The following is a 57671-nucleotide window of genomic DNA, read 5'->3' as shown; positions in this document are numbered from 1 at the left end:
TGGTGAGCATAGTTGGGTGCTGCTGCTGCATTATGTCGATATCGACTTTGGCGGGTCACTTGATTGACCCTGCAGCATCGTCCCCAGTACGGAAATGAATAATGCGATTGATCTGCGGCTTCCTGCATCTTGATGGCCGACCGGCAGAGGCCGGGCGGCTTGCCACCATGGTCGCCGCCATGATCGAGCCGGGCCTGACCCCGGCGGTGGCCCGGTTTGCCGAAGGACCGGTCGCGCTCGCCACGCTTGATTTCGCGCCCGCCACCGACCCGGCGCACGGCGCACCCCCAGCCACCTGCCTGCCAGGGGGCAGCGGCGGCCTGGTCCTGGCGGCCGACGCCCGGCTCTATGAAGGAGCCGATGGAAGGACCGACGAAGCCGCCCTGCTGCATGCGCTGGAACGCCGTGGCGACCGGTCCGATGGCGGGCTTGGCGGCATCGTCGGCGATTTCGCCCTGGCCGCCTGGAGCCCGCGCGACCAGACGCTGCTCTGCGCCCGTGACGGTATGGGGGTCCGGCCCCTGTTCATCAATGATCGACCGGGCCGTACCTTTGCCTTTGCCTCGCTGCCGCGTGGTCTGCACGCCAGCGGCCTTGTCGCGCGGGAACTGGATGAACCCGCCCTGCTGAGCACGCTGTTGATGCGGGAGACGCCGGACAACCGATCGGTGTTTCGTAGGGTTGAACGGCTTGCACCGGGCACCTGGCTGGCGCTATCGGCGCAGCGGCGGCAGAGCGGGCAGCATTGGCAAATCTGCCCGGCGACCGCCGGTCGGAACCAGTGCCGCCCGGAGGCGGCCGCCGCGGAGATGGCGGCCCTGGTCACCCAGGCGGTGCGCGTCCGTCTGCCCGCAGCCGGGCCGGTGGCGACGCATTTGAGCGGCGGGCTGGATTCTCCCTCCATCACCGTCCTGGCCGCCCGCGCGTTGCGCGGGACGGGACAAGCCTTGCTCGCCTACCCGTTCCTGCCGACGCCGCACGGAGATTACGCGCCGGATGGCGAAGGCCAGCGCGTTCAAGCGGTGCTGGATCAGGAGCCGGACATTACCAGCATTCCCGCCCGCATTGGACCGCCGCTGGATTTCCTGCTGCCGCGCATGGATTGTGATCAACCCCTGCCGTTCGACCCTGCCGATCCGGATGCATGGGTCTGCATGGATGCGGCGGCGCGCGGGGCCGGTGTATTTTTCTCCGGCTGGGGGGGAGACCAGGGCGCTTCCTTCAACGGTCGCGGTGCCCTGGCCGAGGCCTTCCTGGCCGGGCGCTGGTGGCTGCTGGCGCGCGAGATCCGGGCGCGCTCCCTTATGGTGGGCGGTTCGATGGCGGCGACACTGCGCGGCGATGTCCTCAGCTATCTGCTGCCAGAAGCAGTGCAGACCTTCGCCCGACGCCTGCGCGGCAAGGTGCCGGACAGTTCGCCGCCCGTGGTCCTGACACGGCTGTTGCGTCCGGAGGCGATGGATGGTGTCACCCCACCGCCGCCGCCATTGGGGCCCGACGCCGTCGCCAACCATGTTCGTCTGCTGAACAGTCAGATTTTGACGCGGCGTCCCGAACATTGGGCGCTGACCGGTGCCCGCACCGGCATTGCTGCGGCGTTTCCCCTGCTTGACCGGCGGGTGATCGAATTTTCGCTGTCATTGCCAAGTGCGCTGTTCCTGCGCGGCGGCGTTTCGCGGCGGCTATACCGCGACGCCATGATTGGCATCCTGCCGCACAAGCTCCGTGAAAACCCGGTCAAGGACATCCCGATTTCCGAGACATCGCTGATTGTCGCCCTGCAGCGCGACGCGCTGCTGCGCCGGCTGCCCGACCTGCGCGAACACCCAAGGGTCAGCGCCTTGTTTAACCTGGACGCGCTGGAGCAGCGTTTACGCGCCTTGCCCGCCCCGGAGGAGGCGTTGCGACGCGCCAGCGAATTGGGCGACAGCCCGGCATTGAACAGGCTCGCCTTGATGCTGCCGCGCCTTCTACGCTTTATCGCCTATGTACGGCAGCATCATTGATGTATCCGCCGCCGATGGCATCACGTCCCCGGTGCCGCCGCAGGGGCGGTGACCAGCAGGCCGCGTTTGCGCAATGCCTCCAGAAACCGTTCGACATGTGGCCGAACCTCGGCAGGGTCGACATCATATTCTGAGGTCAGCGCGTCCACCAGCCCATCAACGGTGATCGGCGCCGCCAGCAACTCCCAAATACGGGAACCAACAGCGTTCAGGTTGAAGTAACGACCCTGCTCGACGCTCATCATCAACAGTTCCCCGTCGACATCGGCGGTCAGCAGATTGTCGGCGCGGCGAACGGTTTCGCAAGCTCCGGATTTATTACTCATGTGTGTTTCCTCGTATAAAAAGCACTTGGGAACCGTCCTGAGTGACGGTCCTTTCTGTCAGGCAGAACTGTCACAGATACCCGAACCGTTCCATCATCGGGCGGTGGCCGGTGGTGATCGCATCAATCTGTGCTGCCGTCAGAACCTCGGCCCAGGCTCCGGCCCGACCGGAGCGGAAAAAGGGTGCTGCTGCATCGGACGGACGCTCAAAAAAACCTGATTGGCTTTCCTGGTGTTGCAACGCGCCAAAATCGGCAAAGCGAACGGCGCGTGCCACACGGTCGCCTTGGACTTCCCAGCCGACAAAGGCGACCACTGCTGCAAAAACGCCGATGGGATCGGTCTGCAAATCTTCATAACGCAGGACATGGACCGCAAGATCGGATTGGTCGATCCAACTCGCGACATGGGCGCTCCAGTCGCCAACCCGTTGCGGCACATGCTTGTTACGGTCGTCTCTGCGCCAACCACCAATGGTGTTTTTGGGGTTCCCCAACTTCTCAATCGCGCGATCAATCGTTATGTTGTTGTGAAACGCCAGTGAAACCGCCACATCGCGCGGATCACGGACGATGTACAGGGCCGACCAATCGGCCCCCCGTCCCAGCAGAGGCGTGCCATCAACGCCAACATCGCGCTTGTCATGAACCTTGATGCATTTGACTGTGCCGCATCGCCGGACAAAATCCTCCATGACACGGGCACGCAGAAGATTGGCTTCGTCGAGGGTGAGATAATCGGGATCAACGAAACTCTCCTCCTCCAGAAAATCCTTCATGATCGGATAAGGGCTGTTCAGATCGATCCGGTTGATGGCGATCGGCTCGGCGTCGCCGGAAAGATAATTGGCGATCAGAAAACGCAGCCATGTGTTCCCCGATTTCGGGTAGGACGCGAGCCAGACGATCCTGCCCCCGCAAGCCATCATGCCGCCGCGTCCAGCCGGGCCAGTACAGTGGCAACGGTGCCGTCCAGCAGGGCAAAATCCATGGCACGGTCGCACAGAAAGACCCGAACCCGACCAAGCAGGGCAGCGATCTGCCGGAACAGGTCGGCGTCGCGCCCCAGATGGCTGGCCGGCCGTGAGCGATAGACCTCGTTGCGCAGCAGCGCAGCGGCGTCGGCAGGCGCCAGTTCGATCAACCCCGACGAATTCGTTGTCTGCAATATGAAGATCGCGGCCAGTGGCGTTGGTTCCTGCCTGGCCATCCTTGGCGGATCAACGTGGAACTTCTGGATACTGGACCGCACGGCCGGTCCCAGACGGTCGGTCAGCGCAAGCTGCTCGACGGCGTCCATCCACAGCCGATGCTGACGCCCATCCGGCAGGATGGTCGGCGCCCCGTTTTGATCGAAATGGATGGCGGCGACATCGTCGCCGACGAAATCACAGCCCGCCCGGCACAATGCCGCCGCCAGAGTGGATTTCCCGGCACCGGTGACACCGCACAAGGCCACCCCCCGGCCCCGATAGGCGACGGTGGCGGCATGGAGAACCAATTGGCCGCGCTGATGAAGCAGGACACCAAAACCGGTGCCGAGCAGAAAGGGGGCCGCGTCGGTGGGTGTTGATGTCGCATGCAGATCGACGGTGATCTCGCTTCCCCGCGTGACGAGGAAGCGGGCAACCTGCGGAACCTCAAACAAAAAGGCCGTATCGTCCAGTTGCCACGTCGCCCCGGTACGGCTTGGCGTCGCCAGTTTCGCCGGCGTCACACCGCACCTGACGCGGACATCTATCGGTGACACACTCTCTGCCGCGATGGCCATTCCAGGAAGGGCAAAATCCGACGCAACGGATAAACCGCAGATTCGATAATGAAACAACGGCCGTCCCTGATTTTTTGAAACGTTGAAAAGCACTCACCAGACAGGCTGGCATCAGGAAGATGGGCCAGAGTTGGGGCTTGATTCATTCGGGCTGTTGGATTTGACCTGGGTAGCACTCTTAATGGTCTGATCTCTGATTTCAGGAGGTGACCATTTCTTTTTACAAGTTTTCGGGGTGTAATTCCGGGGATCGGGGATTTTATTCATGGTTTCTCTATTTTCTGTTGGCGTACATTTTGCGGAGCAGGTCTCTATCAATATCCAGAACGGGGCCAAAAGGCAAGAGTTGGCCTCCATCCATTTGGATACCTAAATCGGGAAAATTATTAATGAGAATTCGTCGCAACTGTGGGCGTTGGAGAACCCATACGATGCGATGTAAATTTGAATCCAGTTTCGTGCACTACTCGGGGGAACGAAAAGAAATTAGGAAATTTACTGCGTTCTGCGGGCGAAGGTGTCAGTTGATTGCTTAAGGTTCATGAAACCTTGCCCGGCCCGTTCCACCCAGCGCGTTTCAACGTGTCGATCAAGGTGCTGCGGGCAATGCCGAAGTTCCGGCACACGGCGGCTTTGCTGGCTCCTCCATTCAGGGCGCGTTCATACTGCGCCAACGCACCGAACAGGTGGAATAGCAGTTCCCCGTGCGGGGTGCTTGTGTCCATGCCCTCCGTCAAAGACCGGAATCGGATGCCCCCGTCGCGCAGTCCGGCGATGATGTCGAGCAGGTGAGGCAGCGACCGCCCAAGGCGATCCAGCTTCCATACAACCATCATGTCACCTGACTTCAGGAAAGATAGGCACCGCTTGAGGCCGGGCCGGTCATCGCGCGCGCCGGAGGCCTTTTCCTCGCAGAGGTGGCGGGGATCGACCCCGGTGGCGATCGGGGCGTCGCGCTGGAGCGCGGTTGTTTGTCGGCCGCCATCTGACGACACCCGCATATCGCCCACCAAGATGTGCGGAAACCCCTGTATTGGCTGCTTCCGCACATCGCATCATTCCGACATGGTTTTCGTGCAGTAATCGAAGGCAATACGATAGCCACCCACGCGCCCAGTCCACGCCGTCGGCAAACAAGTATCTTCCGACAGGGGCCAATTCGGCCTGCACTGCCATGGTCGTCTGGCATATGCCGAACCCCGTCACTCCACCACCGGCAACGACACTGTGCTGGCCGTCGCGCCGCCGTACCAGACGCTTTGAGTGGCTTTGCGGTAGTCGGTGGGTTTGGCGAACATGATGTTGTCGACAAAGGTCTGCGGGTTGCGGTCATAGAGGGGAAACAGGGAAGATTGAACCTGGACCATGATCCGGTGGCCCGGCAGGAACACATGGTCAACATCGGGCAGTGACCAGCGGTAATGCACCACCTCTCCCGGCTTCAGGGGTGAGGGCTGGGCGAAGCTCTTTACATAGCGGCCGCGGAAAATCTCGATCCCGATGGGCAGTTCAAAGCCGGCCATGCTGGGCTTGCCGCCCTGTTCAGGATGTTCGGGCACGTCGTTGGGATAGACATCGATCAGCTTCACCACCCAGTCGCTGTCGCTGCCCGTGGTGGCGGCGTAGAGGTCGACCCTGGGGGCGCCCATGATGTGGACGGGCTTTTCCAGGGGTGCCGTCTTCCACAGGGCGACATCGGGTCGGTCGGAGACAAAACGCTGATCATGCACCAGCCAGGGCTTCCACTGCGTGGCGTCGCCCATGTCGATGGGCCGCGGCAGGAAGGGGACGGGGTGGGCCGGGTCGCTGATGTAATCATCATGGCCGGCGGCTGACGGCCGGTCGAATCCCGCCGCGCCGTTGGCGGCCAGATAAAGCGGCCTGGCCGTGCCCATGGGCCAGCGGAGCGATTCCTGCCAGCGGTTGATGCCGGTCGTATAGGTCAGTACGGGCGGGGTGTGCGGGTCGGCGGCACCCTTCAGATGATGATCGAAGAAGGGCTTCAGATAACGCACGCGCCATTCCCGCGCCGTGTCGCCGGTGAAGCGCAGGGCGCCCAGATCATGGCCGGTATGGTTGGCCCCGGAATGGCGCCAGGGACCGATCACCAGGGTGACCATGTCGTTATTTGTGTCCTTGGGCTCCAGCGCGCGATAAACGGCGGGGGCGCCATAGCTGTCCTCCTGATCCCACTGACCCACCTCCAGCATGGTGGGAACGGTCAGGGGGTGGGCGGCCAGCCATTTATCGACGGCCTGCAAGGACCAGAATTCCGTATAGGCCGGGTTTTCCAGGAACTTGCGCACGCCGGGCACCCGCTCGATCCCGGCCATGCGCGCGAAATCGGCGGCCGACCCGGCCTCCAGATAGCGGGTATAATCATCGCCCTTGCCCAGCGCCAGTTCCCCGCCGCCATCGCCCTTGTTCGTACCCTGGCCCACGGCATAGTCCAGCGAGGGCAGGCGGAAGGCACCATTATGGAACCAGTCATCCCCCATCCAGCCATCGACCATGGGGCTTTGCGGCACGGCCGCCTTCAGCGCCGGATGGGGATTGATCTGTGCCATCAGGGTGGTGAAGCCAAGGTAGGAGGAGCCGATGATCCCCACCTTGCCATTGGTTTCCGGCACATTCTTGACCAGCCAGTCGATCGTGTCATAGGCGTCGGTCGACTCATCAATGCCGGTCTTGTTCAACGGGCCCACCAGGGGCCGGTTCATGATGTATTCCCCCTCCGACCGGTGCATGCCGCGGATATCCTGCAGGACGATGATGTAACCATCGTCGGCGAATTCCGTGTTCATCACCTCCACATTGTCGACCAGCCGTTGACTGGCCACGCGCCGGGCAGAATCGTGCGCGTCATAGGGGCTGCGCGACAGCAGGATGGGCGCGGACTTCACGCCCTTCTTCATCAGGATCACGGTGTAGAGCTTGGTGCCGTCCCGCATGGGCAGCATCACGTCGCGGCGCACGAAATCGGCCCAGGGCAGGATCTGCTCATACTGGGCGATGTCGGGCGTCATCGGCGTCACCGGCGCCGGGTTCTGCGCCAGCGCCGACGTGCCGAGAAGCAGCAGGGTTGCAAGCGGCAGGGCGGTGCGGGGGACAGACTTCACGGGGCGGGCTCCTGAAAGGAAGGCGGGGCGGGGGGCGGTTGTGGTACGCCATGCCCGTTTGCAGGGAAGACTATCGTATACGAAAAGGGGCGCAAACGCCAAAACCTTGGTGCTTGTGACCCTGGCCCCCTTCTCATCAAGGGGGGAGGCACTGTTGCGAGGTGTCAGAGTTTGTCTGATTAAGCCTGAAAAATTCATCAGGCCGGCCAAACGAGGCCGCCATCACTAGGCTCGTCGGATGGATTGATCCCCGGCCACAGTCTCAGCCAGTGATCCCGGTGGCGGGCGATATCCGGGTGGCTTCTTTCGCTGGCGACCAATGTCTTCTGGTGACGGTCTGTGAAACGTTTCATAAAATGACATGAGAACCGGCTCGCCGCAGGACATGCCCCGGATGCTGAGGCATCCAGGGCAGGGGATGAGGGTGAGGTGGCGCTACGTCAAGGGACCGTCCCCCAGCTTCCTGCGCCACCAGCGGCTCCGTGCAGCTAGGTCCCTGCGACGGCCCTCGACTGAGCTTACGTATCCATGCCCCTGTAAGGGGTAACCCGCGGCGGTCGCGGCGTGCTGGGCGGCACTCCATGGCTCGTCCGTCATGCGCACGGTACGGGGGTGGCGGGGTTCTTCAAACATGATCTTCTCGCGGTCACAAACGACCCAATTATATCGTGTTGCTATATTGCTTTGCGCTGAGAATACGGGAGAATACAGGTTTGTATTCTAATAGAATACGGTGCGTTCTCGATTTTTCAGTAACTTAGGACGCAGCGAAGCTGCATCAGGTGTGAGCAATCTCTCTCCACATGACCGATCCGCTCATGGTTTCACTCGTCCACCTTCGGCGTTCCCCGCCTCTCCGCCTGACTTAGGGGGCGGGGTCTGGGGCAGCCCGCGCCCCAGGGAAACGTGGCGGCCTCCGGGAGGGTGCCATTTGCGCCAACGCCCCCCATTCCCCGTCACCAGAACAGCGGAGCCGGATCCATTCATGATCTCTACTGCGCCGGTGGCCGGCAGATCAGGTCGCACAGCCAATAGGGGGCGCTGATATCCACATGGCACGGGGATCCAACCCGTCCGAACGCCGGTTGCCGCGAGCACGGACGGGCGGGCCTGGGGGTGGCCGCAGGCCGGGGCCCCAGGGTCGCCAACGTGAGCCGATCCTACTCGCCGATCCCGGCTTGCCCACGACGATGTCGTCAGCGCCGCAGGAGGGGGTACAGGGGAGGTGTCCTCGCCGATATTACCCGCCACACATCCAACCCCGTTTCGATGCTTTCTGTCACCACCACCTGACAGGTTCTCACCACCACCGGTCCACGGTCACGGCTCACTGGGGTGCCTGTCTGATCTGACAGCCAAACCGGTTGGTGCCTTCAGGCGCCTTTTTCAAAACTTTGCAACAGAGCCCCCGCGTGTGCGGCCAGCACATGAAGTTCCCCGCCTTGCCGCAAAGTGTATTGTTTTCTGTTTTAACATAATGCTATTGTCGATCCCGAAGGCAGCCACCGGGACAGGGGGCGCAAAACAAGATGGCGAAATTTACAAACAGGGGACTTCAGACATGAGGAAGATCGCTGCGGGCACAGCACTCTGTGCCACCATTCTTGGTCAATTCATGTATTTTAGTGTTGCAAACGCTCAGAGTGTGACCGGGACCGACAGCGGCGTCCTGCTGGAAGAGATCATTGTCACGGCCGACCGCAAGAACAGTTTCGGCGCCGATTATGTGCAGGCCGGTACCTTCCGGGGTGCCCGCATGATGGATACGCCGCTGACGGTCAATATCATGCCGCGCGATCTGCTGGACGCGCAGCAGGTGACCAGCATGGGCGACGCGGTGCGCAATACCGCCGGCGTGACCTATGCCCAGGTCAGCCCCGCCGTTTACGCCAACCTGGCCATCCGCGGCATCCCGGTTGAAAACCGCAGCAACTACCGCATGAACGGCTCTTTGCCGATCGTGAACCAGATCGACCTGCCCATGGAGGACAAGGAGCGCATGGAGGTACTGAAAGGTGTCGCCTCGCTCTATTACGGGTTCACGACACCAGCCGGTATCGTCAACCTGACCATGAAGCGCCCCACGGGCGACACGCTGAACGAGGTTACCCTGAGCGGCAATCAGTTCGGCGGCGTTGGCGTGCATGCCGACATGTCGCGCCGGTTCGGGGAAGAGGATCAGTTTGGCCTGCGCGTGAATGCGGTACAGGGCTGGCTGGAAACCGGGGTGGATGCGGTGGATGGTCACCGCACCGTGGGAGCCGTGGCCTTCGACTGGGACCCGGTGGAGACGGTGAAGGTCCGTCTTGATGCGGAATATATCGATAAGAAGATCACGGAGACGGCGACCATCACCCTGCCTGCGGCCGTCAATGGTGTCACCGTGCTGCCGCCCCTGTGGGATCCGAAGAAAAGCCTGTCGTCGGAATGGATGTATTCGGACGCCAACGAATTGAACCTGATGGCCCATGTCGAATGGCGCTTTGCCGACAATTGGTCGATAACGGCGCAGGCTGGCCGGTCCGATCTGTCGCGCGACCGGCATTACAATACGTTCCGCAACTACAACCTGACCACCGGGGCGGGAACGTTGCAGGTGTTGCTGTCCAACGGCAATGATTATGTGAACGAGAATTATCGCACCGAACTGGCCGGCGCGTTTGAGACGGGCCCGCTGACGCACCAATTGTCGGTGGGTGGCACCATCAACACCCGCACGGCGGAAACGCCCAGCAATCCGACCGTCAACTACGCCCAGAATTACTATAACCCGGTCCGCGTGGCCGAAACGCCGCTGCCGGCACGCGTGGTGCCCAACCCGTCCAAGATCACGGACCAGGGTGCTTATATTTTCGACCGTGTCTCCTATGATCGCTGGATCGATGTGCTGGTCGGCGCGCGCTATACCGACTATGAAAACAAGTCGCTGACGGGCACGCCCTACAACACGACCAAGACCTCCCCCTCCTATGGCGTCGTCGTGAAGCCGCAGGACTGGATCAGCCTCTATGCCACCTATATCGAAGGGCTGGAGGAAGGCGGGGTGGCCCCGCTGACCGCCGCAAACGGGGGTGAGGTGCTGCCGCCCGCCATGTCCAAGCAGAAGGAAGCCGGTATCAAGATCGAACCGCAGAAGGGCCTGATGGTCTCTCTGACCTATTTCGATATCGACCGCGCCTCCTCCTTCCTGAACAGCGCCAACCGCTATGTGCAGGACGGCCGCACCATCTTCAAGGGCTGGGAAGCCAGCGCCACAGGCGAGGTGACGGAGCGCCTGTCGGTCTTCGCCACGGCCATGTATCTGGATGCCGCCCAGGAAAAGGCCGCCAGCACGGCCGTGATCGGCAAGCGCCCGGAAAACACGGCGAAATACACGGCTTCGCTGTTCGCGGAATATAAGCCGGAGATGGTCGAAGGACTGGGCGTCTCCGCCGGTCTGTTCTATGTCGGCAACCGGGCCATCAACAATCAGAACACCGCCTTCATCGATGGCTACACGACCTTCAATGCCGGTGTCCGCTACAGCACGGAGATCGCGGACCATCCCGTCACCTACCGCCTGAATGGCGAAAACCTGACCGACAAGAAATACTGGGCGGCGACCGGTGCCAACCTGTTGAGCCCGTCCCTGCCCATGACGGTGAAGTTCGCGGTGACGACACGGTTCTGAATGGCATGACCGGCATAGTCTGCCGCGATGGGGCCGCCTTTGCGCGCACCATGGCGGCAGACTGTTTTATGGTTCATGCATCACGCATGTCATCGGGGGAGCCATGAGGCTGCTGGCATGGGCGCATCGCTGGCTGGGCCTGCCATTGTCGCTGATTCTGCTGGTGCAGGCGCTGACGGGCGCCATTGTGCTGTTCCGGCACGAAGCGAACGACCTTCTGCACCATGCGGCCCTGACCGCCGGTGGCGGTCCCCCCTTGCCATTGCAGACCCTGGTCAGCGGTATTCTGCGCGACCGGCCCGACGCCAAGCTGCTGCGAGTGGATTTTCCGTCCACCGCAGAGGGCACCTATATCCTGCGCCTGGATCGGGGTGGGACCGAATGGCGCCTGTCCGTCGATCCCGGCACGGGCCGGGTGAAGCGGGAAGCGACCGTCGCCGGCTGGCCCGTCGAATGGATCTTCGATCTGCATTACACGCTGCTGTTGGGCAAGGATGGACAGACCATTGCGGGGTTGAGCGGCCTTGGCCTGCTGATCCTGTCCATCACGGGGCCGATCCTGTGGTGGCGGGGGCGGCCACGCGGGCGGGGCCTGTTCGCGGTTGCCGTAACTGGCGGGCGGGTGCGGTTCCTGCGCGACCTGCACCGCCTGACCGGCATCCTGACGGCCCTGCCCCTGATGACCCTGTCCTTCACCGGTATCATGGTGGCCCTGAAAATCTGGACCTCTGTGCTGGTCGGCCTGATCGCCCCCGTGGCGGGAAAGCCCGCTCCGGTGGTTGCGGCACAGGCCGGTCAATCCCTGCTGCCCCTGGATCAGGTGGTGGCCGCTGCCAAGGCCGACAGGCCCGGTGCGCCCATCCGCAATATCCGCTTTCCCGGCGGCAGCGGCAGGGTAGTGCTGGTGTTCCTGGAGGATGAAGCCGCCGGCCGGCCGGATGCCACCTGGCAGGTCTGGGTCAGCGGCTATGACGCGGGCATCCTGGCCCGCTATAGCGAGGCGACGATGCCAACGGGCAGCCGCTTCATGGAATGGATGCTGCCCATCCATACGGGGGCTGTGGGCGGCCTGACCCTGCGCCTGTTCTGGCTTCTCTCCGCCCTTGGTCTTTCGGGCCTGCTGGTCACCGGTGCCTGGGGCTGGCTGGCGCGACGGAATGGATCGATACGACCCCTGCGCGTCGTCGCCGTTGAACGCCTGTCCGCCACTGTCGTGGGGATCAGCCTGCGCGCGCCCTTCGGCCGACCGGTGCGGGCCGAACCGGGGGCCCATATCGACCTGCACCTGCCCGGCGGCCTGATCCGACAATACAGCCTGACCAACGGACCGGGCGACCGGTCCGCCTATCATATTGCGGTACAGTTGGAAGCCGCCGGCCGGGGCGGTTCGCGCGCGGTGCATGCGCTGCGTGTCGGGGACCGGGTGCACGGGGGACAGCCGCGCAACAGCTTCCCGCTGGACCGGTCCGCACCGCACCATCTGTTGCTGGCCGCCGGCATCGGCATCACGCCGATCATCGCCATGGCCGATACGCTGGCCCAGGCCGGCGCGCCCTTCACCTTGCACTACGCCACGCGCGATGCTGCCGGTGCGCTGTTCCGGGACCGGCTGGCAAGGCTGGGGAACCGGGTTCACCTCTACCCGGCCGATGCCGTCCCCCGCCATCGCCTGGATATCCGCGCCGTCATGGCATCCGCCCCGCCCGGCACGCATGTGCAGGCCTGCGGCCCCGCCCGCTTCCTGGCCGATATTCGGCGCGCTGCGGCCGATCTGGGCTGGGACGATGCGCGGGTGCATCTGGAAGGGTTTACGGCCGCCGGTCCGGGGGCCGATGCACAGCCCTTCAGCGCCCGGTTGCCGGATGGTCGCATCATCCCCGTGCCCGCCGACCAGACCCTTGCCCAGGCCCTGACGGCTGCCGGCCTGCCTGTCCCCGTTTCCTGTGGGCAAGGCATCTGTGGCACCTGCACCCTGCCCCTGCGGTCCGGCCAGGTCCTGCACCAGGACCATTGCCTGTCCCCACAGGAACGGCAAACGCTGATCACCCCCTGCTGTTCCCGCGGGGTCGGTGAAATCGCGGTGGGATGAAAAAGGGGGCGGCGGGCCGGCCGGAGCATGCCCCCAATCCGCCAAGGGTCAAGCCTTCGGCGAATGGGTACTAGACTGTCTGGTTTATGCTGAAGCCTCACCCACCGTCACCCCGGCGAAGGCCGGGGTCCAGAATCACGGGCGCCTTGCTCTATGAACTTGGACCCCGGCCTTCGCTGGGGTGACGGTTGTGAGAGCCAGTCCGGGTCGATTTAAATCCGACAAACTCTGAGGGCCATAAATTACGGCCCCCCTTAATCCAGATCATATCGCGTATAGGAATGCGGGCCATAGGGCCGCGGGGCCACCCACATGCGCCGTTCCGTGACATCCATCAGGATGGTGGCGACGGTGGAGGAGGTGCGCCCGCCTGGGCCGAAGACGACGGAGCGGCAGACCGCGCGTGGCGCGCCCCAGCGGTCCTGGAACGCGGCCTTCAGCGTTTCCAGGGTGATGGACCCGGCGGCGGCGCGCAGATGTGCCTCCACCTGTCGGTCGCGGTACAGGCTGTCGGCATTGACCAGCAGGCTGCGGTCCTGCAGCTTGGCGCGGGCCGGCGCACTGACGAAATGGTTGGCATGGACCAGCAGCCCGCCATCGGGCGCGATCCAGAACGCCTCGTCCGGGGTTGTTTCCAGATCAATGGCATCGCCGTCGGCGTGACTGACCATCAGATTGTTGGAAAAGGCGCGCGGGCTTTGCAGCACGGTCAACAGCGCATCCGACAGATGCGTCTGCGACAGCACGGCACGGCGGATCAGGGGAATGGGCACGCCGTCGCGGCTGCCATCCTTTTCGCATTCCAGGAAATTGCCGGTGATGGCCACACCGGCGCTGTTCAGCCCGGCCCGCGCCATCATGCCGGCTTCCACAAAGGTCAGGATGCGCGGCCCCTTTTCCGGGATGATGCGCAGGACCACACCGCAATCGGCGCATTCATCGCGCCAGTCCCAGTTCTGCCCATGCAGCAAATGCCCGTCCGCCGTCACCGATGGCAGGGCGATGGCCCCGGTACAGCCATCGGGTTCCGACTTCGCCACCGCCGCCTTCGACAGACCATAGAGCAGTTCGGTGCGGGCATTGATGGCGACAATATCCTCCACCGGCTCTCCCACCCCCGCGGCGATGCCCCGCATTTCGGCCAGCTGCTCGGGGTGGGATTTTTCCAGCCGTTCCTGGATGCGCTGCGCCACGGCGCGGGCCTTTTCCCATTCCACGCCCTTGGCGTCGATGGCAGCGCGATAGATGGCAAGACAGACCGCAATCCGTTCACCCGCCTGCGCCCCATATTGACGGCCACGCTCCATCGCGGGGCCTTCCAGCGTGATCAGGGGAAAGGGGACGGTTTCTGCCTGTGGCGGCAAGGGTTCCATGGCGCATGCCCGACGGACGTGAAAGGATCGCATTGTATTATGATGAAGCACAGTGCAAGTCAACCGGCCAACGCCAATCAAATTGGATTTTATCACGACAAGATACTAGACTGGACCCAAGAACGAAAACCGGAAGCCCCGTATGACCCGCGCCAGCGACATTGACGATCAGGATGAACAGGAAACCGGTGGTCCATCAAAGCTGCAGGCCGATCTGGCCGGGCAGATTGTCGACCATATCCGCCGTCACCGCCTGCCCGTCGGCCACCATTTTACCGAATTGGGTCTGGTGGAGGAATTCAAGGTCTCCCGCACGCCGGTGCGCGCCGCCCTGCGCCATCTGGCCGATCTGGGCATCCTGGAAACACAGCCGCGCCGTGGCTTTTTCCTGAAATTGCCGTCGGATGCCATTGAATGGACGGGCGGCGGCGGTCGCGCGGATGAGCTGGAGGATCTGTATCTGGCCATCGCCGCCGACCGGATGAAGGGCAATGTGGATGGCGAGGTGTCGGAAGCCGACCTGATGCGCCGCTATGGCGTGCCGCGCGGCACCCTGATCCGGGCGTTGAACCGCATGGCACAGGACGGCATCGTCGAACGCAAGATGGGCCATGGCTGGCAGTTCATGCCCACGCTGAACAGCGACGCGGCGCACGACGAAAGCTACCGTTTCCGCCTGCTGGTGGAACCGGCGGGCCTGCTGGAACCGACCTTCACCCTGGACCGCGCCTGGGCGCGACAGGTGCGCGAGGCGCATGAAAAGGTGATGTCGGGAGAGATCACGCCCACCGCCATGGAGTTTTTCGACATCAATGCCGAATTCCATGATTTCGTGGCCGCCTGCTCCGGCAACCGCTTCATCCACCAGTCGGTGCAGAACCAGAACCGCCTGCGTCGCCTGCTCTCCTATAACTGGTCCTATGGGGAGGACCGGGTGGTGGATAGCTGCCGCGAACATCTGGAAATCCTGCACGCCCTGGAACGCGGGGATCAGGAATGGGCCGCCGCCCTGATGCGCCGCCACCTGACCGTCTCTTCCAAGGAGCGGCCGGAATTTGGCTGAGCCCCCTGACCCGCCCCACAAATCATATTGCATTTCATAAATACATAGTACAAAGTACCTCCAACGAACAAACCGGGGGTACAGGGCATGTCGCGCGGCTGGACAAGGGTGGCCTGGGCATTGGCAGCGCTGGCGGGAATGCCCCCGGCCGCGGCGGCCGGCGGCACCCTGACGGTCGCGCTGAACGCCGATATCCGTTCCACCGAACCGGGCGTGAACCGCGACACCAACAGCGACATGGTCCTGGCGCAGATCGTGGAAGGGCTGGTCGCGTCGCGCGCCGACCTGTCGGTGGCGCCCATGCTGGCCGACCGGGTGGACATGGCCGATGACGGCCGCACCTACATTTTCCATCTGCGCGATGGGGTGCGTTTCCATGACGGGCGGGTGCTGACGGCGGGCGATGTGCGCTGGTCCTGGGATCATTGGATGGACCCGGCCCGCAACTGGACCTGCCGCAGCTTTTATGACGGCACGGGCCGGGGGGTGAAGGTCCTGTCCGTGGACACGCCCGATGACCTGACGGTCCGCTTCACCCTGGACCGGCCCTCGGCTGTGTTCCTGGCCCAGATGGCCAGCACGCAATGCCCGCTTTCCATCCTGTCCCCGTCCAGTGTCGGGGCGGACGGGCATTGGATCGCCCCCATCGGCACCGGCCCGTTCCGGCTGGGCGAATGGCGGCGCGGGCAATATGTCATGCTGGACCGGTTCGATGGCTACAGCCAGCGCCGCGATGAAGCCAGCGGTCTGGCCGGCGCCAAGCGGGCCCTGGTCGATCAGGTGAAATTCCTGATCGTGCCGGATGTCACCACCGCGCAGTCGGCGCTGCTGTCGGGCGGGGTGGATATCATCCCGGCCCTGCCCGCCGCCGCCGGACAGGATCTGAAACGCTTCGCCAATGTGCGGGTTTATGAACAGGAACTGCTCAGCTGGACCGTCCTGCTGCTGCAAAGCGATGATCCCGTCCTGTCGGATGTGCGCATCCGCCGTGCCATTGCGCACGCCATCGACCGCGACGGCATCGCCATGGTGGCCACCAACGGTCTGGTGAAGCCCAACCCATCCGCCGTGCCGCGCGTCGCACCCCAGCATGGACCGGCGCATGATGAATGGCCCGCCTATGATCCGGCAAAGGCCCGCGCCCTGTTGAAAGAGGCGGGATATGCCGGGCAGCGCATCGTGGTGCAGACCAACCGGCGCTTTCCCAACATGTTCGACAATGCCGTACTGATCCATGCCTATCTGCGCGATGCCGGCTTCAATGCCGATCTGGCGGTGCTGGATTGGGCCAGCCAATTGTCGAACTATCAGAAGGGACGCTATCAGCTTTCCTCCTTCTCCTATTCCGCCCGCTTTGACCCGGCGCTGACCTATGACGCGCTGATCGGCGACCGGGCCAAACGCGCCACGGCGCAGTGGCACAGCGCAGTGGCGGCCACCCTGCTGGATCAGGCCAATCGCAGCGGTGATGAAGCCGACCGTCAGGCCGCCTTCGATGCCCTGCACAGGCTGATGGCGGCCGACGTGCCGATCATCGGGCTTTATAACGGCGTCGCCGTCGCGGCCACGCGCGCCAATGTCACCGGCTTTCACAACTGGGCCGCCAATCTGCCCGTCCTCTGGGGCGTCGCGAAGGAGGGGGAGTAACCGCCATGGGTGCCTATCTCCTGCGCCGCTGCCTGATGACGCTGCCCACCCTGCTGATCGTGGCGGTGATCGTCTTCCTGCTGATGCGGCTGGTCCCCGGTGATCCCGTGTCGGTGATGGTGGGCGACATGGCCGATCCGGCCACCATCGCCGCCATCACCCGGAATCTGGGCCTGGATCAGCCGCTGCCGGTGCAGTTCCTGCGCTGGCTGGGCCATATCCTGACCGGTGATTTCGGCACCTCCATCACGACGGGGGAGCCGGTGTTGCCCGCCATGCTGCACCGGCTGGGCGTGACGGCGCAGATCGTGCTGATTTCCATGGCGCTGGCCATGCTGATCGCGGTGCCCGCCGGCATGCTGGCCGCGTGGCGACAGAACAAGGCCACCGACATGGTGATCACGGGCCTGCTGGTCCTGTTCATTTCCGTCCCCAGCTTCTGGGTCGGCCTGCTGCTGATCCTGCTGTTCGGGGTGCAACTGGGCTGGCTGCCCACGGTCGGCTATGTCGCCATCAGCGATGATCCGGTGCAGGGGCTTTTGTACCTGATCCTGCCCTGCGCCTCGCTGGTGCTGGTGGAAATGGGGGTGGTGGCACGCATGATGCGGTCGGGCATGATCGATGTGCTGCGCCTGGACTATATCACCCACGCCCGGGCCAAGGGCCTGGCCGAAGGGCCGGTGCTCTGGCGTCACGCCTTTCCCAATGCCTTTGCCCCCACGCTGACCTTCATCGGCCTGCTGCTGGGCTCGCTGCTGGGCGGGGCAGTGGTGATCGAAACGGTCTTCACCCTGCCCGGCCTGGGCCGCTTCCTGGTCGACGCGATCGAGGCGCGGGATTACCCGGTGATCCAGGGATGCCTGCTGCTGGTGGCGCTGATCCGCATCCTGGTCAATCTGGCCGTCGATCTGGCCTATCCGCTGCTGGACCCGCGGGTGCAGCTATGAGGAATTCCGCCATGACCCGGTTCCTGTCGCGGCCCAATGCCGCCCTTGGGCTGATCTTTTTCTCCTTCATGCTGCTGGCCGCCGCCTGGGGCCTGACCGCCACCCCCTATGACCCGCTGCGCCCCGATGTCTGGGCGCGGTTGCAGGCACCATCGGCACAGCACTGGCTGGGCACCGACGGGTTTGGCCGCGATGTGTTCAGCCGCCTGCTGGTCGCCGCCGGGGTCAGTGCCGGGGTCAGCCTGGCCACCGTCGCCCTTTCCGTCACCCTGGGCACCGGGATCGGTGCCGTCGCGGGCTATCTGGGCGGGCGGGTCGATGATGGGGTGACGGTGCTGATGGATGCGCTGATGTCCTTTCCCGCCATCCTGCTGGCGCTCGGCATCCTGGCCGCCATCGGCCCGTCGCCCGGCGGTGTGGTCCTGGCCCTGGGGCTGGCCTATACCCCGTCGGTGGTGCGGGTGGTGCGCGGTTCCGTCCTGTCGCTGAAGGAACGGGAATTCATTGATGCGGCCCGCGTGCTGGGCCAGGGCACCTTGCGCACCCTGCTGACCCATGTCATCCCCAATTGCCTGACGCCGCTGACGGTGCTGGCCACCGCCATGTTCGGCAATGCGCTTTTGTCGGAAAGCGCGCTCAGTTTCCTGGGCGCCGGTGTGCCCCCGCCCGCCCCCACCTGGGGCGGCATGCTGGCGGAGGGGCGGCAGCATGTGCAGGCGGCCCCCTGGCTCTGCATCTTTCCGGGTCTGGCCATTTCCATGGCGCTGCTGGGCATCAACCTGTTGGGCGACGCGCTGCGTGATCTGCTCGACCCCCGCATGAACAAGCTGTGAAGGGGGGCCGCCATGACCACATCGCTTCTGTCCATTGAGGATCTGCGCATCGGTTTCGCCGGTTCCGAGCGGCTGGCCGTCAAGGGCATCGACCTTGCCATCGCGCCCGGCGAACGGCTGGGCGTGGTGGGGGAAAGCGGGTCGGGCAAGACCCTGCTGGCCCGTGCCATCCTGGGCCTGCTGCCACCGGGGGCGCAGCGTCGGGCCGGGCGCATCCTGTTCGACGGACAGGACCTGACCGCCCTGCCCCCCGCCGATCTGCGCCAGGTGCGCGGCCGGCGCATCGGCATGGTGTTTCAGGAGCCGATGGTGTCGCTGAACCCGGCCCTGACCATCGGGCGGCAACTGGGCGAGGGGCTGATCCTGCATGAAGGCCTGTCCGAAGCAGAGGTGCGCCGCCGGTCGGTGGAGATGCTGGACGCCTTTCGCATGGCCGATGCCGTGGGCTGTCTGGACAAATACCCGCATGAATTTTCCGGAGGCATGCGGCAGCGGATCATGATCGCATCCGCCCTGCTGCTGCGTCCCGCCCTGCTGATCGCCGATGAACCGACCACGGCGCTGGACGTGATCGTGCAGAAGCAGGTGCTGGACCTGACGCTGGCCGCCTGCCGCGACCTGGGTACGGCCCTGTTGCTGATCACCCATGATCTGGGCGTGGTGGCCGATTGCTGTGAACGGGTGCTGGTGATGCGCCATGGCGATCCGGTGACCCAAGGGCCGGTTGACCCCGTCCTGTTGCGCCCCCGCGATCCCTATACGCGCCAGTTGCTGCACAGCCTGCCCCGCCGCCCAACGGCCGCAACCACACCGCCCGCCCCTTCCCCCCCGCTTCTGTCCATCCGCGACCTGCGCGTGGCCTATCCAGTCCGCCGGCGCAGCCTGTTCCGCCCGCCACCCGCCCGGCCCGTGCTGCACGGGGTCGACCTGTCCCTGGCGCGGGGCGAGACCCTGGCCCTGGTGGGGGAAAGCGGATCGGGCAAGACCACGCTGGGCCGCGCCCTGCTGGGTCTGGCGCCCGTGGCCGGGGGCACGGTCACCCTGGACGGGCGCGATATCACCACCCTGTCGGCACCCGAACGCCGCGCCCTGGCCAGACGGGTGCAGATGGTGTTCCAGGACCCGTTCTCCTCCCTTGACCCGCGCTGGCGCATCGCCCGCATCGTGGGAGAGGGGGTGACCGGCGTCACGGCGACTGAACGCGCCAAGCGCGTGGCCGCTGCCCTGTCCGATGTCGGGCTGGGTGATGGTTTCGCCGACCGTTTTCCCCATGAACTGTCGGGCGGCCAGCGTCAGCGCGTGGCCATCGCGCGGGCCATCATCATGAAACCCGACCTGATCGTGGCCGATGAACCGGTCTCCGCCCTGGATGTCACAGTACAGGCTCAGGTTCTATCGCTGCTGAAGGATTTGCAGCGCCGCCACGGCTTTTCCTACCTGTTCATCTCCCACCATCTGGGGGTGGTGGAACAGGTGGCTGACCGGGTCATGGTGCTTTATCGCGGGCATGTGGTGGAGGAAGGGGCGCGCGACGACCTGTTCGACCGCCCGACCCATCCCTATACCCGCCATCTGATGGCGGCCGTGCCGGAAATCCTGCCCGATGGCGACGGCTTCCGCGCCGGCCATCGCCCCCTGCCCGCCCCCGTCGCCCTGCCCGGCCTGACCCCGGTGGAACAGGGTGGCGTTCTGACCCTTCTGCAAGGCGGGCACCGCGTGCGCTGCGCCGCCCCCTGATCCCCCCGGCCGTGCCGCGCTGTCGGCGCGCCCACAAATGTACTTTATGACGATAAAGATCGTTATGATCCGAGGTGTCGAATGTTTCCCAATCCGCAAGCCCTGTCCCAGGCCGCCCTTGACCATTATGTCCATTCCAACACCGATCTGGAACGGCACCGACAAACCGGATCGATGCTGATGGTGGAGGGCGACGGCGTGCGCGTGAAGGATGCGCAGGGGCGATCCTATATCGAAGGGGTCGCGGCGCTGTGGTGCGCGGGCCTGGGCTTCAACGAGCCGCGCCTGGCCGATGCGGCGGCACGGCAGATGCGGCGCCTGTCCTATTATCATAATTTCGCATCCAAGACCGCCGACGTCCCCGTGGCATTGGCGGAACGGCTGGCGGAACTGGCACCGGGCGATCTGAACCGGGTAATGTTCGCCACCTCCGGGTCAGAGGCCAACGACACGGCCGTGAAGCTGGCCTGGTATTATCACAACGCCCTGAGCCAGCCCGCCAAGAAGAAGATCATCGCGCGGCGTCAGGCCTATCACGGCGTCACGGTGGCCAGCGGCAGCATGACCCAGCTGGCGGCCATCAATGGCGGTTTCGACCTGCCCATCGACCGTTTCATCCATGCCGACTGCCCGCATTACTGGCGCTTCGCCGAAGCGGGGGAGAGCGAGGCCGATTATGCCTCAAGGCTGGCCGACAGCCTGGAACGGCTGATCCTGGCCGAAGGGCCGGAAACCATCGCCGCCATGATTGCCGAGCCCATGCTGGGCGTCGGCGGCGTGCTGTTCCCGCCCGAAACCTATTTCCCCAAGATCCAGGCGATTTTGCGCAAATACGACATCCTGCTGATCGTGGACGAGGTGATCTGTGGTTTCGGCCGGCTGGGCACCATGTTCGGCTCTGAGTATTTTGGCATCACGCCGGACATCATGACCCTGGGCAAGCAGCTCACATCCGCCGCCTTCCCCCTGTCCGCCCTGCTGATGACGGACCGGGTTTTCAATGTCATCGCGGCGGAGAGCGGCCGGCGCGGCACCTTCGGCCATGGCTATACCTATGCCGGCCATCCGGTGGGCGCCGCGGTAGCGATGGAGGTGCTGGACATCTATCAGGAACGCGACCTCCTTTCCCATGTCCGCCGCATGGGCAAGGTCCTGCATGAACGGCTAGCGGGCCTGCACAATCATCCCCTGGTGGGGGAAATCCGCGGGGATGGCCTGATCGCCGCCGTGCAACTGGTCGATGACAAGGCCACCCGCCGCTTCTTTGATCCCAAGCGCGGCGTCGGCAAGGGGCTTGCGGCGCACCTTCAGGAAAACGGCGTCATCCTGCGCGTCCTGTCCAATGACAGCATCGCCATCGCACCCCCCCTGATTATCGAAGAGGACGACCTGACGCTGCTGCTGGACCGGCTGGAGGCATCCCTGAACTGGACTGCCCGCAATCTGGGGAGGATGTGATGCAGGCCTATCGGCAGTTCATTGGCGGCGTATGGCGACAGGGTGCGGGGCCGGGAGAGACGGCGGTCCTGTCACCCGCCACCGGTGCCGTTGTGGGCCATATCACGCACGCGGGCCCCGCCGACCTGTCCGACGCCACGGCGGCGGCCGCGCGCGGTTTTGCACAATGGCGGCAGGTCTGCGCCCTGGACCGCAGCCGCGTCCTTCGCCGTGCTGCCGACGGCCTGCGGGCGCGGATTGATGAGATCGCAGGCATGATCGAACGCGAGCAAGGCAAGCCCCTGGCCGAGGCGCGGACGGAGGTGGCGGCCAGCGCCGATCTGATCGACTGGTTTGCCGAAGAAGGACGCCGCGCCTATGGCCGCGTGGTGCCCGGTCGCCGGCCCGACCAGCATCTGCAGGTCCGTCAGGTGCCCATCGGCCCCGTTGCCGCCTTCACGCCCTGGAACTTTCCCCTGTCCCAGGCGGTGCGCAAGATTGCCCCGGCCCTGGCCGCCGGCTGCTCCATCATTGTAAAGCCGTCGGAGGAGGCGCCGGGGGCCTGCATGATCCTGGCCGAATTGCTGATCGAGGCGGGGTTGCCCGGCGATGCCCTGTCGCTGCTTCTGGGGGACCCGGCCACGATTTCCCGCAGCTTGATCGCCGATCCGGTGATACGCAAAGTGTCCTTCACCGGGTCGGTGCCGGTGGGCAGGCATATTGCGGCCTTGGCCGGGGCTGCCATGAAGCCCTGCACCATGGAACTGGGCGGGCATGCGGCCGTCATCGTGGCCGCAGACGCCGACCCGGTCGCGGCCGCGCGCCTGTTGCTGCCCATGAAGTTCCGCAATGCGGGCCAGGCCTGCATCGCCCCGACCCGCCTTCTGGTGCATGACAGCCTGTATGATGCCTTTGTGACCGCCCTTCTGGAAGGGGTAACGACGCTGGCGCTGCCAGCATTGGCCAGCCCGCGCCGCGTCGCCGCCGTGGCTGCACTCGTCGACGATGCCGTCCAGCGCGGGGCCCGCCTGCTGGCGGGGGGCAGGCCGGCCGGCGGGTCCCATTATCCCGCAACCATCCTGGGCGATGTGCCGGGCGACGCTGCCATCCTGCGGGAGGAACCATTCGGACCCGTCGCAACGCTGCATCGTTTTGATACCGATACGGAAGCGTTGGCGATGGCCAATGCACTTCCTTTCGGTTTGGCAACGTACCTGTTCACCGATCATGCCCCCCGTCAGGCCCTTTTCGTCGACGGGGTGGAAAGCGGGATGCTGTCCATCAATGGGGCGCCCACCGCCCTGCCCGAAACCCCCTTTGGCGGCGTGAAGGATAGCGGTTTCGGCCGCGAGGGCGGGATGGAGGGCCTGGCCCCCTACATGGTGACCAGGCTGGTCAGTGTCCATCACCAATGGCGCCTGTCATAGGCGCCCGTCCCGACGCCGCACCATGCGCGGGGCCGCCGGCGTTCAGAACCCGGCTCTCAGGGTCAGCAGCAGACGGCGGTCGGGCCCCGGGGTCCCTACCCGCTGCTGGTAATGCCGGTCCAGGGCGTTCTGGGCGGTCACATCCAGGTCGATGCCCGCCAGCGGTGTCCACCCGGCGGACAGGTCCAGCAGCGGATAGGCGCCCAGCCGCACATCGCCCGTGGGAATGGCGCTGTCCAGCACCGAACCCGTCTGCCGCACGCCCCCGCGCAGGCGCCAGGGCCCGTCGGTCCAGGCCACCTCCCCCCCCGCCTGCCAGCGGGGCCGGTCGCGCACCGGGGCCCCGTCGCTGAAATGGCTGTCCGTATGCGTGGCAAAGGCGGTGACGCTCCACCCGTCGGCGGGGTGCAGGGTCAGCGACAGTTCGCCCCCCTGGCTGCGCAGGCTCTGCCGGTTGACCAGGCGCGGCGGCGGCCCAGGTTCAAAATCGACAAGGTCGCGGATACGCAGATGGAACAGCCGGAACGACGTCTCCCCCGGCAGGAAGCCCAGCCGGTGGGTCACGGCCGCATCCAGGCTGCGCGACCGTTCGGGCCGCAGTGCCGGATTGCCGACCAGCGGATTGCCCAGCGCGTAAAAGCTGGGAAGCTTGTACCCTTCGCCATAGTCAACGCTGATTATATTGTCCTGGTCGCGCCAGGAAAGGCCGCCGGACAGGCTTGTCTGCGTATGCCCGTCGGCGCGGTCCAGGCGCAGCCCGGCCTGTCCCCCCGCCCCCCTTTCCGGGTGATATCCCGCCTCGGCAAAGGCCGACCGCGTGGTGCGGTCCAGGTCAAAACGGCTGGGCAGCTGAAAGAAGCCGAAATCCAGGCTGCCATCGCTGCGCCCCTCCTCCCGCTCCAGCCCCAGGCCGGTCAACAGGCGCAGGCCGTTATCGGCGGCATAATGCAGCGCCGCCGTTCCGTTGCGACGGTCAAAGCGGTTGTCGGCGCGCATGGCCGGAAGGCCGTCGGGATTGGCGGGACCGCCGGCCACGGCCGGGGTTGCCGCATCCTCGCGCAGACGCAGGGCGGCGGCATCGACCGCCAGACTGAACGCCCCCGGCAGGGTGAAGCGCAGACGCGTGCCGCCGGCGGTGGTCGACCCCTCGCGCTGTTCCAGCTGCCGCCCCACAGCCCATTCGGCCCCGCCGCTGTCATCGGGGAAGGCCTGGGCATCATAGGTCAGGCGGCGCAGGCTGGCACTGGCCGTGCCGCCGTCCCAGTCGCTGTCAAAGCGCGCGATCCCCTGCCGCGCCTTCAGCCGGTTACCCGACGGGACTTTGCCCGACCTCAGGTCGCCCGCGGACAGGCTGGCCCGCACGGGGCCCAAGGGGCCGCGCAGCCCCGCTTCGATCTGGCGGTGGTTGCCGTCACCCAGGGTCAGGGTCAGGTCGCCGGCAGGAACGGTGTCACCCTTTCTGGTCTCGATGGCCACAACCCCGCCCAGCGCGTCGGCCCCCTGCACCGCCGACAGGGCACCACGCACCACCTCCACCCGGTCCACACCTTGCAGAAGCAGGGTACCGGCATCGGCCGACCCGCCGCGGCTGTTGGTCGGGTCATTCAGCTTGATGCCATCCACCAGCACGCCCGTATGGTTGGGATCGGTCCCCCGCAGATGGATGGACCCGACCGCACCCGGCCCGCCCCCTTCCTCCACAAACAATCCCGGCACCCGCGACAGCAGGGACGGCAGCGAAGCATCGCCCGGCCGTGGCGTCAGCACCGTTGTGCCCGGATCATCGGCGGGGCCAAGCCGTGACCTGGTCACGATGATGGCGGGTGTGTCGGGCGGCGGCTCTGCCGCCATGACGGGTCCGGCGGCCAGCAGGGCCAGGGCGGCGGCAGCAGGGAAACGGGCAATTGGCATCGGCACTGTCATTCCGGTGATTTGCGGATCAGGCGGGAAACAAACCAGGCCAGCGACGGCGGCAGCAGGGCCACCACGAACGCCGCCGGAAACAGCAAGGCATCGCCAAACCAGGGCGCGGTCAACGCACCAGCACCCGCATAAAGCAGGGCGACACCAAGGCTGGAGGCAAGGCAGGCGGGCATCAGGCGGGACAGGGGCACGCCGGCCATGCCCGCCACAATCACGGAAGCTTCCGCCAGGACCGGCACGGCGCGAAGTCCGGCCACCATCCAGGCGCCATGGCGCCCGACCAGCCGGAACAGGCGCTGCTGCTCCCCCACCGGCAGAATGCGGGGCAACAGCAGGGGACCGACGGTACGGCCCAGCCCATATCCGACCCCCGCACCCAGCATCATGCCCGCCGTCACGGCCAGGGTGCCGCCAAGCCAACCCAGCAGCGCACCGGCCGCGACGGAGACGATGCTGGACGGTATGGGAAGCAGGATGTCCGCCACCAGGGCGCCAATGACCATTGCAACCGTCAGCAGCATTCCATTGTCGCCATCCAGCCGGCCGCCAACCGCCGCCGATAACGGCGCTTCCAGCAGGGCGAACGGCACCAGGATCAGGGCCAGCAGACCGGTCAGCAGGACCAGCCATCCGGCCATGACACGGCCCATTCCCGCCTGCCCGCCGCGTGCCTGGACCTCCCCCATCGTCCCCCGCCAGTTCATTGAAAAAATGCCCAACCGACCCCTGAGAGGTCATAATACCGATAAGTTATTTTACTTTCAATTCCTTATGCGTTTCCGGGAGAGAGGCATATACATCAGATAAATTTTAGCGTGCAGACACCCCTGACCTGTGACAGATTGTTAGCCGGATGATTTTCTATCAAAAGGCCGTGGAGGGTATATGAGTTACCTGAGCCTGCCGCGCTTGACCTTCAGCGGCCTTTTTGAGGCCGATGTGAACACGGTCAACAATGATGTCCGCAACTACAGCAACCCCACCTTCGAACCGCGGTTCCAGGCGCCCTGGGTCAAGCATGCGGACGGCAAAACAACCTATAATGGCTGGTGGAACCCGGATGGCGGCAATACGTTCCGCCTGCTGGACTGCGCCATCACGGGGGCCGTGGGGCCGGCGGGCGAAGCGACAGCGGGCGACGCCGCCCTGTCCCTGCGCATCGCGACCCAAACGGCGCGCACCGCCGCGAAGCTGGTCGATCTGGACCCGCAGTTTCAGTTCGCGTCGGGCATCTGGGGCCTGCGCATCGAATTGACGGATGGCACCCGGCCTCTGATGGCCGGCACCATGCCCCCCGCCTGCTTCCGCGACCTCTATTTCGGGCGCCTGGTGGATAAGGCGACGGGCAAGGCGGTGGGTGGAAGCCCCGGCGCGTCGGCCCGCTTCACGGGTGTCCTGACGGATATTGTCTGGCATGATGATGCCGATGCCTCGCCCGTGCTGAAGGCCTTGAAGCAGGAAGCCGCCGCCAATGGCGGGCGGCTGTCCATCAGCCTCATGACCTATGGCTATTCCAAAAGCCGGGACATGACCGACTTCACCTATGGCCGGCTGCTGGGCACCATCGCCCCCTGGAAAGAGGGAGAGCCGGAGACATTTGCGCCGGGTCGGCGCTTCTCCCCTTCCATCGTCGATGCGGCCCAGGGTCCGCCGTCGGCATCGGCCTATAATATCGGCTACATGAACGCGGCCTTCACCCCTGGCAATGACCGTGTGTCCGTGGATTATGCCATCGGCCTGCCGCTCTGGCTGCTGGCCTCGGCCCAGCCCGATGTGGTGGACAGCCAGCCCATCATGCCGCAGGACCTGGGCGATATCCGGCTTGTGGTGCTGAACCGGGCCGACAGGGTTTTGCCTGATGGCAGCATCGCCACCCTGATTGATGAAGGCAACAAGCCCGGCGACGGTGACTATGTCACCATCGCCACCCTGTCCGGTTACAGCGACGTCACCTGGTTCACCGGAACGGGCGGCATCATCGACAGCCCCGTGCCGGAGGCTGCCAAGGCGTTGGTGGATGATCACCCGCTGGCCCTGCTGATACAGGTGGACGGCATCTGGACCGTCGCCATTCGCGAAAGCAATGGCGGACAATGGGCCCGTGCCGACAATTTCATTCAGCGGCTGGATGCGCCGGTCACAGGCTGGGCCAGCAGCACAGCCACGCTCTTTGCCATGCGTTATGGCGCGCCCTTCGCCGGGGCCAGCATCAAACTGTCCCTGGCCGCCCCCGACGATACCAGCGGCGGGGCCGGATCGGACGAGGTGAACCCGCCCCAGGCGCCCATTCCCACCATCAATGTCCCGGCCACTGCGCTGCGCATGGACGCTGCCGTCCAGGCCGACGACAAGGGTGTGGCGACCCTCACCTACTACGCCGCCGATCCGGGCAATCCGCGCGGCTATATCGATGGCCAGATTTACGAGATCAATTATGTGCTGGCCGGCGGCGGGCAATCGCCGCTGCCCATGTTCGAACAGGTGGCGGTCCATGTGCGTGACGGGTTCGACCCGCCCACGACACCCAGCTGGGACACCGACATCGCGCCGGTGCTGGTTCAGTATGGCAACCTGTATCCGATCATGAGCCGGGGGCTGTTCAGCTTCTCCAATTACGACACGGTGGTACAGCACGCCCGCCTGCTGCATCTGGCCTTCACCCGCCCGCCGGAGGACCCGAACTACATGCCGGCCACGCGCGACATGTCGGCGGGCAAACTGCGCATGATCGTCGACTGGCTGGGAACCTTCCTGAAGGACGCGCCAGGCGGCTACGGCGCGCTGCCGCCGGCCAAGGCGGCAGCGACCCTGGAACCGCCGGCGCCGGCCCCCGTGCTGGGCGATGTCGCCACCCGCCGGGGCAGCCCCGGTCTTCGCAAGGCCATCCGCAGCATGGGGCACGGATCACCCGTGCCACCGGGCGTGAAGGCGTGAGAGGGAGGAGCAGGCCATGTTGAAGATCGATCCGAAATATGTCGCCCAGATCCGCGCCGCCAAGGCTCCTGCCGATCTGCACCTGATGGTTCAGAACGCCATCGAGCTGGAACATGCGACCATCCCCACCTATCTCTGCGCCTATTTCACGCTGAAGCTGGGGACCAACCAGCCGATTGCACAGATCATCCGGTCCGTGCTGATCGAAGAGATGCTGCATATGAGCATCGCCTCCAACCTGCTGATCGCATTGGGCGGGCGGCCCGCCATCGACAATCCTGCCTTCATGCCGAAATATCCGGGGCCTTTGCCCATGGGCATCGGTGACGGGCTGATCGTGCCGCTGGCCAAATGTTCGATTGAGCTGGTGCGCGACGTGTTCATGAAGATTGAGGAACCGGCCGAACCGCTGGTGCTGAAATCATCTGTGGCAGAGGCGCCCAGCTATTCCACCATCGGTGAATTCTATCTGGCGATCGCCGACAAGATCCGGGAACTGGGGCCCATCGCCTTTGCCTGCCCGTCGGGGCCGCAGATGGTGGACAATAGCTGGTTTCCCGCCGATGAGCTGTTCCTGATCCATGATGTGGACAGCGCCTGTGCAGCCATCGACGTGATCGTCCAGCAGGGAGAGGGGACGACCACCAGCCCGGTGGATATGGAAGGCGACATCGCCCACTATTACCGCTTCGAACAGATCGTCAAGGGCAAGCGGCTGGTGGTCGATCCCGACGCCCCGCACGGCTATTCCTTCTCCGGCGCGCCGCTGACGCTGGACCTGCGCAATGTCTGGAACATGCAGGAAAACCCCGATCCCGACGCGCTGCCGGCCGGGTCGCGGGCACAGCATGTGTCGTTGCAGTTCGCCGCCGCCTATACCAGCCTGCTGCGCGCCCTGCACGCGACGTTCAACGGCACGCCCGATGCCGTCAATAGGGCCATGGGCATCATGTATGAGATGCGGCTGCTGGCACAGCAGGTGCTGGAAACCCCGTTGCCCGGTTCACCGGATCAGTCCACCGGCCTGCCCTTCCGTTATCAGCCCTCGATCTGACGTCGACCGCCCACGCGGGACGGCCTTCACATCCCGGGGCCATGCCCTGTTGCAACCTGCTTAATGTCCGGAGGGAACGTTCATGGCTGCCTATACCATTCCGGCCCGTGTCGCCGGGGCCTTGCTTCTGCTGTCGTCCGCAGTCCCGGCCCTGGCCGACACCGACAGCGGGCCCGTCAGCCCCGTCTATTCCACGCGCGGGGTCCATAATCCCGCCGCCTATGCCAATTGCGATCCGGCCGATTGTCTGGTGGGCCGGTCGGAGGGGGAACCCAGCGACCCGCTCTACCCCGTCTACTGGACGGCCAGCTGGGACATGTATGTGGTGACGGAGGGGTTTGAAAAGCACTCACCGCCCTATAACGGCGCCCCGCCGGCCGGCACCAAATACACCACGTCCAAGGGCTGGACCTATTATGACAGCACCTGGAAGGGCGGGACCGGCACCGGCGCCATGATGGAATATTACGAGAAGAAATGCCTGCCGATCTTCCCGATCGACAACAGCTTCTCCTGCGCCTTTGTCTCCATGGGCGACCGGGCTTTCTTCGTCACCTATGACGACCGTCCGTCCTGGATGCCCAAGGTCTGCCTCTTCTCGCCGCTGAACCACCCGCCGCGGCGCAACTTCATCCAGCACCTGCCCTACGCCAAGGTGGACAGCAACAATATGCCCGGCAAGTTGCAGGGATATTCGGTGTGGCTCAGCCAGAAGACCGGGTCCGTGACACAGGTGGGCGTGGCGCCCGACCGCACGGCGCAGGGCGACATCATGTTCGGCTATGCCTTCTATTCTGCCTATACGCCGGACGCCACGGACAAGAACGCAGCGCCCTATCGCCACCCGCAGAGTTTCTATTTCTCCGGCTTCCCCGGCATTCCCAACCCGCCGCCCGGCGTTCCGGCCTATCCGTTCGCCCCGATCGTCAGCCAGCATTACACCAGCTTCTCCATGGAAAAGCCGGACCCGGCCAAAACCTGGAACCAGGTGGCCGACGCCATGGTGAACAACCCACCACCCTGTCAGCTGTTCAACCCGCCGCAGGATAACAAGAGCCTGAGCGCCACACCGGCCGACGGCACTTCCCGCAAGCAGGGCAAGCAGCAGGGCCAGCCCCTTCCCGGCACCTGGGGCAATATCCCCAATTGACCTTGCATCGGACCGGCAGGGATCCAGCCGGTCCGACTCCTGGCACTATCAGCCGGGGCAGCACATTGTGGAATTATACCAGCCTTCGCCGGAGTGACGGCGAGGATTCATCAAGACATTGATAATAAATAAAAACTTCTCTGACGGACTCCAAGCGATGCCCGGCCAGCCCCAATAGCACACGGACAACTTTTCATCCGCGGGCGACGCAACCAGCGAACCCGGCTGCGCCGTCTGGGGATCATTCAGAACGAGGCCGGATAAGGCCCCTCCCCTGCCCTAGGCGTGCAACAACTGGTCAATGGCTTTGCGAAGCTCCTGCAACCGGCGGCGTTCATCATCTGCCAAAGGGGCATTCGCCTTGACCAACACTTTCAGGCCCCCTTCAAGCTGGGTCATGGCCCGCTGCAAGGGGGTGACCTTTTTCGGTGACGGGGGCGTCGCTGCCCCTGCCCCCTGCCCTTCCGACTTTTGCGCCCGCGCTTCGCGGAGCAGCTTGACCGACGCGCCTTGGCGCAGCATCGCCAGCAACCGCTCCCGCTCAGCGCCTTCATCGGCCAAGGCCAGTTCAACCATGGCGTTGCGGGAAAGGTGCAACGTTGCACATTCGGCCAGGACCGCATCGGGCAATGTCAGAAGTTTCAGCACGCGGTTGATCTGCGTCCGGCTCCAGCCCAGGGCACCGGCGGCCGCCTCCTGCGTATAGGCGTGGCTCTCCATCAGGGCCTGGATCCCCCTCGCCTCCTCCAGCGGCGTCAGGTCGACGCGCTGCAGGTTCTCCACCAGGGCGATTTCCTCGGCATTGCCGCTGGTGACGATGGCATGGAGTGTCGGCCGATTCAGCAGACCGATCGCGCGCCAGCGCCGTTCTCCGGCAACAATCTCATAGGCGCCGCGTGCATCCACCATGGGGCGAACCAGGATCGGCTGCAACAGTCCCTGACGTTCTATGCTCTCCGCCAGCTGACGCAGCGCATCTTCATCGAAATGTCGGCGCGGTTGGTCGGCACGGGGTTGGACGCGCGACCACTCCACCTCGATCAGGCGGGGAAATTCACGGGAAATCAGCGAGCCATCGCCGCGCGCCGCAACATCATCCATGGCCCGGCCAAACGCCGACTTACCCTTCTGCAGCTTCACCAGCAATCTCCTTGGCCAGATGGAAATAGGCCTGCACCGGGTGATCGGCGGGCAGGGCCTCTACCGCGATGACATTGTTATAGGCCGCCTGGTTGATGCCCGTGCTCATCCGGATGGGCTCGAACACGCGCCCCAGATCGCTGTCACCGGTGAAGCGGGTGCGCAGATCGGACAGAACCTCGCGGTCAACGGTCTGACGCTCGGCAAACATGGTCGGCAACACACCAAGCACCGTCAATTCATGGTTGGTGAAGCGGCGGACACGGCCAATGGTCTTCAACAGTAACGGGATGCCCAGCAGATCCACCGGCCGTGTGGCCACAGGGATCAGCACATGGTCGGCCGCGTTCAGCGCATTGATGGTCATGGACCCCAGATTGGGCGGTGTATCGATCAGGATGAAATCATAATCGCCCAACAGCTCCGCCAACGCCGCCTTCAGCCGCGTTTCCCGGCCGACCAGACCAGCAGCACTGTCGAATTCCGCCAGCGCCAGGCCGGAGGGCAAAACATCGAAATTACGCAGCCGGATCAGCGTGTCGCGCACGGGCCGGTCGTCGACCAGCACGGCATGGAGCGTGGCGGATCGATCTTCCAGTTCAATGATGTCACAACCCACCATCGCCGTGGCGCTGGCCTGCGGATCGGCATCGACCAGCAGCACACGAAAGCCCAGCCGCGCAAAGCTGGCGGCCAGATTGACGGCCGTGGCGGATTTGCCCACGCCACCTTTCTGGTTGGAACACGCGATGATCCGGGCCCGCCCGGGTTGCCCGCCGCCGCCGATCAGGCGCAGCACGGCATCGGGTATCGGCTCCTTGCCGCTTTCCCAACGGCTGATCCGCGCCTTGTCATAGGATCGCCCCAGCGCGTCATTCAGGTGCCGGGCGCAGCCTTCCTGCGTCAGTCCCTTGCGCTTGCGGAACGCCTTCAATGCATCGCCCGCCATTCCCCAACCCTTTATCGGCATTAACATGCGCACAGTGGGACAGGGCAGGGGGCTTGTCAATAAAGTTGACGGTGCCATGTCAACCTGATTGGTCCCGAAGACGGGCAGGGGAGGGGGGTGTGCAACGTTGCACATCGCCGGCGGGTCATTCGGGCACGGCCCTTGTGGGCCATTGCCCCTGACCATCAGGGTGCTTTCGGTATGGCTGCTTCCAACAGCCTCAACCGTGCAGGAAGACTGCCCACGATACTGTCGTGGACCTGTTCCACGAAGTCCGGGGGCATGAGTGCGAGGGTCTTTCCGGGCGCCGCCGCGGCGTCCTCCAGGATCTCGCCAATGGCCTTTCTTATCAGCGTGGGGCCAAGGCCGGCCGATCTGGCCGACTGGACGAAATGCCGCCCCGCCACCTCTTCGATACGGTAGTGGTTGTTGTCCCCGACCGCCATGGCCAGCTTATACTTGTTCTTCGGAATTTGCTGTCTATCGTACGCGGGCTGTGCGGACAGCACGTCGTAAAACGGTGTCAAGCTGTAGCGGCCTTCCGGTTTCAGGAAGATGCTGAAATTCTTTGCATGTCCGTCGGTGGCTCCGATCAGCCAGAACAGGATCTGGCTTTTGAAAAAATCCACCTGGTCCTGCTGGGGCTGGTCAGACCCGCGCAGAAGGGTCAGAATGTCGGCCATGCTGGGGCCGCCATGGCTTTGGTATTTCCGTGCCGACGGAACGCCCAACGCCTGGCAGCAATCCTCCTGTGGAAGGCGCAGCAACTGCCGTCCATCGCGCCAGCGACGATCAAACCGTTCCACGACCAGCACCCGCCGCTGCCCGAATGTTCTGATCTCCGTCCGGGCGACCTTCAGGCCGAATGCCTCCAGTAACTTTAGGCAGTAATGTTCGTTATCGACGCTTGCCGCCATGTCGATACGGCCGAACGCGGTCGGTATCTCCCCCAGTTGCGGTTTAAGCAGATGGGTGGTCGGCGTTGTCCCGGTCGGGCGCATCCATTGCTCCGCCTGCCACAGAAGGGCGGTCTTCTCCTGCGCGCCGGCGATCGAGATGCGGAATTCCTGTTCTCTGTTCAAACCCAGGGGGGAAGATTCAAGGCCGGCAAGAATGGCTTCGATCGCCGCATCGCTGACGGGCTCTCCGGTCAGGGAGAGTTCCTTGTCCAGGGGAAGGTCGTCCGGCAGGAACTGCATCGCGCCCACACATTCGCGTCCGATGGCCTCTAGCAGACTGAAATAATCCGTCCCTTTCGCGCCCATCCGCTCTGCCACGCGCCTGCGCACGGATGGATTGTCCGGCAGAAGGTTGTCGAAGACAGCAACCACCGCATCACCGCTATAGGCGCTTTCGCGAAGGGGCAGGGACAGGGAGATGGGAAAGGCCGGCTGCCAGTCGAGCCAATCCTGATCGTAGAGGAAACTGATCGCACCGTTCGCCTCCTTATGCAGGCGACCGACAAGGCGATTATTGATCAGGATATTGAGCCGCGTATGGGCCTTCCGCCGTCCCATCAGAAGATATCCTCGATATCCTGGCCCGATGTCTTGGCGCGGGTATCGACAACCAGCTCCAGATCAAGCGCCGCAAACAGCGCATAGATTGAAGAGAGCTTTGTGCCATCATGGCCCGTCTCAATCTTTGAAATCATCTCCTGTCGCAGCCCCGACAGGTTCGCCAGGTCAGTCTGCGTCAGACCCAGCTGTTTACGGGTCCGCTGGATGATGGTTCCCAACTGCCGGGATGAACGCACGATATGGGGCATGCCGTTTCCTTCTCATCCCAGCATGCTATAAATCGCATAAAGTCACAATATGCTGGATATCGAATAAAATGAAGATATGGGGTAATGCGCATAAAACGACCATAGGCGCTAAACCGCCAAGGCTGTCTCCGGGGGCATCCGCCCTTCATCGGACTGACGTTGAAAAAGTCCGGTGAACCGATCCCGGCACCTGATTTGCGTCAGGCCACTCGAAGGCGCGGCAGGGCAGGGGGCTTTACCGGACTTTTTCAACGGCCCGATTTTCTCGACAGTAAGAGTCAGACCTGCAGCTTTTCCTCTGCCACCACCGTGTCGGCAATGGCGGGTACCCATTTTTTCAGATTGCTGGGCGCCGTCGCGGCGGCCGGCAGGGTGACGCCCAACTCAGCGGCCCGCGCGGCCCAGGCCTTGCGCGTGGCGAAATCAGCCGCCTCCAGCCAGCGTAAGGCGGCGATGACACCTCGCTGTTTGTATCGGCGCGCTTCCGCAGCAGCGGCCATTTTCTCCGCTGATTCTCCTTGGCGCTGGACCTTGGGCTTGGCTGCCGTTTTCACGGCGCGTTCAAGTTCCCCGACATCCTTGGTGCGCACGCGGAAAACCAAGCCGACAACCCGGCCGCCATTGCCGCCACGGCCTTGCCTGACTTCATCCATCTCGACGCTGAATTCGGCGAGTTCGTTGATTTCCTGGATCGCGGGGTCGAGGGCCTTCTTCCGTAAATCCTTGAAATCCTTAAGTTTATCTCGGCAGCCCAGAACGTCGCGCACCTCGTCGATCTTGGCACTCCAGTAAGGCTCGGTGGCCTTGCGATCGGCATAGCGTTTCAGGATTTCGTAGAGCGTCAGCGCATATTTGCTGGTGAACTGATAGATCACCGACAAGGACAGGGCCGAGTAGAGGGCAGGTTCCACTAGGCGCTGGGCAACCTCTTCTGGAAACTCAAAGGTCAGTTCACCCGTCACCTCATTGATGGTAACCCGTCCCAGCAGGTGGTCCGAAACCCAGGTGCGCCCGTCGGAGTTCAACACATCGTACTGAACCAGGACCTTCTGCAACCGCGTCAAACTCTCCTTCAGCCAGAAATTCGTATCCCCATGCGAGGCGGCGTCGCGGGCTTCTGCTGCGAACCGCCGGATGTCGGACAGATAGGTGTTATGGCGGGCCGACTTACCCATGTTGGGGGCAGCAATAGCCAGCAGATGATTGAACAGCTTGCGATCGGACAGCCGCAGATCTTCGTTGCCGGTCGCCCGTACTTCGACCAAAGCGGTGGCCTTGATCAAGGTCCCGCTCAATTTCTTGCGGCGTGCTGGCTGTGTTGCCACAATGGATAGTGATGGTTCCGACACGAAACCTGCTCCTGCTCCCAGTCCACGCAGTTAGTCATAACCCGGACCAGAAGCCAAGAATTGAGTCCGTTGAAAATGTCCGAAGAAGACCTTCTTTGCCTTTGAATCCTTAATTCCTTAAATTCCTAGGCCTGAATATGTGATGATTTCCAATCACTTACACGTCATACCCGGACAAATTCAACGCTTCTGCGGACGTTCACAACGTTCCAATGGGAGGTTCTCAACGCCCCTCGGCAACGAACCCGGACATTCTCAACGGTGTCATTAGATATCAGGCCTTTATGGCGTTTCACCGGACCTTTTCAACGCTACGGCTGAAGCCATGTTTACCGGACATCCCCAACGGGGGCCCCGGATGGCAGACGAATCAGGCGGTTGTGATTCGCTCTTCCCGGACTTTTTCAACGGCCCCCGGACATTTCAATGCCTGTCCCCACGGCCGTTGCAGATATTCATCGGACATTCCCAACGGGGACCGAAAGGTTTCACCGGACCTTTTCTACGGCGTTGGAGGGTGAAGCGCTACGTCGGCGGTGCAGGGGATGTGATCGCATTGGCTGTTTCAATCCACGCCCCCGTGGAGGGGGCGATGGATATCCGTACTGGATTCCCGGTATCCCCCGGATGTATCATCATCGATGATCCAGGAGGGAGGGGATGAGTATGCGCGGTACTGTTGCCAAGTGGGGAAACTGCCTCACTATACGGCTCCCCAGCCCGCTCGCGAAAGAGCTGGATTTTCGCGCCGGCTCACCGATCGATATGGAAATCGTGGATAACGAGCTGGTGATTAAGCGCGCGAAGCCCCGGTACACGCTCGAAGAACTGGTGGCTGGGATGACGGCGGAAAATATGCCGGACGAAACCTTTGACGTCAGACCCGTTGGCGCCGAGGTGGCTGAATGGGACCCCAAGTGAAGACCACCGTTGATCGGGGTGACCTGATCTGGATCGACTTCGACCCCCAAGCGGGAAGCGAGCAGGCTGGTCGGCGTCCGGCGCTGGTGATCTCCCCGCGGGCGTATAATGCCAGGAGCCGCGTCATCATTGTCTGCCCGATAACCAGCAAGGTGAAGGGCTTTCCCTTCGAGGTCGTGTTGCCGGCCGGGGTCGCCGTCAAGGGAGCGGTGCTGGCGGACCACATCAAGAGCATGGATCATACTGTGCGCAATCTGTCGCTGATCGGCAGGGCCCCGCAGGGCGTTGTCGACGAAGTGCTGGCGCGGATAGCGCCGTTGGTGGGTTGTAAGGCAGGCTAACATCGTTGTCGAATGCTCGACAAAGTGGCCTCCAGCGGACACTTCGCAGCTCAACCCCGTCGGGTCCGCCCCCATGAGCGGCGAGTTCCGCACATAGGCATAGCGGTTCAACCCATCCTTGATGCCTATGGGATCGAGTTGCATCCACCTCCCATCTTGCGGATCGTACGCCCGGTTGGGCGTGTGGTACAGGCCCGTTTCCGCATCAAACCGCATCCCGGCATAGCGGAAAGCCGGCCCCACCTGCGCGCTGTTGCCGTAGGCGTCAAAGGTGTAGGCCCCGCCCCGCCTGCCGTCCGGGCGCAGCCAGCCGATGACGCTGCCCTGCCGGTTGGGCAAGCGATTTTCGCGCAAACATGGCCGGTGCTGACGGACGTCGGCCACGGCCATGAGGTTGCATGCCTGCGGGCAGGGCGGATTTGATGGGGCTGTACGATCAGGACTTTGCCAGGGCCTGACCGATCAGTGTGGTGAACCGGTCCATGCGGCAGAAATCACCCGTATCGGCACAGCCGGGAATGGGCAGGATTTCCTTAAAGGGTGGCTGGCCCATGGACAGGGGGGCCAGATGGCGGATTTGATCCGGTGTCTGCGCCACATAGGCCAGACGCACCCATAGGGCACCGGCAGGATCACGCCAGCGCTCAAAACGCAGGCCCCCGCCGATGGGCGGGTCATCCTTGCCATAGCCATCCACCTGGAAATGGACATCCAGCAGGCTGGACAAGGCGGCGATATTATTGTCATGCCCAACCAGCAGGGTCAGTGCCGGTGCCTTGTTCGCCGACAGGGCGTCCAGTATGCGTGGCGCCATCTTGAACGCAGTGTGGCGGGCCATGTAATGCGGTCTGGCATAAACCTCGAACAGCAGGGCATGCAGGCGGGAAATCCGCGCCAGTTCGCTGCCGTCCAGCCGACCCCAGGCGACATCCTTCATCGGCATGCCTTCCAGATATTGCAGCAGGAAGACCTGCGCCGTGCCCGAGGTGATGTAGATCGGCCCCAACAGGTCAATCCCCTTGCCGTCCGCCGACAGCGACAGCGTCGCCTTGGCATTGGCAATGTCACAGGCTGGGCTGCGGCGGTCGCAGCCCAGCGCCTTTTCCATCAGCGCGATTTCCGCCTTGTAGGGGGCGGTGATGTTTTGCGGGTCGCCTTTCTCTGCCCTGACAGCGGCAATGGCGTCTTCCGGTTTGAAGCCGGTCATGTCATTGGGCGGGCTGAACAGCGGGTCACGGGTGCCGGGTTCCAGATGGGAAACCGTGACGGCGCAGCCGGGGGCCAGGCCTTCTGCCAATGCGTGGCCGGTGCTGATCGTGCGGGCCGCACTGTTGGTCCAGATATCAATCATCCCCGCTGCCGGGCAGCCGCTGGCGGGCAGGATCTGGCCTGCGGCGGCCCAGTCCCGCAGATAGGTTCCCAGCAGGCGGGTCGCGGCAACACCGTGCGCCGTCAGCAGGCTGGGCTGCTCCGTCCAGACGGGCAGGGGAAGCTCGTTCAGCCCGGTGATGGCGGCCTCCGTCTCCAGCGGCGTGCGCAGCCCGTGGCGCAGCAACAGCACCGACCGTTCCAGTTTCCATCCCGGACCCGGCACGGGGTCGGTGGCGGCCATGGCGGGGGTGACAAGAAGGACGGCCAGCACAGCCGCGATAACGCGTTTCAAGACGTGATATCCTTGTTGTTGGACAAAGGCGGGGGTTAAAATTCCAGGCGCAGCACCATCTGGGCGCTGCGTCCGCTGGCAATGGTTTCCGGTACGGTATCCGTGTGCCGCCCGATGGTGGCGCGATAGCCGAGGTCGTTCAGCAGATTGCGGATGGAGAGTTCCAGGGTGACACCGGGCGACACCTGCCAATCGCCCTGAAGGTCCAGCCGCTGCGATGGACGGACCCAAGTATCCAGCGCGCTGTCATTCATGCGGATGCCGCTGCCAGAAAGGCCGTGCAGCCCGTATCTCTGGATATAGGCATCTGACCAGCGGTAACTGACGGACAGTGACCAATCATCCGCCACATAGCGCAGGCGGCTGTTGACCTGCCAATCGGGCGCATGTTGCAGGCGCTCCACCGGGGCCAGTTCAGGAATGTTCAGCCGAACCCGGCCGCGCTGGCTGTTCACACTGGTTTCCAGCGTGAAGGCGGAAAACGGTTCGGGCAGGAAGTCCAAATCCTGCGCCACCGCCAATTCCGCGCCCCATAGCCGGGCGCCGCCACCGTTGAAGGGCTTGCGAAGTCGAACGTCGGCGTCACTGCCCTCTGCGATGCCGTTGTAGCTGGCGCCGGCATCGTAGAGATAGTGGCGCAAATGCTTGTGATAGAGTGACAGCTCGGCATGGCCGCCGGGCCAGCGCCATTCCCCGCCCAGATCGACATTCAGTGCAGGCACCGCCTTCAGGCCCGGATTGCCCTGAATGATGGTCAAGGTGCCATTGGCATCGCGGCTGGCGGTGGCGCTGCCGGACAGCTGGTAAAGCGCCGGGCGCACCTGCGCGGTCCACAGGGCCAGCCGGTAACGCTGTGCCTCGTCGGGTGTATAATTCATCAGCAGGCGCGGCAGCCAGGCGGTATAGCGGCTTTCACCCCGGTTCCAGCCATAGGGAACGCCGCCATCCGGTACACCCTGATTGCCGGAGAGCCAGTAGCGCGTGCTGATCTCCGCCCGTTCCACCCGAAGGCCGGGCAGGATCTGCAAGGGTCCGTGCCGCAGATCGGCCTGCAGATAGGCGGCGGTGACCTTCTCCTGCCCATCCATGCTGTTGCCGTTATAGTCGTCGGGCGTCCAGACAAAATCGCTGGCGTTGGCGCGGAAACGGGCCAGCAACCGGTCCCGATTGATAAGCGGCACCTGAAAATCGTACAGCCCCTTCGCCACCGTCACCCACGACCCATCAGACAGGCCGAGGGCCGCCAGATCGCCCAGCCGGGTCCCCGCCGGCAGGGCAGCGGCACCGCCGCTATTCTGTGGCCGCTGATTGCGGCGGGTGACCCGATTGTCGCTGTACACCAGCTTGACACCGGCCTGCAGCGTCGCATTGCCCGTGCCGGCCTCCAGGTCCAGTCCGCCGCCATCCTTGGTTTGCCGACTGGTCAGATGTGTATATTCCCCCAGGTTGGAGGCAGGGACTGTCCCGGCGCTGGCCAGTAAAGCCATCATCTTCGGCCCCAGCAGCGGCAGCGGGTAACCGCCCTGATCGACCAGCAACAGCCCTTCATTCACTGTGGTGGCGCGATTGTTCCAGAACGACACCTCGATATGGCGCGGCTTGTCGTTGCGGCCCCAGCCATGGAACAGATAGGGGCGCAGGGTGACGGCACCGGCCCTGATCTCGCCCCCGCCATGCAGGGTCAGCAGTTCCGCCGCGTCGGGGTTGGTCTGGAACCAGTAATGCAACTGGTTCTTCACGCTCTGCGTCCGGTAAAGCCCGTTGCCGATGGGGATACGGGTGATAAAGCTGGCGTCCCGTCCCCCCTGGAAGCCCACTTGATAGACATCCTGTTCGGTATCCGCGCGGTTCCAGGTGGCGCGCAGAAACGCGCTGTAGGGTGCATCGGGTCGCCAGTCCAGGGCCGCCGAAGCACCGCCGCGCCTGGTGCGCCCGCGCACGAACTGCGCGTTCAGGGAGGTTGCCAGCAGGTTTCGGCCCGCATCCATGCCGACCGGATTATTGCCGGCCGCATCGGTGATGGCATAGTCGAACTGACCGGCTTGATAGGTCTGCTGTCGGCTGGCGAAGGGGCGGCTGTCGGCATGCGCCCGCAGCATCAGCCCGATGGCATTGTCCTGCCCGAACAGCCGCGACCATTCCACCTCCCCACCGCCGCCGACCCCCGACAGGCGATAGTCCCCTGTCCGTGTTGTCCAGCCGCCGCGCAGGCTGATGCGGGTGCGTTCCGTTCCCCGGTCGAAGGCGCTGGCGCTGCGAAAATCAATGATGCCGCCAATCGCATCGCCATCCTTGTCCGCCGTCAGGGCGGTTTCCAGATGCACGGCGTCGGGGCCGAACGGGGGCAGCAGGCTCACCTGCACATCCCGGCTATAGGGTAGACTCTGCGCGATATTGACACCGTCCATCAGCAACTGGCTGTAGGCGCCACCCAGACCGCGGATGGCAACCGACTGGCCCTCCGCCCGCGCGGCGCGGTCGATCCCGCCCAGATCCCCCTGCAGCGATGTCATCATCACATTGACACCGGGCAGCCGGCCCAGCAGTTCGGCCATGTTGCGGTCGGCAGCCTTGTTGAAATCCGCAGCCAGCAGGACATGGACGGGCAGAGGAGATTGTAGCTCGGCGGCGAACCGATCCTGTTGGCGTTGCCCCGTCACCAGGATTTCCTCAACCGCTTCGGCTGGGCGAGTTGCAGGTTTGATCGGGCGGTCAGCCTGGGCTGGCAGGATGACAATGGTGCCATCCGGCTGTTCCCGATAGGTCAGTCCGGTGTCGGACAAAAGCAGGTTCAATGCCGCCAGGAAGCCGATGCCTTCCGGCACCGGCGGTGCCGGACGCGGCGGGAGGGCAGCGCCCTGGAACAGCAGACTGCGGCCCGACTGCTGGGCAAGGGATAACAGCGCATCCGACAGGTTGCGGCGTTGAGATACCGGGCTGCCATGGGCAGTACCCGCCGCCAGGATCACGATCCCCAGAACGGCCGCCGCCATCTGGCGGCACAGGCGGGGGTCAGCGCCGGCGCGGCTCAAGCTGATACTCCCCCGGCGCCGTCTGGTGCCAGGATAGTGGATGCAGCAGGGTCAGGGCGTTCAGAAAGCCGCTGATATCGGCAGTATGGAACACGCCGCTGACCTTCAACCCGGACAGGGTGGGATCGGCCAACCGCATCCGCACCCCGGTGCGGGCTTCCACCTCCGCCAGCGCCTCGGCCAGGGGCGTATCCTCGAACACGGCCTGCCGGTTCCGCCAGGCCAGGACCCGGTCCAGGTTGGCCGCAGATTGCCGAAGTGCGGTGCCCGTTGCCGGGCTTTCCACCTGCTGGCCGGGTTTCATCACGGTCAGCACACGGCCATTTCGCCCGTCGCGCACATCCGCCGCCCCTTCCAACAGCACGACGCGCACCTTGCCCGCCCGGTGGCGGACGGTGAAACGGGTGCCCAGATCGTGGACCACCAGATCGCGGGCGGCGACTTTGAAGGGGCGCAGTTTCTCATGCGCCACGTCGAATTCCGCTTCTCCCTGGTGCAGGGTGACCTGACGGGACAGCGGGTCAATGCGCACATGCAGCCGGGTTCCGGCATCCAGCCGCACGGACGTGCCATCCGCCAGTTCGATACGATGCCCCTCGCCGGGGCCGCTGGCATAGTCGGCCTCTGTCACCGACCCCTGCCAGCCGACAATGGCCAGCAGACAGGCAGCCGTCACGCCGAACCCGGCCAAGAGCGGCCCCCGCCAGGAACGGCCAACGCGGATGTTGCGGGCAATGCGGAAATTGCGGGCGCGAAGCATGTCCGGGCGCATCCGGCCCTGGTCATTGATCGCACCGGACGCGATCCAGGCGCGGGAGACGATGTCCATCGCCGCCACATGGTCCGGGCTGGACCGTAGCCATTCCTTCAGGGCGGTCTGTTGATCGGGCCCCAGCTTGCCCGAGGCTGACAGCCGCATCCATTCCGCCGCTTGTTCCAAAATCTGTTGTTCCGGGCCGCTCGCCATCACTGCTCCGTTTCCGCCAGATAACGGCCCAGATGTACCAGCGTGCGGTCAACCAGCCTTGTTACCGTCCGTGTATCCAAGCCCAGCCGTTCCGCCACCTCGCGATGGCGCAGGCCATCGACACGCACCAGCAGGAACACATTGCGGGCGATGGGATCAACCTGCTTCAACGCCTCTTCCAGCCTCTCCAGATTTTCACGGCCGATCAGTGCCTGTTCGGGGCTGAACGCCTGATCGTCGATCAGTTCCCCTGCTTCCCCCAATTCCTGATGCTGGTCGCGCTGGCGGGTGCGGTCGCGGCGGAACCGGTCGACCACCAGGCTGGAGGCGACACGCAGCAGAAAGCCACGCCAGTTGCCGACGCTTTCGGTTGGGGCCGCACTCAGAACACGGACGAAAACATCCTGCACATAATCGTCAACATCACTTCCGCCACCGATCTGGCGGGTGAAATAGGCCCGGAGCATTGATTGATGCTCGGCATCCGCCATGGTTCGGGGTTTGTCCGCCATTCCTGCGCGTCCAGCCTGGGCCCTGCGGCCATACATATCAGAGTGTGCTGTCGTACTGGACGCGGGTTGCAGTTTGATGACGGTGGCGGACATGGAGCCTCTCCGTTGGCGCAAGGCGGATGTGTCATCCACACGAAGGCATGCTCCCGCCGGCCCGGCCCCTGAGGGAGCACGAAATCCCCCTTGATCGGTCACGATCAAGGGGGATTGGTGTCAGTACGTGTACTTGACGGTCAGCAGGCTGGTGGTGCCGCTGTCCACCACGTCAGAGATCGCTAGGCTCTTCTTACCGACATGCGACCAGTAGGTGTAATCGCCCATCAGGTTGGAGATCGAAAGATCCAGGTTGAGGCCATTATCGAACTTGTAGCCGGTATGCAGGTCCAGGCGGGTGGTCGGGCGGACCCAGAGATTGTCCCAGGTGCCCGGCTGGTTCAGGAAGTTGTAAACGGACGCGTAGCTGCCAGTGTAGTTATAAATAATGTCGAAGGTGAAGCCGTCATATTCATAGAAAAGCTGGGCGTTGGCCAGCCACTCCGGCGCGTTCTGGATGCGCTGGCTGCGGCCCACGGTATCATTGCCCAAGTCAACCTTGGTCCATTGACGGGTGACATTGCCGCCAATGCCGAAACCATCGAACGGCGCCGGCAGATCCTTGAATTTCTGCCGCAGCGTCAGTTCCAGGCCATAGACATCACCCTTGCCGCCATTTTGCGGGGTGATGGTGCGGGTACGACCGCTGCCACCCAGCGCCGCGTTCACCCCATCGGAGCCGTTTTCATAGAGATAATCCGACAGGTGCTTGTAGTAGCCACCGAAGGAGGCATAACCGCCCCAGTCGCTGCGCCATTCACCCGACAGGTCGGCGTTGAGGGAACGGATCGGCTTCAGGTCGGGATTGCCCGTGGTGATGGTGGTGACGCCGTCATCCGACAGATCATACCGCGCACCGCCCGCCAACTGCACAAAGGCGGGACGGGTGTAGGAGGTCCAGACGGCGGCGCGGTAGACGCTGTCCTCGGTCGGCCGCCAATTGGCATGGATGCTGGGCAGCCATTCATTGTAGATGGTGTCGGTCTTGGCCCAGTTGCCGCTGACGCTGCTGCTGGCCGGAAGCTCCCAGAAGGTGTTGTTGATCTCCGTATGCTCAAAGCGCAGGCCCGGAATCAGTTCCAGATCACCCAACTGCCATTGGCCCATGACATAGGCGGAGCTGACCGCCTCGCGGCCCTTCTGGGTGTTGCAGTTCATGTTGTCGACATAGGGGCGACCGCTGCCACAGCTGTCGAAGCTGGCGGCGTTCTGGTACTGACGAAACAGGTCCAGCAACCGGTTGTGATCAATCTTTGGCACCGACCAGTCATACTTGCCGGGGAAAATCTCGTCATAGCTGCCGACCGCGATGCCCAGGCTGGCCCAGGTGGGGCGACCGCCGACCAGATTGGAGAAATGGTCGTTGGTCCAGTCGCGGTTGGTCACCTTGCGTTGGCTGTCGATGAACTTCGCCCCGAACTTGACGAATTTCAGGGTGCCCGCGTCGAAATCATGCTGCACGTCGATCTTGCCGCCGCGCTTGTCCTGGCCGCTGGCCTGGGATGTCAGCTGGCCGGCGCGGCGGGCAAACAGGGCCGTGCCGGCATTATCCAGCGCATTGTACATCGCCGATGTCAGCAGCGGGACGGGGAAGTTGTTTTCGTACCCCATGGAGACGCCACCGCCATAGTTCCAACGATCGTTGGAGCTGTACTGATCGTTGCGGGCCGACGCCTCCAGATGGTCCGGGCGGTTATTGTTGCCCATGCTGTAGAATAGCTGCGGGGAGATCGTCCAGCTTCCGATCTTCTTGTCTGCTCCCAGTTGGAACGTGGAAAGATCGGCCTTTTCCGGGTTGGTTTCATACCAGACGGAGGTGCGGAACTTCTGGATGTCCAGGGCGTAAAGCCCGCTGGGCTGCAGGATGCGGCCCTTGTTGGTGCTGACGATCTGGCTGAAGGTGCTGTTCTGGATCGTCTCGGCAAAGGCATAGGATGCGCGGAAGTACGCCTGCAGCGTGTCGTCCGGGTGCCAGTCCAGCGAGACATTGCCGCCATAGCGCGCTGTGCTGCCGTTCGACACGCCGATATTGACGCCCGTCTGCACGATGTTGGACAGCGGGTCCAGGCCCGGCGCGCTGCGGGAGCCACCGGCATCGCCGGTCAGCGCATAGGCCCAGCCGCCATCATTGCGGGCGGCCATGGCACCGGCCATCTGGCTGTTGGCGAAATTGCGCTTGTCATAATAGCCACTGACATAGACGCCGAACTGCTCATCCTGGCCGAATTTGAAAGCCAGGTCGCCAGCGGCCCCGCCGCCCAGACCGCTATCGCCATAATCGCGGGCCCGGCTCTCCATGCGGCCGGAAAGCGTCATGCTGGCTTGCACATCCTGCTTGAAATCATAGGCGGTGGGGGTACGGAAATCGATGGTGCCGCCGATGGCATCGCCATCCATGTCGGGCGTGGAGGTCTTGTTCAGCGCAATGGTATGCAAGCCGGACGGCGGCAGCAGGCTCAGCTTCACGCCGCGGCTGTAGGGCATGCCCTGCGCGACGGTGATACCGTTGACCATATTGATGTTGTATTCGCTGTTCATGCCGCGGACAGCGGCGAACATGCCTTCGCCGCGCGCGGCGCCGTCAATGCCGCCAAAGAAGGACTGGCCGGTATTTACCACCGTCACGCCCGGCAGCAGGCCCAACGCCTCGGCGACATTATGCACAGCGGTATGTTCCAGATCCTCTGTGGAGAGAATGGAGACGCTGTTCTTGGACTGCATCTGCACGTCGCTCGCCTGGTAGCGGTTGGCGACGACCAGGATCTCTTCAATGACAGGGGGTTCTTCCGCATGGGCGGCGGCGAAGGGGGCAAGGGCGACGGTGGTGGCCAGCAGCACCGATTTCAGGGTGGGGCGATGCATGATGATCCTCGAAGGCTCCGTACGTGAGGTTTGGAGGGATGGCGTCACCCCTCGAAGCCCAAGACGCATCCCGCACCGCAATAACCGGGTGTCACAGAACTTTCTTAAATCAAATCAATGTGTAACAAGCTGGCGTCGATACGCGTGCTGGAAATCCGGCGATGGCACCGCAGGCGCGGCAATTGCGCGGGTGCGGCGGGCCGGACCTGGCGCCATGACAGCCGCAACATGGGGTTACGACATGGAGTTTGTCTGGCTTAAATGGAGTCGGTTTGGGCCTCCCCACCGTCACCCCGGCTTTCGCCGGGGTGACGGTGGGGATTGCTTCAACGTAAACCTGACAGCCCTGATCGCGGCGGGGGCTGCCGTGCTGTCGCGCACCACCAGTTCATGGACGAAAAACGGAAGCGGCGGGGGAGGGGTGCTGCCGGTGTCCGCCGCCACGATGTAGCCGGCCGCTGCCGCCCCCATGGCGAAAAGCGGCTGGCGCACCGTGGTCAGCGCCGGCCAGATGCTGGACGCCAGGGCGATGTCGTCGATCCCGGCCACCGACAGGTCAGTCGGCACGCGCAGCCCCTGCTGCTGCGCCACCGCCATGACCCCGATGGCCATGCTGTCATTGGCCGCGAAGATGGCGGTGGGCCGTTGCTCCAGCGCCAGCAGTTCCGCCCCGGCCGTCCGCCCCGATTCCCGGGTATAGTCACCGTTGCGCATCAGGGCCGGATCAAAGGCGCCAGCCGCCGACATCACGTCGCGGAAGGCCTGGAGGCGCAATTCCGCTGACCCGAAATGGGCGCGGCCGCCGATGAAGCCGATGCGGCGATGGCCCAGGTCCAGCAGATACCGCGTCATGTCGGCCGCCGCCTTGTAATCATCGATACGCACCATGGCCGGCAGCTCGGCCATCTCCACACCGGGACTGACGCGCACATAATGGCCGCGCCGCTCGGTCAGGACCTTCAGCAGGCGCGGATCATCGGCCAGACCCGGCATGATGATGAAGCCGTCCACCGCCGGCATGGAGATCAGCCGGGCCGCCCGTTCCTCAAATCCCTCATCGGTCATGACCAGCGGCTCCACCAGCAGGTGGAACCCCGCCGCCCGTGCCGCCGTCACCGCCCCCACCTGCAGGCCGGCGATATATTCATTCTGCAACGACAGGGTGGGAAATTCCGGGTAGGTCCCGAAGACGAAGGCGATCATATAGTTGCGCGATGCCGACAGGCTGCGCGCCGACAGGTTGGGGGAATAATCCAGGGACGCCATCGCCGCCCGCACCCGCTCCCGCGTTGCCGGGCTGGCCTTGGGTTCTCCGTTCATGACGCGCGACACGGTCTTGATCGACACGCCGGCCACGCGGGCCACATCATGGATGGTGGGCTTGCTCATGAACCGGGTTGCTCCGCCTGTCGCGCTGCCGCCTGCATGCATGCTTGTACCCCAGCCCCGCATAAGCAGCAATCCGGATGGGGACAACGTTGGACATTTTGTCCTTGCGGACGATGATTATCAATGGTAACAGAGTTTCACACCGGTCCTGAAAGGGTCGGTTATTTCGGATCGGCAGGGACAACGTTGTCCCATACAAGGCCGTCCGTCGCCAAGCAGAGCCCCTGAAGGGGACGGTACCGGGAGGTTGACAATGACTTCATCCACACGCCCCGCCGCCATGGCCTGACGCATCGCGTCGGCGGCCGGCACCTGTCCATTTCACCGATCCGCGTGGACGTCATCCGCGCCGGAAACGGCCGGCCGTCGCCTGACTGGGCGTCAGGTGATCTTGTTCGCTTCCCCCAACGATCGATAAGACGAAGAGGGAGTGAAAAATGTACAAGTCTCGCCTGCTTCTGGGTGCCGCCATGCTTGCCATGGCCCCCGGCTCCGCTGCCCTGGCTCAGGCTGCGGACAGTGCACTGCAACTGGAAGAGATCGTGGTCACGGCGCAGCGCCGGGCCGAAAATCTCCAGGAGACACCGATCGCCGTTTCCGCCATCACCGGGGATGGGCTGGAAAGTGCGGGGGTGAAAAGCGTCGTCGACCTGTCGGCGACCGTGCCCAGCCTGCAGATCACCAACACCGGCGGCGGCGCCTCGCAGATTTTCATGCGCGGCATCGGCAGCACCAACGTGACCGAGGTGGGCGATCCCGCCGTCGCCTATCATATCGACGGCATCTATATCGCCCGCGCCACGGCCACCGGTGCGCTGTTCTATGACATCGACCGGGTAGAGGTGCTGCGCGGGCCGCAGGGCACGCTGTATGGCCGCAATGCCACGGCCGGCGCCATCAACGTGATTACCCGCAAGCCGACGCAGCAGCTGGAAGGCTCCGCCGCCGTGGAGTTCGGCAATTACGACGCCCTGACCACCAGCGGCATGCTGAACGTGCCGCTGGACGACACGCTGGCCGTGCGCGCCGCGTTCCAGACGACGCGCCATGACGGCTATCAGAAGTCGATCACACCGGGACCGACGGCCGGCAACGACAAGGACAGCCAGGACGACAAGTCCGCGCGCCTGCAGGCGCTGTGGACGCCGGCCGAGAAACTGTCGATCAACCTGCGCGCCGACTGGCTGAACCGGGGCGGCAACAATGGTGGCGACGTCGCCTATCCGCTGGAAACCGGCGATCCGCGCACCATCCTGTCGCGCGTCAACACCTATCGTGACAACACCTATTGGAGCGCCGGGACGGAGGTCAATTACGACCTGGACTTTGCCCAGCTGACCTATCTGGTCGGGTTCAATTCCGCCAAGGACAACCGCGTTGGTGAGAACTCAGCCACCCACGCCCCCAATTATTTCCACGGGATCGACGAAACCTGGTCGCATGAATTGCGCCTGGGCGGAGAAACCGACAGGCTGAAATGGGTGATCGGCGGCTATTACTTCAAGGAAAACAATGACGTCGATTTCCGCATCTTCCTGGCCGACAACCGTTATCTGAGCTTCATTCAGCCCGACGTCTTCGCCTCCACCAAGGCGATGTTCGGCCAGGCCACCTGGTCGGCGACGGACGCACTGCGCTTCACCGGTGGCCTGCGCTACACCAAGGACCGCAAGGGCCGCAATGGCGGTACCTATTTCACCAACAATGCCGGCGCCATCACCACCACGGTGACGCCGAACGTGTCGGACAATAGCTGGGACAGCGTGAACTGGCGTGCCGGCGTCGATTACGATCTGGCCGAGCACAGCATGCTCTATGCGAACGTGGCCACGGGCTACAAGGCCGGCGGCTATTTCGACGGGGTGGAGCCCAACGACTACAAGCCGGAGGACATCACCTCCTATGAACTGGGCGTTAAGAACCGGCTGCTGGACAACCGGCTGCAGCTGAATGCGTCCGCCTTCTATTACGATTACCGGGACTTCCAGGTTTCGGCCATCGGCACCATCGCCGGACAGGATGCCACGGTGACGCTGAATGCCGACAAGGCGGAAATCTATGGCCTGGAGCTGGAGACCGATTATCTGCTGACCGAGGCGGACCGTATCGACGCCAGCGTCTCCTGGCTGCATGCGCGGTACAAGAAATTCCTGCTGCCCAGGGGCGACAGTTTCGCCAACAACGCGGCCACCGCCAATGTCGCCCGCTGCTTTGCCGCCAACTACGCGGCACCGGCCCCGCGCGCGGCTGATTTCTCCGGTTGCCACATGGCCCGCACGCCGGATTGGTCGATCAATCTGGGCTATCAGCATGAATTCACACTGGCGTCGGGCGCCAGCCTGACGGCGCGGGTCCAGACCCATTATGAATCATCCAAGTATCTGGAATATCACGGCTTCCTTCAGAACAAGGAAGGTGATTTCACCCGTACCGACCTGAACCTGACCTACAAGCCGGCGGAGGGGGCCTGGACCGTCATGGCCTTCGTCCGCAACCTGGAGAATGACGACGTCCGCACGACGTCCAGTCCCAACGCCACCACCGGCCTTGCCACCAACGGCAATGGTGATTTCTACGCCCCGCCGCGCACCTACGGCGTGCGCTTCGGCATCGATTTCTGATCTCCCTCCGGCGCGGGCGGGCTTCCGGGCACCTCCCTTCCATCCCACCGGAAACGGGTCCGCCCGCGCTTTTTTTCAAAAAGACATTCCCTGGAGGCATTGATGAATATCCATCGCGTGTTCAAGGGCGGCTTGGCCGCCGGATTGTGTCTCACGGCGCTGGGTGCGGGGCTGCACGCGGCCGAAGCGAAGGATTGGCGGGACAGCAAGCTGCCGCCCGACGAACGGGCAAGGCTGCTGGATGCGGAACTGACGCCGGATGAACGGATCGGCCTGCTGCACGGTCCCATGGCGCTGCCCTTCAAGATCGACCGCCTGCCGGAGGGCGCCATCGGTGCCGCCGGCTATATCCCCGGCGTGCCGCGCCTGGGCATCCCGGCGCTGAAGGAAACCGACGCCAGCCTGGGCGTCACCAACCCGATGGGCATCCGGCCCGGTGACACGGCCACGGCCCTGCCGTCCGGTCTGGCGCTGGCCGCCAGTTTCAACCCCAAGCTGGCCCATGATGGCGGCGCCATGATCGCCCGCGAGGCGGTGGCCAAGGGGTTCAACGTGCTGCTGGCGGGTGGTGCCAACCTGGCGCGCGATCCGCGCAACGGCCGCAATTTCGAATATCTGGGCGAGGATCCCTGGCTGGCGGGCGTGCTGGCGGGCGAGAGCATCAGGGGTATCCAGTCGCAGAACATCATCTCCACCGTCAAGCATTTCAGCCTGAACGGCCAGGAGACCAACCGCCACTGGGCCAATTCCGTCATTGATGAGGCCGCCCACCGCGAAAGCGACCTGCTGGCCTTCCAGATCGCCATCGAGCGCGGCCAGCCCGGCTCCGTCATGTGCGCCTACAATCTGGTGAACAGCGCCTATTCCTGCGGCAGCGATCATCTGCTGAACAAGGTGCTGAAGGGCGATTGGGGCTACAAGGGCTGGGTGATGTCGGACTGGGGGGCCGTGCACGCCACCGACTATGCCGCCAAGGGCCTGGACCAGCAGTCAGGCGAGCAACTGGACGATCAGGTCTGGTTCGGCGAACCGCTGAAACAGGCCGCTGCATCGGGCAGCATCCCGGCAACGCACCTGTCCGACATGTCGCGGCGCATCCTGCGGTCGATGTTCGCCGCCGGCCTGTTCGAAGCCAAGCCCGCGCCCGCCATCGACGCCGCCGCCCATGCCGCCGTGGCCAAGCAGGTGGCCGATGAAGGTATCGTGCTGCTGTCCAATCCCAGGGGCATCCTGCCGCTGGCCGCCAGCGTGAAAAAGGTGGCCGTGATCGGCGGCCATGCTGATAGCGGTGTCCTGTCGGGTGCCGGGTCGTCGCAGGTGACCAGCCATGGCGGCAACCCCACCGTCATCCCCGTGGGGGGCGAGGGCTTCATGGCCGGCTGGCTGCGCCAAGCCTATCACAATTCATCACCCTTGAAGGCGCTGCGCGCCGCCCTGCCCGGCGCTACGGTCAGCTTCAATGACGGGCGCTATCCGGCCGCAGCGGCCGCCCTGGCCCGGGATGCCGATGTCGTCATCATCTTCGCCAACCAGTGGATGTCGGAAGGGCTGGACGCCTATGACATCTCCCTGCCGCAGGGCCAGGATCAGCTGATCGCGGCGGTGGCGGCGGCCAATCCCAACAGCATCGTTGTCTTGCAGACGGGCGGCCCGGTGCTGATGCCCTGGCTGGACAAGGTGGGCGGCGTCATTTCCGCCTGGTACAGCGGCCAGAAGGGAGGCGAGGCCATCGCCGACATCCTGACCGGCAAGGTCAATCCGTCCGGCCGTCTGCCGGTGACCTTCCCGACCAGCCTGGACCAGTATCCGCGCCCCAGCCTGCCGGGCTGGGGCCTGCCGGAGAAGCAGCAGTTCGATGTGGTGTATGAGGAGGGTTCCGACGTGGGCTACCGCCGTTTCGCGGCAAAGGGGATGAAGCCGCTGTTTCCCTTCGGCCATGGCCTGTCCTACACGACCTTCACCTATGACAAGCTGCGGGTGAAGGGCGGCGACACGCTGACCGTCAGTTTCGAGGTGACCAATACCGGCAATTTGCAGGGCAAGGACGCGCCGCAGATCTATCTGGCCGGTGCCGCCGGCAAGCCACTGCGCCGCCTGATCGGGTTCGAGAAGGTGGATCTGAAGCCCGGCGAGCGCCGCACCGTGACCGTGAAGGCCGATCCGCGCCTGCTGGCCCATTTCGATGAAGCCGGGCATCAGTGGCGCATCGATGGCGGCGATTACGACGTGGCCGTCGGCCCGTCCGCCGCGCAGACGGTGCTGTCGGGCAAGGCCCGCGTCAGCCAGCGCACGCTGAAGCCGTAAGGGGGTGGGCATGTCGACGCGAACTACTGCCGCCGGGCTGGTGTCGATGGCGGCCTTGCTGCTGGCTGCCGGCGGCCATGCCGCGCCCCCGCAGCCGGGCCTGCCCGCCGGCCAGCCGCAGGTAAAGGCTGACGGGCAGTCCTTCCGCGACCTCAACCGCGATGGCCGGCTGAACCCGTACGAGGATTGGCGTCTGTCGCCGGAACAGCGCGCCGCCGATCTGGTGTCGCGCATGACGCTGGAGGAGAAGGCGGGGGAGGCGGTGCACGGCACCGCCCCCATCCAGGGCGGCCCGATGTCGCCCGGCCCGGCCTATGACGCCGACGCCGCCCGCGCCATGATCCTGGACCGCCACGTCACCTCCATGATCACCCGCATGGCGGTCCCGCCGGTGGATTTCGCGTTGCAGAACAACCGGTTGCAGGAGATCGCGGCCGGCGGCCGGCTGGGCATCCCGGTCATGGTCTCCACCGACCCGCGCAGCCATTTCCAGGTCACGGCCGGGGCCAGCGTCACGGTCAGCGGCTTCTCGCAATGGCCGGAAACGCTGGGGCTGGGCGCCATTGACGATCCGGCCCTGACCCGGACGTTCGCGGCCATGGTGCGCGACGAATACCGCGCCGTCGGCATCTCCATGGCCCTGTCGCCACAGGCCGACCTGGGCAGCGAACCCCGCTGGTCGCGCCTGAACGGCACGTTCGGGGAGGACCCGGCCCGCGTGTCGGCACAGGTGAAAGCCTATGTCCAGGGCATGCAGGGGGCCGATGCCGGTCTGGCGGCGGGCGGCGTCGCTACCGTGGTCAAGCACTGGGTTGGCTATGGTGCCGCGGTCGATGGCTATGACGGCCATAATTACTATGGCCGCTTCACCGATTTCACCAAGGGTGGCTTTGACCGGCATGTCGCGGCCTTCCAGGGGGCGTTCGAGGCCGGGGCCACCGGCATCATGCCCACCTACACGATCCAGAAGGGACTGACCCTGAACGGCAAGCCAGTAGAACCGGTGGGTGGGGGCTATTCAAGCGAGCTGCTGGGCGATCTGCTGCGCGGCACGCACCGGTTCCAGGGGCTGATCCTATCCGACTGGGCCATCACCTATGACTGCAACGAAAGCTGCCGTACCGGCACCCCGCCGCAGGGCCCGAAGGATATCGCCATGCCCTGGGGTGTGGAGGATCTGACCAAGCCGCAGCGTTTCGCCAAGGGGATGCTGGCCGGTATCGACCAGTTCGGCGGTGTCGATGATGGCACGCCCGTGCGTGAGGCGGTGGAACAGAAACTGTTGCCCGAGGCCCGGCTTGACGCGGCGGTGGCCCGCATCCTGACGCTGAAGATCCAGTTGGGCCTGTTCGAGAATCCGTTTGTCGATGCGACCCGTGCCGCTGCCATCGTCGGTTCGGCCGACAAGGTGGCGGCCGGGCGCGCGGCCCAGGCGCGGTCGCTGGTGGTGCTGGAGAACAGGTTGGGGCCCGTGGCCCTGCCCGATACGGCCAAACGCCTGTTCCTTTCCGGCGTCGATCCGGCGGCAGCGCGGGCGGCGGGCTTCACCATCGTCGACAGCCCGGCCCAGGCCGATATCAGCCTGATCCGCCTGTCCGCCCCGTACCAGAAGCTGCATCCCGGTCATTTCTTCGGATCGCGCCAGCATGAGGGCGATCTGGATTTCAAACCGGACAGCGCCGGCCTGGCCATGGTGAGACAGGCGGCGGCGGCCATGGCGCCGGTCATCCTGGTGGTGGACATGGACCGACCTTCCATCGTCACGGCGGTCCGCCCGCACGCATCCCTGCTGCTGGCTGCCTTCGGCATCGGCGACGCGGCCCTGTTCGATGCGCTGCGCGGGACGGTGACGGCGAAAGGGCGGCTGCCCTTCGAGCTGCCATCCGACATGTCCGCCGTGCGGGCACAGTCGCCGGCCCTGCCGCATGACAGCGCCGATCCGCTTTATCCCATCGGCTTCGGCCGTTGAACCAGGGGTTGATGATGCGTCACCTGTGGCTTGCCCTACTGCTGCTTCTGGCACCCGCCGCCAATGCCCGGCCCGTCACCATCGATGGCGGCAAGGTGGAAGGCGTGGCAGATGGCGATATCCTGGCCTTCAAGGGCATTCCCTATGCCGCCGCCCCGGTGGGGCCGCTGCGCTGGCGCCCGCCCGCCCCCATCATCCCCTGGCAGGGGGTGCGCAAGGCCGACACCTATGGCCTGGATTGCCTGCAAAGCCCGTTTCCCGGCGATGCCGCCCCGCTGGGCGGACCGATGGGGGAGGATTGCCTGTATGTGAATGTCTGGGCGCCCAAGCCGCAGGCGGGGGCGAAGCGCCCCGTCATGGTCTGGATCCATGGCGGCGGCTTCGTCAATGGCGGATCGTCGCCCGCCGTTTATGACGGGTCGGCCTTTGCCCGGTCGGGTGTGGTGCTGGTCAGCCTGAATTACCGGCTGGGCCGTTTCGGCTTCTTCGCCCATCCGGCCCTGACGGTCGAAGCGGGGCAGGGGATGACCGGCAATTTCGGCTTCATGGATCAGGTGGCGGCCCTGCAATGGGTCCGCCGCAACATCGCCTCCTTCGGCGGCGATCCGGCCAATGTCACCCTGTTCGGGGAAAGTGCCGGCGGCCGGTCGGTGCATGTCCTGCTGACCGCCCCAGCCGCCCGCGGCCTGTTCGACAAGGCGATCATCATGTCGGGTGGGGGCCGGTCCACGGGCCTGGGCCTGCTGGGGCTGGCTGAGGCGGAAAGGCGCGGCGTGACCTTCGCCCGCAAGGCCGGGGTGGAGGATGTGGGTGCTACGGGCCTTGCGGCGCTGCGCGCCCTGCCGGCCGACCGCATCGTCGACGGGCTGGACATGCGCTCCATCATGGGCAATGGCGTCGACCATTATGCCGGCCCCATGCGGGACGGCAAGTTCCTGGTGGAGGAGCCGGCCAAGGCCGTCGCCGCGGGGCGGGTGCAATACATGCCGATGATGATCGGCGCCACCGGCCTGGACGGATTCCCTATCGGCGATGCCGAAACGCTGTTGAAGGGTTTCGGCGCCAACGAGACGGCGGCCCGCCGCGCCTATGCCAGCCCGACGCCGCTGCTGACCACCTGGAAGATCGTGGGCGACCGCATCTTCATCGAACCGGCGCGTTATCTGGCGCGGCAATGGGTGGCGGCGGGGCAGCCGACCTTCACCTACCGTTTCTCCCATGTCGCGCAAAGCCAGCGGGAGAAGATGCCCGGCGCCACCCATGCCAGCGAGATCCCCTACGCCTTCCGCACCATCGACGCCCGCTATCCCGGTGCCGTCGCCCCGGCCGACCAGGCCATTGCCAAGGCGTTCCATGACCATTTCGTGGCCTTCGCCGCGACGGACGCGCCGGGTTACCCGGCCTATGTCCCGGCGCAGGACCGGCTGATGGATTACGGGGCCGATGGGGCGGCCTTCATCGCTGATCCGCTGCGGGAACGCCTGGACCTGATGGAAGCCATCCAGCCATAGCCATCACACAGAGCAGAACAATTCTGAGGGGCAGGCGTGCTGCGGTAGTGATCGATTTGGCGGGCGCGTGGGCGACAGGCACCGCAATACCCCGGCGGCGCTCCCGGTCAGCCATAGCGTTTGGACAGATTCACGCTGAAGGGCGGCGAGGTTGAATTTCCCTTTACCCAGTTCCCGTTATGGTCGCCAGCTTATTGCTGAAAGCCTCTGCTGGCGTTTGCCATCCCAGGCACTTGCGGGGTGTGTTGGGGTCACAACATAGAAGGGGCGAAAAGCCACGCCGCCATTATCAACCAAAGACAGCTTAATTGTTGTTTTGTAATGATTTCAGTGCGTTTCTCTTGGGGAGACCCAAGGGGATTTCGATGTCCGCTGAGCTTGATGTTCTTTCTCGCACCCGGACGCTTGCCGACGCGGTGGCCGCGTTTTCGGATGATGGTCGCTGCCGCCGGCTGCTTGAGGCGATGGTCTGGCCGCGGGGTCGGCTTTGCCCGGCGTGTGGCTGCCATCGGTCGATCAGCCTGGCCGGCCGGGATACGGGGCGTCGGGCACGGCCAGGGCTTTATCAATGCTCTGACCAGGATTGCCGGCAGCAATTCACGGTGACGACGCGGACCCCGCTGCATGCAACCAAGCTGCCGTTGCGCACCTGGCTACTGGCCCTGTGGTTCATCCTGCAATCCGACAAGGGCGTCTCCTCGATCCGGCTGGCCGAAATCATCGGGGTGAGCCAGCCGACGGCATGGCGAATGGGGCATGTGCTGCGCCTGCTGGTGGCCCGCGACCATACGCTGGGCGGCGTCATCGAAATCGACGAAATGTATTTCGGCGGTGCTCCCCGGTCCGATCCCGACAAGCCCGCCACCGGTCGGGGCCGCAAGGGACAGCCGCGCACGACCAAGACCCCGGCCATGGTCGTTGTTCAGCGGCCCGCCGGATCGGAACCGGGAACACCGGCTGGTGAGGCCAGGGCCTGCGTTGTTGCCGACCTGTCGTTGAACGAGACCGAACGGGTGCTGGAAGCGAGCGTGACACCGCAGGCCCATCTGATGAGCGATGAATGGAAGGCCTTCGTGGCAGCCGGCACCGGCTTCGCTCGTCACGACACCGTGTGTCATGCCCGCAAGGAATATACCCGTGGCACCGTCCATGCCAATGCCGCCGAAGGCTTCAACAACCGGGTCCGCCAGACCATCGCCGGCGTTTTCCATCAAATCAGCCCCCAGCATGCCGACCTCGATTTCCACGAGATCGGTTTCCGCTGGTCACAGCGTATTGCTGCCGGTCAAAAGATTCGAAGAGCCCGGAAAGGAAGGACAATCCTCCAAACCCTCTGGGACAGGGTGCGCCCGCACGCCAGTTGCCGGCTGTTTTCGTTATGGCTGTCGGACGTCAGATCCGACGAACAAAGGCCGGCGGCATCGACGTCAGGTCAACCGTGGCTGTCTTTGGTTGATAATGGCGGCGTGGCTTTTCGCCCCTTCTATGTCGTGACCCCTCTGACGTCCGGCAGCATCTGCCCGCCTGGTGGGCAAGGGGCGGTATCGGCAGGGACCTGCACTTCAGCGACGACGGATGATCCCGACCAGAATGGCGCGAAGAAAGATCGGATGCTGGCGGGCATGCGGTGGGCTAAATATGATACAAGAAATTGATACATAACGATTTTTACGGGTTTATTTTCCATAATTTAACTTATCGCCATTTTGGCTGTATTTTGGGTGGGTTCTATTTTGAAGTGCGACATTCCTTTAATATCAGATGGTTATCTATGG

The 57671-nt window shown here is 64.2% G+C and carries 39 protein-coding genes and 2 pseudogenes (1 of these 41 running past the window's edge); 21 read left to right on the top strand and 20 right to left on the bottom strand.

Features of this window, described 5'->3' with window-relative positions:
- Positions 1-67, top strand: the final stretch of a protein-coding gene (locus ACODTW_RS23255) for a hypothetical protein (RefSeq protein ID WP_488948510.1). Its footprint begins 782 nt before the window's first position; 67 of the gene's 849 nt are visible here — the last part of the coding sequence; the start codon falls outside the window, past its left edge; it ends in the stop codon at positions 65-67.
- 34 nt (positions 68-101) lie between these two features.
- A complete protein-coding gene (locus tag ACODTW_RS23250; RefSeq protein WP_488948509.1) occupies positions 102-2006 on the top strand; it encodes an asparagine synthase-related protein in 1905 nt (634 codons plus the stop codon).
- A gap of 20 nt (positions 2007-2026) precedes the next feature.
- On the opposite strand, the gene ACODTW_RS23245 is transcribed toward ACODTW_RS23250, so the two are convergent.
- The 5 genes from ACODTW_RS23245 to ACODTW_RS23225 all read right to left on the bottom strand — a co-directional run bounded on the left by ACODTW_RS23245 (position 2027) and on the right by ACODTW_RS23225 (position 7221).
- A complete protein-coding gene (locus ACODTW_RS23245; RefSeq protein WP_488948508.1) occupies positions 2027-2332 on the bottom strand; it encodes a lasso peptide biosynthesis PqqD family chaperone in 306 nt (101 codons plus the stop codon).
- A 70-nt stretch (positions 2333-2402) separates the two neighbouring features.
- Positions 2403-3260 (bottom strand): sulfotransferase domain-containing protein, encoded by an 858-nt coding sequence (locus ACODTW_RS23240; protein ID WP_488948507.1) that lies wholly within the window; start codon positions 3258-3260, stop codon positions 2403-2405.
- Complete coding sequence (locus tag ACODTW_RS23235; protein WP_488948506.1) at positions 3257-4048, bottom strand: hypothetical protein; 792 nt, start codon at positions 4046-4048, stop codon at positions 3257-3259. Before ACODTW_RS23235 ends, ACODTW_RS23240 begins: the two co-directional genes overlap by 4 nt.
- Before the next feature lie 593 nt (positions 4049-4641).
- Entirely contained in the window at positions 4642-5112 is a 471-nt protein-coding gene (locus tag ACODTW_RS23230) for a recombinase family protein (RefSeq protein ID WP_488948523.1), read from the bottom strand.
- A gap of 192 nt (positions 5113-5304) precedes the next feature.
- Positions 5305-7221 (bottom strand): CocE/NonD family hydrolase, encoded by a 1917-nt coding sequence (locus ACODTW_RS23225; RefSeq protein ID WP_488948505.1) that lies wholly within the window; start codon positions 7219-7221, stop codon positions 5305-5307.
- A gap of 1645 nt (positions 7222-8866) precedes the next feature.
- On the opposite strand from ACODTW_RS23225, the gene ACODTW_RS23220 reads away from it, so the two are divergent.
- Together ACODTW_RS23220 and ACODTW_RS23215 are read left to right on the top strand one after the other, a co-directional pair.
- Positions 8867-10891, top strand: coding sequence for a TonB-dependent siderophore receptor (locus ACODTW_RS23220; RefSeq protein WP_488948504.1), 2025 nt, complete (start codon positions 8867-8869; stop codon positions 10889-10891).
- A 103-nt stretch (positions 10892-10994) separates the two neighbouring features.
- Positions 10995-12980 carry a PepSY domain-containing protein gene (locus ACODTW_RS23215; RefSeq protein WP_488948503.1) on the top strand — a complete coding sequence of 662 codons (1986 nt, stop codon included), beginning with the start codon at positions 10995-10997 and terminating at the stop codon, positions 12978-12980.
- Positions 12981-13234: 254 nt separating this feature from the next.
- Here ACODTW_RS23215 and ACODTW_RS23210 read toward each other — a convergent pair whose 3' ends face one another.
- Entirely contained in the window at positions 13235-14353 is a 1119-nt protein-coding gene (locus ACODTW_RS23210) for a C45 family autoproteolytic acyltransferase/hydrolase (RefSeq protein WP_488948502.1), read from the bottom strand.
- 142 nt (positions 14354-14495) lie between these two features.
- Here ACODTW_RS23210 and ACODTW_RS23205 point away from each other — a divergent pair, with 142 nt between their 5' ends.
- The 7 genes from ACODTW_RS23205 to ACODTW_RS23175 all read left to right on the top strand — a co-directional run bounded on the left by ACODTW_RS23205 (position 14496) and on the right by ACODTW_RS23175 (position 23444).
- A complete protein-coding gene (locus tag ACODTW_RS23205; protein ID WP_488948501.1) occupies positions 14496-15416 on the top strand; it encodes a GntR family transcriptional regulator in 921 nt (306 codons plus the stop codon).
- An 87-nt stretch (positions 15417-15503) separates the two neighbouring features.
- Positions 15504-17063 (top strand): ABC transporter substrate-binding protein, encoded by a 1560-nt coding sequence (locus tag ACODTW_RS23200; RefSeq protein ID WP_488948500.1) that lies wholly within the window; start codon positions 15504-15506, stop codon positions 17061-17063.
- 5 nt (positions 17064-17068) lie between these two features.
- On the top strand, positions 17069-18010 hold the full coding sequence (locus tag ACODTW_RS23195; protein ID WP_488948499.1) for an ABC transporter permease: 942 nt from the start codon (positions 17069-17071) through the stop codon (positions 18008-18010).
- An 11-nt stretch (positions 18011-18021) separates the two neighbouring features.
- Complete coding sequence (locus tag ACODTW_RS23190; protein ID WP_488948498.1) at positions 18022-18843, top strand: ABC transporter permease; 822 nt, start codon at positions 18022-18024, stop codon at positions 18841-18843.
- A gap of 12 nt (positions 18844-18855) precedes the next feature.
- The gene (locus ACODTW_RS23185; protein WP_488948497.1) at positions 18856-20580 is read left to right on the top strand and encodes an ABC transporter ATP-binding protein; all 1725 of its coding nucleotides are present in this window, start codon (positions 18856-18858) and stop codon (positions 20578-20580) included.
- An 81-nt stretch (positions 20581-20661) separates the two neighbouring features.
- Complete coding sequence (locus tag ACODTW_RS23180; RefSeq protein WP_488948496.1) at positions 20662-22038, top strand: aminotransferase; 1377 nt, start codon at positions 20662-20664, stop codon at positions 22036-22038.
- Complete coding sequence (locus tag ACODTW_RS23175) at positions 22038-23444, top strand: aldehyde dehydrogenase family protein (RefSeq protein WP_488948495.1); 1407 nt, start codon at positions 22038-22040, stop codon at positions 23442-23444. The genes ACODTW_RS23180 and ACODTW_RS23175 overlap by 1 nt, the downstream gene beginning before the upstream one ends.
- Positions 23445-23486: 42 nt before the next feature.
- Here ACODTW_RS23175 and ACODTW_RS23170 read toward each other — a convergent pair whose 3' ends face one another.
- Both ACODTW_RS23170 and ACODTW_RS23165 read right to left on the bottom strand, forming a co-directional pair.
- The gene (locus ACODTW_RS23170; RefSeq protein ID WP_488948494.1) at positions 23487-25355 is read right to left on the bottom strand and encodes a TonB-dependent receptor plug domain-containing protein; all 1869 of its coding nucleotides are present in this window, start codon (positions 25353-25355) and stop codon (positions 23487-23489) included.
- Between the two features lie 8 nt (positions 25356-25363).
- Positions 25364-26005: a TVP38/TMEM64 family protein gene (locus ACODTW_RS23165; protein WP_488948493.1), complete on the bottom strand. Its 642-nt coding sequence runs from the start codon at positions 26003-26005 to the stop codon at positions 25364-25366.
- Between the two features lie 247 nt (positions 26006-26252).
- Between ACODTW_RS23165 and ACODTW_RS23160 the strand changes: the two genes are divergently transcribed.
- The 3 genes from ACODTW_RS23160 (at position 26253) to ACODTW_RS23150 (ending at position 30505) form a co-directional block, all read left to right on the top strand.
- On the top strand, positions 26253-28301 hold the full coding sequence (locus ACODTW_RS23160) for a hypothetical protein (RefSeq protein ID WP_488948492.1): 2049 nt from the start codon (positions 26253-26255) through the stop codon (positions 28299-28301).
- A gap of 16 nt (positions 28302-28317) precedes the next feature.
- The gene (locus ACODTW_RS23155) at positions 28318-29355 is read left to right on the top strand and encodes a ferritin-like domain-containing protein (protein ID WP_488948491.1); all 1038 of its coding nucleotides are present in this window, start codon (positions 28318-28320) and stop codon (positions 29353-29355) included.
- A gap of 82 nt (positions 29356-29437) precedes the next feature.
- Positions 29438-30505 (top strand): hypothetical protein, encoded by a 1068-nt coding sequence (locus ACODTW_RS23150; protein ID WP_488948490.1) that lies wholly within the window; start codon positions 29438-29440, stop codon positions 30503-30505.
- Positions 30506-30784: 279 nt separating this feature from the next.
- Here the strand turns inward: ACODTW_RS23150 and ACODTW_RS23145 are convergent, their stop codons facing one another.
- The 5 genes from ACODTW_RS23145 to ACODTW_RS23125 all read right to left on the bottom strand — a co-directional run bounded on the left by ACODTW_RS23145 (position 30785) and on the right by ACODTW_RS23125 (position 35645).
- Positions 30785-31645 (bottom strand): ParB/RepB/Spo0J family partition protein, encoded by an 861-nt coding sequence (locus ACODTW_RS23145; RefSeq protein WP_488948489.1) that lies wholly within the window; start codon positions 31643-31645, stop codon positions 30785-30787.
- On the bottom strand, positions 31626-32594 hold the full coding sequence (locus ACODTW_RS23140) for an AAA family ATPase (protein ID WP_488948488.1): 969 nt from the start codon (positions 32592-32594) through the stop codon (positions 31626-31628). Before ACODTW_RS23140 ends, ACODTW_RS23145 begins: the two co-directional genes overlap by 20 nt.
- Before the next feature lie 185 nt (positions 32595-32779).
- Complete coding sequence (locus ACODTW_RS23135; RefSeq protein ID WP_488948487.1) at positions 32780-34111, bottom strand: type II toxin-antitoxin system HipA family toxin; 1332 nt, start codon at positions 34109-34111, stop codon at positions 32780-32782.
- On the bottom strand, positions 34111-34362 hold the full coding sequence (locus tag ACODTW_RS23130) for a helix-turn-helix domain-containing protein (protein ID WP_488948486.1): 252 nt from the start codon (positions 34360-34362) through the stop codon (positions 34111-34113). The genes ACODTW_RS23135 and ACODTW_RS23130 overlap by 1 nt, the downstream gene beginning before the upstream one ends.
- Positions 34363-34640: 278 nt before the next feature.
- Positions 34641-35645 (bottom strand): replication initiation protein, encoded by a 1005-nt coding sequence (locus tag ACODTW_RS23125; protein WP_488948485.1) that lies wholly within the window; start codon positions 35643-35645, stop codon positions 34641-34643.
- A 726-nt stretch (positions 35646-36371) separates the two neighbouring features.
- Here ACODTW_RS23125 and ACODTW_RS23120 point away from each other — a divergent pair.
- Both ACODTW_RS23120 and ACODTW_RS23115 read left to right on the top strand, forming a co-directional pair.
- The gene (locus ACODTW_RS23120) at positions 36372-36632 is read left to right on the top strand and encodes an AbrB/MazE/SpoVT family DNA-binding domain-containing protein (RefSeq protein WP_488948484.1); all 261 of its coding nucleotides are present in this window, start codon (positions 36372-36374) and stop codon (positions 36630-36632) included.
- The gene (locus tag ACODTW_RS23115; RefSeq protein ID WP_488948483.1) at positions 36629-36973 is read left to right on the top strand and encodes a type II toxin-antitoxin system PemK/MazF family toxin; all 345 of its coding nucleotides are present in this window, start codon (positions 36629-36631) and stop codon (positions 36971-36973) included. The genes ACODTW_RS23120 and ACODTW_RS23115 overlap by 4 nt, the downstream gene beginning before the upstream one ends.
- Positions 36974-37036: 63 nt before the next feature.
- Here the strand turns inward: ACODTW_RS23115 and ACODTW_RS23110 are convergent.
- The 7 genes and pseudogenes from ACODTW_RS23110 to ACODTW_RS23080 form a co-directional block, all read right to left on the bottom strand.
- Positions 37037-37363, bottom strand: a pseudogene (locus ACODTW_RS23110) (RHS repeat-associated core domain-containing protein); the annotation flags it as partial.
- Between the two features lie 46 nt (positions 37364-37409).
- Complete coding sequence (locus ACODTW_RS23105) at positions 37410-38636, bottom strand: histidine phosphatase family protein (RefSeq protein WP_488948482.1); 1227 nt, start codon at positions 38634-38636, stop codon at positions 37410-37412.
- A gap of 35 nt (positions 38637-38671) precedes the next feature.
- Positions 38672-41668 (bottom strand): TonB-dependent receptor, encoded by a 2997-nt coding sequence (locus ACODTW_RS23100; protein WP_488948481.1) that lies wholly within the window; start codon positions 41666-41668, stop codon positions 38672-38674.
- Positions 41649-42635, bottom strand: coding sequence for a FecR family protein (locus ACODTW_RS23095; protein WP_488948480.1), 987 nt, complete (start codon positions 42633-42635; stop codon positions 41649-41651). Before ACODTW_RS23095 ends, ACODTW_RS23100 begins: the two co-directional genes overlap by 20 nt.
- Positions 42635-43147, bottom strand: a complete 513-nt coding sequence (locus tag ACODTW_RS23090; RefSeq protein ID WP_488948479.1) for an RNA polymerase sigma factor — start codon at positions 43145-43147, stop codon at positions 42635-42637. Before ACODTW_RS23090 ends, ACODTW_RS23095 begins: the two co-directional genes overlap by 1 nt.
- A gap of 213 nt (positions 43148-43360) precedes the next feature.
- Positions 43361-46102, bottom strand: a complete 2742-nt coding sequence (locus tag ACODTW_RS23085; protein ID WP_488948478.1) for a TonB-dependent receptor — start codon at positions 46100-46102, stop codon at positions 43361-43363.
- Between the two features lie 288 nt (positions 46103-46390).
- Positions 46391-47491 carry a LacI family DNA-binding transcriptional regulator gene (locus ACODTW_RS23080; protein ID WP_488948477.1) on the bottom strand — a complete coding sequence of 367 codons (1101 nt, stop codon included), beginning with the start codon at positions 47489-47491 and terminating at the stop codon, positions 46391-46393.
- Positions 47492-47928: 437 nt separating this feature from the next.
- Between ACODTW_RS23080 and ACODTW_RS23075 the strand changes: the two genes are divergently transcribed.
- The 5 genes and pseudogenes from ACODTW_RS23075 to ACODTW_RS23055 all read left to right on the top strand — a co-directional run bounded on the left by ACODTW_RS23075 (position 47929) and on the right by ACODTW_RS23055 (position 57352).
- Positions 47929-50112 carry a TonB-dependent receptor gene (locus ACODTW_RS23075; protein ID WP_488948476.1) on the top strand — a complete coding sequence of 728 codons (2184 nt, stop codon included), beginning with the start codon at positions 47929-47931 and terminating at the stop codon, positions 50110-50112.
- A 102-nt stretch (positions 50113-50214) separates the two neighbouring features.
- Positions 50215-52416: a beta-glucosidase family protein gene (locus tag ACODTW_RS23070; RefSeq protein WP_488948475.1), complete on the top strand. Its 2202-nt coding sequence runs from the start codon at positions 50215-50217 to the stop codon at positions 52414-52416.
- Between the two features lie 10 nt (positions 52417-52426).
- Entirely contained in the window at positions 52427-54385 is a 1959-nt protein-coding gene (locus ACODTW_RS23065) for a glycoside hydrolase family 3 protein (protein ID WP_488948474.1), read from the top strand.
- Positions 54386-54396: 11 nt separating this feature from the next.
- Entirely contained in the window at positions 54397-55896 is a 1500-nt protein-coding gene (locus tag ACODTW_RS23060) for a carboxylesterase/lipase family protein (RefSeq protein ID WP_488948473.1), read from the top strand.
- Positions 55897-56261: 365 nt separating this feature from the next.
- Positions 56262-57352, top strand: a pseudogene (locus tag ACODTW_RS23055) (IS1595 family transposase).
- The last annotated feature ends 319 nt before the right edge of the window (positions 57353-57671 follow it).

The organism is Niveispirillum sp. FG148 (assembly GCF_057809655.1).
This window is presented reverse-complemented; position numbering and strand designations above follow the sequence as displayed.

Excerpts from the sequence above, each read along its gene's own strand:
- ACODTW_RS23170 (WP_488948494.1), bottom strand. The coding sequence starts at position 25,355 with ATGCCAATTGCCCGTTTCCCTGCTGCCGCCGCCCTGGCCCTGCTGGCC.
- ACODTW_RS23065 (WP_488948474.1), top strand. The coding sequence starts at position 52,427 with ATGTCGACGCGAACTACTGCCGCCGGGCTGGTGTCGATGGCGGCCTTG.
- ACODTW_RS23250 (WP_488948509.1), top strand. The coding sequence starts at position 102 with ATGCGATTGATCTGCGGCTTCCTGCATCTTGATGGCCGACCGGCAGAG.
- ACODTW_RS23150 (WP_488948490.1), top strand. The coding sequence starts at position 29,438 with ATGGCTGCCTATACCATTCCGGCCCGTGTCGCCGGGGCCTTGCTTCTG.
- ACODTW_RS23185 (WP_488948497.1), top strand. The coding sequence starts at position 18,856 with ATGACCACATCGCTTCTGTCCATTGAGGATCTGCGCATCGGTTTCGCC.
- ACODTW_RS23240 (WP_488948507.1), bottom strand. The coding sequence starts at position 3,260 with ATGATGGCTTGCGGGGGCAGGATCGTCTGGCTCGCGTCCTACCCGAAA.
- ACODTW_RS23195 (WP_488948499.1), top strand. The coding sequence starts at position 17,069 with ATGGGTGCCTATCTCCTGCGCCGCTGCCTGATGACGCTGCCCACCCTG.
- ACODTW_RS23060 (WP_488948473.1), top strand. The coding sequence starts at position 54,397 with ATGATGCGTCACCTGTGGCTTGCCCTACTGCTGCTTCTGGCACCCGCC.
- ACODTW_RS23160 (WP_488948492.1), top strand. The coding sequence starts at position 26,253 with ATGAGTTACCTGAGCCTGCCGCGCTTGACCTTCAGCGGCCTTTTTGAG.
- ACODTW_RS23200 (WP_488948500.1), top strand. The coding sequence starts at position 15,504 with ATGTCGCGCGGCTGGACAAGGGTGGCCTGGGCATTGGCAGCGCTGGCG.
- ACODTW_RS23095 (WP_488948480.1), bottom strand. The coding sequence starts at position 42,635 with ATGGCGAGCGGCCCGGAACAACAGATTTTGGAACAAGCGGCGGAATGG.
- ACODTW_RS23215 (WP_488948503.1), top strand. The coding sequence starts at position 10,995 with ATGAGGCTGCTGGCATGGGCGCATCGCTGGCTGGGCCTGCCATTGTCG.
- ACODTW_RS23205 (WP_488948501.1), top strand. The coding sequence starts at position 14,496 with ATGACCCGCGCCAGCGACATTGACGATCAGGATGAACAGGAAACCGGT.
- ACODTW_RS23090 (WP_488948479.1), bottom strand. The coding sequence starts at position 43,147 with ATGGCGGACAAACCCCGAACCATGGCGGATGCCGAGCATCAATCAATG.
- ACODTW_RS23210 (WP_488948502.1), bottom strand. The coding sequence starts at position 14,353 with ATGGAACCCTTGCCGCCACAGGCAGAAACCGTCCCCTTTCCCCTGATC.
- ACODTW_RS23135 (WP_488948487.1), bottom strand. The coding sequence starts at position 34,111 with ATGGGACGGCGGAAGGCCCATACGCGGCTCAATATCCTGATCAATAAT.
- ACODTW_RS23085 (WP_488948478.1), bottom strand. The coding sequence starts at position 46,102 with ATGCATCGCCCCACCCTGAAATCGGTGCTGCTGGCCACCACCGTCGCC.
- ACODTW_RS23180 (WP_488948496.1), top strand. The coding sequence starts at position 20,662 with ATGTTTCCCAATCCGCAAGCCCTGTCCCAGGCCGCCCTTGACCATTAT.
- ACODTW_RS23245 (WP_488948508.1), bottom strand. The coding sequence starts at position 2,332 with ATGAGTAATAAATCCGGAGCTTGCGAAACCGTTCGCCGCGCCGACAAT.
- ACODTW_RS23165 (WP_488948493.1), bottom strand. The coding sequence starts at position 26,005 with ATGGCCGGATGGCTGGTCCTGCTGACCGGTCTGCTGGCCCTGATCCTG.
- ACODTW_RS23130 (WP_488948486.1), bottom strand. The coding sequence starts at position 34,362 with ATGCCCCATATCGTGCGTTCATCCCGGCAGTTGGGAACCATCATCCAG.
- ACODTW_RS23080 (WP_488948477.1), bottom strand. The coding sequence starts at position 47,491 with ATGAGCAAGCCCACCATCCATGATGTGGCCCGCGTGGCCGGCGTGTCG.
- ACODTW_RS23175 (WP_488948495.1), top strand. The coding sequence starts at position 22,038 with ATGCAGGCCTATCGGCAGTTCATTGGCGGCGTATGGCGACAGGGTGCG.
- ACODTW_RS23140 (WP_488948488.1), bottom strand. The coding sequence starts at position 32,594 with ATGGCGGGCGATGCATTGAAGGCGTTCCGCAAGCGCAAGGGACTGACG.
- ACODTW_RS23070 (WP_488948475.1), top strand. The coding sequence starts at position 50,215 with ATGAATATCCATCGCGTGTTCAAGGGCGGCTTGGCCGCCGGATTGTGT.
- ACODTW_RS23120 (WP_488948484.1), top strand. The coding sequence starts at position 36,372 with ATGAGTATGCGCGGTACTGTTGCCAAGTGGGGAAACTGCCTCACTATA.
- ACODTW_RS23190 (WP_488948498.1), top strand. The coding sequence starts at position 18,022 with ATGACCCGGTTCCTGTCGCGGCCCAATGCCGCCCTTGGGCTGATCTTT.
- ACODTW_RS23155 (WP_488948491.1), top strand. The coding sequence starts at position 28,318 with ATGTTGAAGATCGATCCGAAATATGTCGCCCAGATCCGCGCCGCCAAG.
- ACODTW_RS23075 (WP_488948476.1), top strand. The coding sequence starts at position 47,929 with ATGTACAAGTCTCGCCTGCTTCTGGGTGCCGCCATGCTTGCCATGGCC.